This window comes from Aeromicrobium sp. NPDC092404 (genome assembly GCF_040684095.1).
Lineage (GTDB): Bacteria > Actinomycetota > Actinomycetes > Propionibacteriales > Nocardioidaceae > Aeromicrobium.
In genome coordinates this window covers 671563-729045 of sequence record NZ_JBFBFI010000001.1, presented here as the reverse complement: position 1 = coordinate 729045, position 57483 = coordinate 671563, and the positions used below count along the sequence as shown (strand labels likewise).

General features: G+C 69.5%; 49 protein-coding genes and 1 riboswitch (1 of these 50 only partly in view). Of the genes, 19 read left to right on the top strand and 30 right to left on the bottom strand.

Features of this window, described 5'->3' with window-relative positions; genetic code table 11:
- The 7 genes from AB0N22_RS03690 to AB0N22_RS03660 all read right to left on the bottom strand — a co-directional run.
- Window positions 1-191: the 5' end (the start) of an ATP-binding cassette domain-containing protein gene (locus AB0N22_RS03690; protein ID WP_364636235.1), read on the bottom strand. It extends 586 nt beyond the left edge of the window; only the first 191 of its 777 coding nucleotides appear in the window; its start codon is at window positions 189-191; the stop codon falls past the left edge of the window.
- A gap of 101 nt (window positions 192-292) precedes the next feature.
- Window positions 293-1378: a substrate-binding domain-containing protein gene (locus AB0N22_RS03685; protein WP_364636232.1), complete on the bottom strand. Its 1086-nt coding sequence runs from the start codon at window positions 1376-1378 to the stop codon at window positions 293-295.
- A gap of 202 nt (window positions 1379-1580) precedes the next feature.
- Window positions 1581-4358, bottom strand: coding sequence for an aconitate hydratase (locus AB0N22_RS03680; protein ID WP_364636229.1), 2778 nt, complete (start codon window positions 4356-4358; stop codon window positions 1581-1583).
- A 136-nt stretch (window positions 4359-4494) separates the two neighbouring features.
- Window positions 4495-5181, bottom strand: a complete 687-nt coding sequence (locus tag AB0N22_RS03675; protein ID WP_364636226.1) for a hypothetical protein — start codon at window positions 5179-5181, stop codon at window positions 4495-4497.
- Window positions 5182-5189: 8 nt separating this feature from the next.
- Window positions 5190-7769, bottom strand: a complete 2580-nt coding sequence (locus AB0N22_RS03670; RefSeq protein ID WP_364636223.1) for a hypothetical protein — start codon at window positions 7767-7769, stop codon at window positions 5190-5192.
- A 109-nt stretch (window positions 7770-7878) separates the two neighbouring features.
- Window positions 7879-9087: a TRAM domain-containing protein gene (locus AB0N22_RS03665; protein ID WP_364636220.1), complete on the bottom strand. Its 1209-nt coding sequence runs from the start codon at window positions 9085-9087 to the stop codon at window positions 7879-7881.
- A 3-nt stretch (window positions 9088-9090) separates the two neighbouring features.
- A complete protein-coding gene (locus AB0N22_RS03660) occupies window positions 9091-11100 on the bottom strand; it encodes an APC family permease (protein WP_364636217.1) in 2010 nt (669 codons plus the stop codon).
- A gap of 69 nt (window positions 11101-11169) precedes the next feature.
- Between AB0N22_RS03660 and AB0N22_RS03655 the strand changes: the two genes are divergently transcribed.
- Window positions 11170-11832: a TrkA family potassium uptake protein gene (locus tag AB0N22_RS03655; RefSeq protein WP_364636214.1), complete on the top strand. Its 663-nt coding sequence runs from the start codon at window positions 11170-11172 to the stop codon at window positions 11830-11832.
- The gene (locus tag AB0N22_RS03650; protein ID WP_364636211.1) at window positions 11832-12494 is read left to right on the top strand and encodes a TrkA family potassium uptake protein; all 663 of its coding nucleotides are present in this window, start codon (window positions 11832-11834) and stop codon (window positions 12492-12494) included. The genes AB0N22_RS03655 and AB0N22_RS03650 overlap by 1 nt, the downstream gene beginning before the upstream one ends.
- Before the next feature lie 20 nt (window positions 12495-12514).
- Here the strand turns inward: AB0N22_RS03650 and AB0N22_RS03645 are convergent, their stop codons facing one another.
- Genes AB0N22_RS03645 through dut form a run of 4 tightly spaced genes read right to left on the bottom strand, consistent with a single transcriptional unit; the run spans window position 12515 to window position 14614 of the window.
- On the bottom strand, window positions 12515-13159 hold the full coding sequence (locus AB0N22_RS03645) for a DUF3159 domain-containing protein (RefSeq protein ID WP_364636208.1): 645 nt from the start codon (window positions 13157-13159) through the stop codon (window positions 12515-12517).
- Window positions 13156-13506, bottom strand: a complete 351-nt coding sequence (locus AB0N22_RS03640) for an OB-fold nucleic acid binding domain-containing protein (protein ID WP_364636205.1) — start codon at window positions 13504-13506, stop codon at window positions 13156-13158. Before AB0N22_RS03640 ends, AB0N22_RS03645 begins: the two co-directional genes overlap by 4 nt.
- Before the next feature lie 9 nt (window positions 13507-13515).
- Complete coding sequence (locus AB0N22_RS03635; RefSeq protein ID WP_364636202.1) at window positions 13516-14145, bottom strand: DUF3710 domain-containing protein; 630 nt, start codon at window positions 14143-14145, stop codon at window positions 13516-13518.
- A 16-nt stretch (window positions 14146-14161) separates the two neighbouring features.
- A complete protein-coding gene (gene dut / locus AB0N22_RS03630) occupies window positions 14162-14614 on the bottom strand; it encodes a dUTP diphosphatase (RefSeq protein WP_364636199.1) in 453 nt (150 codons plus the stop codon).
- Window positions 14615-14668: 54 nt separating this feature from the next.
- On the opposite strand from dut, the gene AB0N22_RS03625 reads away from it, so the two are divergent.
- Together AB0N22_RS03625 and AB0N22_RS03620 are read left to right on the top strand one after the other, a co-directional pair.
- Window positions 14669-15175 (top strand): DUF3093 domain-containing protein, encoded by a 507-nt coding sequence (locus AB0N22_RS03625; protein ID WP_364636196.1) that lies wholly within the window; start codon window positions 14669-14671, stop codon window positions 15173-15175.
- On the top strand, window positions 15153-15593 hold the full coding sequence (locus AB0N22_RS03620; protein WP_364636193.1) for a DUF4235 domain-containing protein: 441 nt from the start codon (window positions 15153-15155) through the stop codon (window positions 15591-15593). The genes AB0N22_RS03625 and AB0N22_RS03620 overlap by 23 nt, the downstream gene beginning before the upstream one ends.
- On the opposite strand, the gene AB0N22_RS03615 is transcribed toward AB0N22_RS03620, so the two are convergent.
- The 3 genes from AB0N22_RS03615 to AB0N22_RS03605 form a co-directional block, all read right to left on the bottom strand.
- Window positions 15587-15886 (bottom strand): DUF4193 domain-containing protein, encoded by a 300-nt coding sequence (locus AB0N22_RS03615; protein WP_364636190.1) that lies wholly within the window; start codon window positions 15884-15886, stop codon window positions 15587-15589. The two genes, AB0N22_RS03620 and AB0N22_RS03615, sit on opposite strands and share 7 nt — an antisense overlap.
- Before the next feature lie 63 nt (window positions 15887-15949).
- A complete protein-coding gene (locus AB0N22_RS03610) occupies window positions 15950-16741 on the bottom strand; it encodes an inositol monophosphatase family protein (RefSeq protein ID WP_364636187.1) in 792 nt (263 codons plus the stop codon).
- Between the two features lie 8 nt (window positions 16742-16749).
- Window positions 16750-17790, bottom strand: a complete 1041-nt coding sequence (locus AB0N22_RS03605; RefSeq protein ID WP_364636186.1) for a ferrochelatase — start codon at window positions 17788-17790, stop codon at window positions 16750-16752.
- 52 nt (window positions 17791-17842) lie between these two features.
- Between AB0N22_RS03605 and AB0N22_RS03600 the strand changes: the two genes are divergently transcribed.
- Together AB0N22_RS03600 and AB0N22_RS03595 are read left to right on the top strand one after the other, a co-directional pair.
- Complete coding sequence (locus tag AB0N22_RS03600; protein WP_364636185.1) at window positions 17843-19027, top strand: MFS transporter; 1185 nt, start codon at window positions 17843-17845, stop codon at window positions 19025-19027.
- A 36-nt stretch (window positions 19028-19063) separates the two neighbouring features.
- Window positions 19064-22459, top strand: coding sequence for a bifunctional proline dehydrogenase/L-glutamate gamma-semialdehyde dehydrogenase (locus AB0N22_RS03595; RefSeq protein ID WP_364636184.1), 3396 nt, complete (start codon window positions 19064-19066; stop codon window positions 22457-22459).
- A gap of 87 nt (window positions 22460-22546) precedes the next feature.
- Here AB0N22_RS03595 and AB0N22_RS03590 read toward each other — a convergent pair whose 3' ends face one another.
- Entirely contained in the window at window positions 22547-23167 is a 621-nt protein-coding gene (locus AB0N22_RS03590; RefSeq protein WP_364636182.1) for a trimeric intracellular cation channel family protein, read from the bottom strand.
- Between the two features lie 119 nt (window positions 23168-23286).
- Here AB0N22_RS03590 and sepH point away from each other — a divergent pair, with 119 nt between their 5' ends.
- Complete coding sequence (gene sepH / locus AB0N22_RS03585; RefSeq protein ID WP_364636180.1) at window positions 23287-24249, top strand: septation protein SepH; 963 nt, start codon at window positions 23287-23289, stop codon at window positions 24247-24249.
- Here the strand turns inward: sepH and AB0N22_RS03580 are convergent, their stop codons facing one another.
- Genes AB0N22_RS03580 through AB0N22_RS03565 form a run of 4 tightly spaced genes read right to left on the bottom strand, consistent with a single transcriptional unit; the run spans window position 24250 to window position 29294 of the window.
- Entirely contained in the window at window positions 24250-24912 is a 663-nt protein-coding gene (locus tag AB0N22_RS03580; protein ID WP_364636179.1) for a thymidine kinase, read from the bottom strand. It abuts the gene before it with no gap.
- A 22-nt stretch (window positions 24913-24934) separates the two neighbouring features.
- A complete protein-coding gene (locus AB0N22_RS03575) occupies window positions 24935-26038 on the bottom strand; it encodes a nucleotide pyrophosphatase/phosphodiesterase family protein (RefSeq protein ID WP_364636177.1) in 1104 nt (367 codons plus the stop codon).
- On the bottom strand, window positions 26035-26601 hold the full coding sequence (locus AB0N22_RS03570; RefSeq protein ID WP_364636175.1) for a DUF5998 family protein: 567 nt from the start codon (window positions 26599-26601) through the stop codon (window positions 26035-26037). The genes AB0N22_RS03575 and AB0N22_RS03570 overlap by 4 nt, the downstream gene beginning before the upstream one ends.
- Window positions 26601-29294: a GNAT family N-acetyltransferase gene (locus AB0N22_RS03565; RefSeq protein WP_364636173.1), complete on the bottom strand. Its 2694-nt coding sequence runs from the start codon at window positions 29292-29294 to the stop codon at window positions 26601-26603. The genes AB0N22_RS03570 and AB0N22_RS03565 overlap by 1 nt, the downstream gene beginning before the upstream one ends.
- 108 nt (window positions 29295-29402) lie before the next feature.
- Between AB0N22_RS03565 and AB0N22_RS03560 the strand changes: the two genes are divergently transcribed.
- Genes AB0N22_RS03560 through AB0N22_RS03545 form a run of 4 tightly spaced genes read left to right on the top strand, consistent with a single transcriptional unit; the run spans window position 29403 to window position 34833 of the window.
- Window positions 29403-31850, top strand: a complete 2448-nt coding sequence (locus AB0N22_RS03560) for a DNA topoisomerase IV subunit A (RefSeq protein ID WP_364636171.1) — start codon at window positions 29403-29405, stop codon at window positions 31848-31850.
- A 25-nt stretch (window positions 31851-31875) separates the two neighbouring features.
- A complete protein-coding gene (locus AB0N22_RS03555) occupies window positions 31876-32589 on the top strand; it encodes an LppX_LprAFG lipoprotein (protein WP_364636169.1) in 714 nt (237 codons plus the stop codon).
- Window positions 32586-34328 (top strand): MFS transporter, encoded by a 1743-nt coding sequence (locus tag AB0N22_RS03550; RefSeq protein WP_364636167.1) that lies wholly within the window; start codon window positions 32586-32588, stop codon window positions 34326-34328. The genes AB0N22_RS03555 and AB0N22_RS03550 overlap by 4 nt, the downstream gene beginning before the upstream one ends.
- Before the next feature lie 10 nt (window positions 34329-34338).
- The gene (locus AB0N22_RS03545) at window positions 34339-34833 is read left to right on the top strand and encodes a carbonic anhydrase (RefSeq protein WP_364636165.1); all 495 of its coding nucleotides are present in this window, start codon (window positions 34339-34341) and stop codon (window positions 34831-34833) included.
- A gap of 2 nt (window positions 34834-34835) precedes the next feature.
- Here the strand turns inward: AB0N22_RS03545 and AB0N22_RS03540 are convergent, their stop codons facing one another.
- On the bottom strand, window positions 34836-36935 hold the full coding sequence (locus AB0N22_RS03540; protein ID WP_364639199.1) for a DNA topoisomerase IV subunit B: 2100 nt from the start codon (window positions 36933-36935) through the stop codon (window positions 34836-34838).
- A 152-nt stretch (window positions 36936-37087) separates the two neighbouring features.
- Between AB0N22_RS03540 and AB0N22_RS03535 the strand changes: the two genes are divergently transcribed.
- A complete protein-coding gene (locus AB0N22_RS03535; protein ID WP_364636163.1) occupies window positions 37088-37336 on the top strand; it encodes a hypothetical protein in 249 nt (82 codons plus the stop codon).
- A gap of 64 nt (window positions 37337-37400) precedes the next feature.
- Here the strand turns inward: AB0N22_RS03535 and AB0N22_RS03530 are convergent, their stop codons facing one another.
- Window positions 37401-38927: a phospholipase D-like domain-containing protein gene (locus AB0N22_RS03530; RefSeq protein WP_364636161.1), complete on the bottom strand. Its 1527-nt coding sequence runs from the start codon at window positions 38925-38927 to the stop codon at window positions 37401-37403.
- Between the two features lie 271 nt (window positions 38928-39198).
- On the opposite strand from AB0N22_RS03530, the gene AB0N22_RS03525 reads away from it, so the two are divergent.
- On the top strand, window positions 39199-39933 hold the full coding sequence (locus AB0N22_RS03525; protein ID WP_364636159.1) for a hypothetical protein: 735 nt from the start codon (window positions 39199-39201) through the stop codon (window positions 39931-39933).
- A 56-nt stretch (window positions 39934-39989) separates the two neighbouring features.
- Here AB0N22_RS03525 and AB0N22_RS03520 read toward each other — a convergent pair whose 3' ends face one another.
- The 3 genes from AB0N22_RS03520 to AB0N22_RS03510 all read right to left on the bottom strand — a co-directional run bounded on the left by AB0N22_RS03520 (window position 39990) and on the right by AB0N22_RS03510 (window position 44038).
- Window positions 39990-41381 (bottom strand): RNA polymerase sigma factor, encoded by a 1392-nt coding sequence (locus AB0N22_RS03520; RefSeq protein WP_364639196.1) that lies wholly within the window; start codon window positions 41379-41381, stop codon window positions 39990-39992.
- A gap of 178 nt (window positions 41382-41559) precedes the next feature.
- On the bottom strand, window positions 41560-43038 hold the full coding sequence (locus AB0N22_RS03515) for a glutamate-cysteine ligase family protein (protein ID WP_364636157.1): 1479 nt from the start codon (window positions 43036-43038) through the stop codon (window positions 41560-41562).
- Between the two features lie 10 nt (window positions 43039-43048).
- The gene (locus tag AB0N22_RS03510; protein WP_364636155.1) at window positions 43049-44038 is read right to left on the bottom strand and encodes a DUF4192 domain-containing protein; all 990 of its coding nucleotides are present in this window, start codon (window positions 44036-44038) and stop codon (window positions 43049-43051) included.
- Window positions 44039-44162: 124 nt separating this feature from the next.
- A riboswitch (FMN riboswitch) is annotated at window positions 44163-44310 on the top strand.
- Between the two features lie 50 nt (window positions 44311-44360).
- Here AB0N22_RS03510 and AB0N22_RS03505 point away from each other — a divergent pair.
- From AB0N22_RS03505 to AB0N22_RS03490, 4 genes are all read left to right on the top strand, one after another.
- Window positions 44361-44825 (top strand): 6,7-dimethyl-8-ribityllumazine synthase, encoded by a 465-nt coding sequence (locus tag AB0N22_RS03505; protein ID WP_364636153.1) that lies wholly within the window; start codon window positions 44361-44363, stop codon window positions 44823-44825.
- Window positions 44826-44870: 45 nt separating this feature from the next.
- Window positions 44871-46175 carry a DNA polymerase IV gene (locus tag AB0N22_RS03500; RefSeq protein WP_364636151.1) on the top strand — a complete coding sequence of 435 codons (1305 nt, stop codon included), beginning with the start codon at window positions 44871-44873 and terminating at the stop codon, window positions 46173-46175.
- Window positions 46172-48271 carry a S9 family peptidase gene (locus AB0N22_RS03495; RefSeq protein WP_364636150.1) on the top strand — a complete coding sequence of 700 codons (2100 nt, stop codon included), beginning with the start codon at window positions 46172-46174 and terminating at the stop codon, window positions 48269-48271. Before AB0N22_RS03500 ends, AB0N22_RS03495 begins: the two co-directional genes overlap by 4 nt.
- Before the next feature lie 160 nt (window positions 48272-48431).
- The gene (locus AB0N22_RS03490) at window positions 48432-49328 is read left to right on the top strand and encodes a sigma-70 family RNA polymerase sigma factor (protein ID WP_364639193.1); all 897 of its coding nucleotides are present in this window, start codon (window positions 48432-48434) and stop codon (window positions 49326-49328) included.
- On the opposite strand, the gene coaE is transcribed toward AB0N22_RS03490, so the two are convergent.
- Both coaE and AB0N22_RS03480 read right to left on the bottom strand, forming a co-directional pair.
- A complete protein-coding gene (gene coaE, locus AB0N22_RS03485; protein ID WP_364636149.1) occupies window positions 49325-49927 on the bottom strand; it encodes a dephospho-CoA kinase in 603 nt (200 codons plus the stop codon). The genes AB0N22_RS03490 and coaE overlap by 4 nt on opposite strands.
- A gap of 7 nt (window positions 49928-49934) precedes the next feature.
- Complete coding sequence (locus AB0N22_RS03480; RefSeq protein ID WP_364636147.1) at window positions 49935-50759, bottom strand: SH3 domain-containing protein; 825 nt, start codon at window positions 50757-50759, stop codon at window positions 49935-49937.
- Between the two features lie 135 nt (window positions 50760-50894).
- On the opposite strand from AB0N22_RS03480, the gene AB0N22_RS03475 reads away from it, so the two are divergent.
- Window positions 50895-52205, top strand: coding sequence for an AMP-binding protein (locus AB0N22_RS03475; RefSeq protein ID WP_364636146.1), 1311 nt, complete (start codon window positions 50895-50897; stop codon window positions 52203-52205).
- Between the two features lie 17 nt (window positions 52206-52222).
- Here the strand turns inward: AB0N22_RS03475 and AB0N22_RS03470 are convergent, their stop codons facing one another.
- Window positions 52223-53182, bottom strand: a complete 960-nt coding sequence (locus AB0N22_RS03470; protein ID WP_364636144.1) for a helix-turn-helix domain-containing protein — start codon at window positions 53180-53182, stop codon at window positions 52223-52225.
- Window positions 53183-53275: 93 nt separating this feature from the next.
- Between AB0N22_RS03470 and AB0N22_RS03465 the strand changes: the two genes are divergently transcribed.
- Window positions 53276-53413: a hypothetical protein gene (locus AB0N22_RS03465; RefSeq protein WP_364636142.1), complete on the top strand. Its 138-nt coding sequence runs from the start codon at window positions 53276-53278 to the stop codon at window positions 53411-53413.
- Between the two features lie 63 nt (window positions 53414-53476).
- Here AB0N22_RS03465 and rpsA read toward each other — a convergent pair whose 3' ends face one another.
- From rpsA to AB0N22_RS03450, 3 genes are all read right to left on the bottom strand, one after another.
- The gene (gene rpsA / locus AB0N22_RS03460; RefSeq protein ID WP_364636140.1) at window positions 53477-54943 is read right to left on the bottom strand and encodes a 30S ribosomal protein S1; all 1467 of its coding nucleotides are present in this window, start codon (window positions 54941-54943) and stop codon (window positions 53477-53479) included.
- Between the two features lie 183 nt (window positions 54944-55126).
- Window positions 55127-56383 (bottom strand): M18 family aminopeptidase, encoded by a 1257-nt coding sequence (locus AB0N22_RS03455; RefSeq protein ID WP_364636138.1) that lies wholly within the window; start codon window positions 56381-56383, stop codon window positions 55127-55129.
- Between the two features lie 92 nt (window positions 56384-56475).
- Window positions 56476-57480 (bottom strand): DUF3068 domain-containing protein, encoded by a 1005-nt coding sequence (locus AB0N22_RS03450; protein ID WP_364636136.1) that lies wholly within the window; start codon window positions 57478-57480, stop codon window positions 56476-56478.
- Window positions 57481-57483: the final 3 nt, after the last annotated feature.

The following is a 57483-nucleotide window of genomic DNA, read 5'->3' as shown; positions in this document are numbered from 1 at the left end:
TACTCGCCGTCGTCGATCGGGTAGATGCCCGCGATGGCCTTGACGAGCGTCGACTTGCCGGCGCCGTTGTCACCGACGAGGGCGGTGACCTGGCCGGGGTAGATGGTGAGGTCGACGTCGTGCAGGACGTGGACGACACCGAAGCTCTTGTTGATTCCTCGCAGCTCGAGGAGGGGTTGCGTTTCGCTCATGGTGAGCCTTCCAGGGGGTGCAGGGTCCGAGATGAGGTGGTGCGGAGACAGCATCGGGTGCGGTCCCCCGGAGTTCGCCCGGAGGACCGCACCCGCAGCAATCAGCTGATGCCAGCGTCAGTGCACAGCTTGGCGAAGTCGCCAGTGCACACGTCCGAGGCCTTCAGGTCGCCCGACTCGATCGGAGCGCCGACGTTCGACTTGTCGATCGCGACGGGGTCGAGAAGGATCGCCGGGACGTCACGCTTGCCCGTGTCGTCCTTGACGGTTCCCGTGGTCTCGGGCTTGTCGCCCTTGACCATCGCGATGGCGGCCTCGGCCAGCGCGCCGGCCTGGCCGGTCGCCGACTTCTGGATCGTCATGCACTGCGTGCCAGCGAGGATGTTCTGCAGACCCTCGGCAGTCGCGTCCTGACCGGTGACGGGGACCTTGCCGGCCTGACCGTTCTTGTCGAGGATCGAGATGACCGCACCCGCGAGGCCGTCGTTGGCGGCGTAGACGCCGTCAACCTTGCCGTCGACCTTGGTGTAGAGCTGCTCGAAGATCGTGACGGCCTGCTCGTTGTCCCAGTCCGGGACAGCCTGCTCGCCGACCTTCTTGTAGGACGTGACCTTGTCGAGGACGCTGTGAGCACCCTGCGAGAAGAGGGTCGCGTTGTTGTCCGTGGGCGAACCGTTCAGGTAGACGATGTTCGCGTCCTTGTCGCCCAGGCACTTGGCGAGGCCTTCACCCTGAAGGGCACCGACCTTGCTGTTGTCGTACGAGATGTAGACGTCGGCCGAGCCGCCGAGGGTCAGACGGTCGTAGTCGATCGTCTTGACGCCCTGGCTCTTGGCCTTCTCCTCGATGGCCGCACCCGAGTCCGAGTCGAGGTTGACGATCGCGAGGACCGTCACGCCGTCGGTGATCATGCCGTCGGCGATGGTCTGCATCTTGTCGGCGTCGCCCTCGGCGTTCTGGATGTCGTAGTCGACCCCAGCTGCCTTGAACGCCTTCTCGAGCGCCGGCTTGTCAGCGCTCTCCCAACGAACCGACGACTTCGTGTCGGGCAGGATGACGCCGATCTTGCCGTCGACCTTGTCGCCGCTGCCGCCGTCGCTGCCCTTGTCGTCGCTGCCGCCGCAGGCGCTGAGCGCGAGGCTCGCACCCAGGATTCCTGCAAGTACGAGATTGCGTGTCCGCTTCACACAGACCGCCTCCTATTTCCTCCAGTAGTGCGCCGGGGCCGACATGGTTTCGTCCACATGACGCGTTTGTTGTTTGCCACAACGTATACGGTGACCGGAGTCACGTCCAGCGATTGGCACAACAAATTGATTACGTGTCGGTGACGACGCAATGCGACAGGGGCACCGCCGGATCGGCGATGCCCCTGACCTGCGGAGATGCTCAGTCGAGCAGGCTGCGCAGCACGTACGGCATGATGCCGCCGTTGCGGTAGTAGTTGGCCTCGCCCGGCGTGTCGATACGGACGACGGCGTCGAACTCCACGTCGCCTGCCTTCACGTGGACGGTCTTGGGCGTACGACCTTCATTGAGCTCGGTGATGCCCGTGAAGTCGAACGTCTCCTCCCCCGTCAGCCCCAGGGACTCGGCGTTCTGGCCCTCGGGGTATTGCAGCGGGAGGACACCCATGCCGATCAGGTTGGAGCGGTGGATGCGCTCGTAGGACTCCGCGATGACGACCTTGACGCCCAGCAGCGCGGTGCCCTTGGCGGCCCAGTCACGCGACGACCCGGAGCCGTACTCCTTGCCCGACAAGACGACGAGTGGCACACCGGCGGCCTGGTAGGCCTCGGACGCCTCGAACACCGACGTGACCTCGCCACCGTCGATGAGGTTGCGGGTGAAGCCGCCCTCGGTGCCCGGCGCCATCTGGTTGCGCAGGCGGATGTTGGCGAACGTGCCGCGGATCATGACCTCGTGGTTGCCCCGACGTGACCCGTACGAGTTGAAGTCGCGCGGCTCGATGCCGTGCTCCGACAGATACTTCCCGGCCGGGCTGTCCTTCTTGATCGCACCAGCAGGGCTGATGTGGTCCGTCGTGACGGAGTCGCCGAGCTTGAGCAGGACGCGCGCACCCGTGACCTCCTCGACCGGCGAGGGCTCGAGCGCCATGCCGTCGAAGTAGGGCGCCTTGCGGACGTAGGTCGAGTCGGGATCCCACTCGAACACGTCGCCGTCGGGTGTCGGCAGGTTCTGCCAGCGCTCGTCGCCGGCGAACACGTCGGCGTACTCGCGACTGAACGTGTCGGAGTCGATCGACGACGCGATGACGTCCTCGACCTCCTGCGGCGACGGCCAGATGTCCTTCATGAAGACGTCGTTGCCGTCCTCGTCCTGGCCCAGCGGCTCGTTGAACAGGTCGACGTCCATGGAGCCGGCCAACGCGTACGCGATGACGAGCGGCGGGGACGCGAGGTAGTTCATCTTGATGTCGGGGTTGATGCGGCCCTCGAAGTTGCGGTTGCCCGACAGCACGGCGGTGACCGCGAGGTCGCCGTCGTTGACGGCCTTGCTGACCTCGGGGATCAGCGGCCCGGAGTTGCCGATGCAGGTCGTGCAGCCGTAGCCCACGAGGTTGAAGCCGAGCTTGTCGAGGTAGACGTTGAGCCCCGACTTCTCGTAGTACTCGGTGACGACCTTCGACCCGGGCGCCAGCGTCGTCTTGACCCACGGCTTGCGCTGCAGCCCCTTCTCGACGGCCTTCTTGGCCAGCAGGCCGGCGCCGATCATGACCGACGGGTTGGAGGTGTTGGTGCACGACGTGATCGCGGCGATCGTCACGGCGCCGTGGTCGACCTCGAACTCGGTGCCGTCCTCGAGGCGTACGTGCTGCGGGTTGCTGGGCCGACCCGCGCCCGAGGGCGCCGGAGCGTTCGGCTTGTCGCCGTTGGTGCCGTCGTCGGTGCTGCTCGGGGTGTCGGACGCCGGGAACGACTCGTCGACGGCCTCGTCGTAACCGTTGAGGTCCTGCTCGGTGTAGTCGGCGAGCGCCGTGCGGAACGCGCCCTTGCTCTCGGTCAGCGACACGCGGTCCTGGGGGCGCTTGGGTCCGGCGATCGACGGGACGACGTCGCCGAGGTCGAGCTCGAGGTACTCGGAGTAACGCGCCTCGCGATCCGGGTCGTGCCACAGGCCCTGGGCCTTGGCATAGGCCTCGACGAGGGCGATCTGCTGCTCGTCGCGGCCCGTCAGGCGCAGGTACTTGGTGGTCTCGTCGTCGATCGGGAAGACCGCGATCGTCGAGCCGTACTCGGGGCTCATGTTGCCGATCGTGGCGCGGTTGGCCAGCGGGACGGCGCCGACGCCGGAGCCGTAGAACTCGACGAACTTGCCGACCACGCCGTGCTCGCGCAGCATCTCGGTGATGACGAGCACCAAGTCGGTGGCGGTGGCGCCCTGGGGCAGCTCACCGGACAGCTTGAAGCCGACGACGCGCGGGATCAGCATGCTGATCGGCTGGCCGAGCATCGCCGCCTCGGCCTCGATGCCGCCGACACCCCAGCCGACGACGCCCAGGCCGTTGACCATGGTCGTGTGGGAGTCGGTGCCGACGCAGGAGTCGGGGTAGACCGTCCCGTTCTTGTCGAACACCACTCGTGCCAGCTTCTCGATGTTGACCTGGTGCACGATGCCGGTGCCGGGCGGCACGACCTTGAAGTCGTCGAACGCACCCTGGCCCCAGCGCAGGAACTGGTAGCGCTCGCGGTTGCGCTCGTACTCGATCTCGACGTTGCGCTCGAACGCCTCGGGCGTGCCGAAGACGTCGGCGATGACCGAGTGGTCGATGACCATCTCGGCCGGTGCGAGCGGGTTGATCTTGGTGGCGTCGCCGCCCAGGTCGGCCATCGCCTCACGCATCGTCGCGAGGTCGACGACGCACGGGACACCCGTGAAGTCCTGCATGATCACGCGCGCCGGCGTGAACTGGATCTCCTTGCTGGGCTCGACGGTCGCGTCCCAGCCGGCGAGGGCCTCGATGTCGGCCTTGGTGATGTCGGCGCCGTCCTCGGTGCGCAGGAGCGACTCGAGGAGCACCTTGAGGCTGAACGGGAGGGTCGAGACGTCGAGTCCGTCACCGGTCACCGCGTCGAGGCGGTAGTAGTCATAGGTGGAGTCCCCGACTGTGAGGGAGTCCTTCGATCCAAAGCTGTCGACGGCCATCGTCATTCTCCTTCGCGTCGTCTTCCATCCTGCCCAGCATCGCTGCGCGTCGCACGGTCAGGGCGTCCTAACCTCGTGCGGAATGTCTCTTGACATCAAGATACATGATGTCGAGAGGTTAGGCACCCCGGCGCGCTCAGAACGGCTCGGGGAACCGCAGCAGGGGCGAGTAGTAGGCGATGTAGATGATCGCCACGCCCAGCAGCCCTGCGACACCGGCGACGTCGACCGCGACCAGGACGCGCTGCCGCCCCCAGGTCGTGACGGCGTCCGAACCCGTGCCGCGTACGACCTTGGTGCGGGCGATGCGGTCGGCGAACCCGCGGTCGCTTGAGATCAGCAGCGGCACGATCAGCACGATGAGCGCGAGATAGGCCGCACCGCCGAAGTGCCAGCTCTCGGGAGTCAGCCGGCGGAAGACCGTCGGCAGGCCGATCGGGATCGCCGCGACGGCCAGGTCCAGCAGGACCGCCATGACGAGACCGCGGAGGACCCCCCGTGCGGCACCCGTGGGCGCGTCGTCTCCGACGTCGACCACAGCGAGCCCGACGCGATGCTTGCCGATGCTGTGACCGCGGAGGCCTTGCCGCAGCCCGTTGTTCCAGATCAGGAAGAGCTCGCCCACGATCAGTCCGCTGAGGATGAGGTCGTCGGACAGGCTGATGCTCCAGAAGTCGTCGGCGCCGCCGTCGGCGACGGCCTCGCGGATCGCGCGCCCGAGGAAGTAGAGGAGGGCACCTGCGGAGAACGCCGCGCTGAACAGCAGTGCGTCATGCCCGAGGGCCTCACGTCTCAGCTGCCTGATCGTCCTGTACTCCGCCATGACGACTCCTATCGCATCGCTCGTACGTATCCAACGAGCCGGCGGCCGTCGCGGACACGGTCTTCCCACGTGATTCCGAATCCCAGCAGGACCGCGCTGACCGCGGCGATGAGGACGACCCGGGGCGCCGCGTTGGCGTACGGACCGATGTTGAACAGCACGAGCAACGTGAGGATGACCGAGCCGAGGACGAACGGCGCCTGCCAGGTGAATCGAGCGCCCAGGACCAACGCGGCGACGGCCCCGAGCCCCAGCAGGAGGGCGCGGAGGTCGGTCGGATCGGCGAGCGCCCGCGGCACGCTGGGCAGCAGCGCGAGGGCCAGCCCCGGACCGAGCAGCAACCACGTCGAGCTCTCCGGCTGCCGGCGCACGAGGTAGAGCCCGACCGCGAGCGCGATCGCGCCGAGCGGGAGCGTGTAGGCCTCGACGAACGAGAATCCGCTGTCGATGATGAGCAGGACGTACGCCACGGCGAGGGCCGCGCCGCCGACCCAGAGGTACCACTGGCGGGACGGCACCACGAAGCTCAGCGCGATGATCACGACGCCCGCGATCGTCCAGCGCACCGCCGCCTCCGCCGTGGACCCCTCGGAGACGAGGGCCGCGAAGAGCGCCAACGCCGAGGCTGCCTCGACCGCCACCCGGACGGGATGCTCGCGCCACAGGGTGCCAGCGGCTGCGAGCAGCGCCAAGGAGGCGACGACGCCGACCAGCGCGGGCACGGCGTGGGGCGGGTCGAGGAGGTCCGTCGCGGCCACGAGGCCTGCGACCAGGACGAGGACGGCACCGGCGGCGTACGCCTGGCGGAGGCCGGCCTGGCCCTTGGCCCACGCAAGGCCGGCGAGAACGAGCGCTCCCACGATCCAGGCCACGGCGGACACCCCCTGGTTGGCCGCGGCCAGGGCAGATGCGAAGCCGACCAGCACGACGGCGGTCGGTGCCGCCATGGGCGCGAGACCACGCAGGTGCGCGGCGAGCAAGCAAGCGGCCACGCCCAGCCACGCCGCGACGGCAACACCGGTCGGCAGCTGCGCGACCACCACGGCGTCGAGGACTCCGAGCCCGGCGGCGACCGTCACCACTGAGGTCCGATGGGCGCGCAGGCCCTCGAGCTCGGGCCATCGCGGGACGAACCAGGCGACGACCACGAGGGCGACCAGCATCGGCACCGCGACCCAAGCCGCCGCGTCGCCGGCCCAGGTGGCGTCGACTCGCGCATCCCAGGCGCGTGACCACGACCGGTCCAGTGCGGTGCCGACGGCGTCCGCGACGTCGACGAGCAGGGCGAGATGCAGCAGCGCGAACGCGGCGACGACGGGGGTCGCGCCGGCCCGCAGCCCCCTGACCCAGTCGTTCGTGCCGCGGGAGGCAGCGATGGCGAGCACGGCGGCCAGACCCGCGAGGGTCAGCCAGAAGCCCTCGGGCTCCCACGCCTCGGTCGCCGGTGTGCCCACCAACGCCCCGGCTGCCAGCACCGCAAGCGCGACCCCGGCGATGCGAGCCGGAGCGACGACCCAGGCCACCGTCACGGCCACGAGGGCCATGACCACCATCGGCAGGCCGTGCCCGTCACGGGCCAGCTCGTCGAGGCTCGGGTGGTCGAATAGGTCGACGGCCGCCACGACGTACGACCACGCGAAGAACACGGCCACGACGACACGTGCCGTGATGGTCAGTGGCCGCAACCCGGCCGGACGCGTGGCAAGGGCCAGCACACCGGCGACGACCAGCGCGAGGATCGAGCGCCACGACAGGTCCCAGTCCTCGGCAAGGGCCCCTGCGCCGATCCCGGCCATGGCGATGCCGACGCCGCCTGCGAGTGCCGGCGAGACGAGGTCGGCACCGACCGGCTTGCGCGACAGCAGCGCGATCAGGACGCCGAGGGCGACCAGCGCCACACCCCATCCGACCCACGCCCCCGCGACGCTCATGCCGTCGAGGCCGAGCATTCCCTCGTGCCGAGCGGCGAAGAAGTCGAGCGTGAGCAGCGCCAGCACGACCGTCCAGACGGCTTCGGCCGACGCGCGCAGCGGACGGCGCGTCACCCACACACCGAGAGCGGCGAAGACTGCGGTCACGCCGATCAGCACCGCCGTGCGCCCCACCAGGCCGAGATCACCCCAGGATCGGGTGACGAAGATGAACCCGGCCACGATGAGGCCGAACGCACCCAGCGTCAGCAGCACCGTGCCGACGGACCAGCGTCGTTCCTTGGGTGCGGCTGCAGGCGCCTGCTGACCCGGCGGCGGTGGACCCCCGAACGGATCGTGCCGGGATGCCGCCGGCGCTGGCGCAACCTGGGGTGTCGGCGGGGCTGTGGCAGTCGGCGGAGCGACGGGCGCAGCGGTCGGCACCGGAGGCGTGGCGGGAGGCGCAACCGGCGGGGCGTGTGCGGCCGGGCCCGAGGTCGGCGCTGGACGGCCCCGCTTGAGCGCGGCACGTGCCAGGAGCTCGTCGGCCTGCAGGAGCGTCTGCCAGAGCTGGCGGACCTCGGCGGACGTCAGGTCGAGGCCGCAGTGCGGGCACGTCGACTGGCCGGCGATGACGCCCCGACAGTCCGGACAGGCTTGCGGGTCTGCGAAGCGCATGGCCACACTCTGGCGTGACCGTCACCCCCGCACAAGGACCGCCACACGTGTCGGCGTGACGTGGTGTCCGAATCCCCGCCGCCGGCGCCTCCGGACGAGCACGGCGTCGTCAGGCGGGACTGAGCACTGCGACGCACTCGACATGGTGCGTCATCGGGAACAGCGCGAACGCACGAAGGCTGTCCAGGACGTAGCCGCGTGCCGCGAACGACGCGAGATCGCGGGCGAGCGCCGCCGGGTCGCAGGCGACGTACACGATGCGACGGGGCGCCAGGTCGACGATCCCGGCGACTGCCTTCTTGGCCCCGGTGCGCGGCGGGTCCAGCACGACGACGTCGGCCGACTGGCCCAGCGAGCCGTTCCTGAGCGCCCGCTCGACCGGGTCGGAGACGAGCCGTACTTGCGGGAAGTCGTGCAGGTTGCGCCGGGCGTCGCGGGACGCGCCCCGGTCGGACTCCACGCTGAGGACCGCGCCGTCCTCCCCCGCGTCGTCCGCGAGGAACGTGGTGAACAGCCCGACGCCGGCATACAGGTCCAGGACGGTGTCGCCATCGGCCACCTCGGCGGCCTCGAGCACCGCCTCGACCAGCGTCGCGGCCGCGTCGGGGTGCACCTGCCAGAAGCCCGACCCGGAGACCCGGAAGTCGGCGGCCAGCACGCGCTCGGTGACCGAGCCGCGGCCGCCGCGGGTCGTGCCGTCCACCGCCACCACGCCGTCGACCGCAGCCTCGACCTCGTCCGGGATCGACGCGTCCGTCACCAGGAGCGTGTCGCCCGTCGACGAGACGATCGCCTCGACGGACTCCGCGTCCCAGCGCCGCCCCAGCACGTCGGGCAGGTCGGGGTGGGCGATCAGGCAGCGGTCGACCGGGACGATCTCGTGCGACCGGTGCTTGCGCAGCCCCGGTCGGCCCTCGGCGTCGACCGCGAACTGCATCCGAGTGCGCCAGTCCAGCGCCTCGGGCTCGACGGCCTCGACCTCGCCGTCCCAGGTGATGCCGGCGAGTCGGCGCAGCTGCTCCCGGACGACGTCGCCCAGCAGCTCGCGCTGGACGGCAGGATCGACGTGCTGGAAGTCGCAACCTCCGCAGAGACCGGGACCGGCCCAGGGGCACGGCCGCTCGACCCGGCCCGGAGCCGCCTCGAGGACCTCGACCGCGTCAGCACGCAGGAACGACGTGGACCGGTCGGTGATGCGGATCCGCACGCGCTCGCCGGGGAGCGTGTGGCGCACGAACACCACCTGGCCGTCGAGGCGGGCGACGCAGTGGCCGCCGTGCGCGATGGGCCCGACGTCGACGATCGGGTCGTCCGTCATCCCCTAGTCCCGGAATCCACGGCGCACGTCGCCCGGCGCCGGCCGGCTACGACCCAGCCGTTGCTTCGCGCGACCGGCCGAGCTGAGCTGGTAGGGCACGCTCGTGACCATGACGCCCGGCATGAACAGCAGGCGGCCCTTGAGACGCAGGGCGGTCTGGTTGTGCAGCAGCTGCTCCCACCAACGGCCGACGACGTACTCCGGGATGTAGACCGTGATGATGTCGCGAGGGCTCGACTTGCGGAGCTCCTTGACGTAGCGGATGACCGGTCGCACGAGCTCGCGGTAGGGCGAGTTGACGACCTTGAGCGGCACCGGGATCTCGAGGTCCTCCCACTGCTTCATCAGGGCCTGGGTGTGTGCCGGGTCGAACTCGACGGTGAGCGCCTCGAGCGAGTTCGGCCGGGACACCCGGGCGTACGCCAGCGCGCGCATCGTCGGCTTGTGCACCTTGCTGACCAGGACGATCGCGTGGACCCGCGACGGCAGCGTGACGTCGGAGTCGTCGATCTCGAGCTCCTCGGACACCCGGTCGTAGTGGCGGCCGATGCCCCGCATCAGCAGGAAGATGGCGACCATCGCGACGATCGCGATCCAGGCTCCGGCGAAGAACTTCGTGATCAGGACGATGACCAGGACCGTGGCGGTCATCGCCAGGCCGATCGAGTTGACGATCCTCGACCGCTTCATCCGTGCGCGGACGGCCGGGTCCTGCTCGGTCTCGAGGTGCCGGTTCCAGTGCCGGATCATGCCGAGCTGACTGAGGTTGAACGACACGAAGACGCCGACGATGTAGAGCTGGATCAGCCGGGTGACCTCGGCGTCGTACACCTGGATCAGCACGACCGCCGCGACCGCCAGCAGGATGATGCCGTTGCTGAACGTGAGCCGGTCGCCGCGGGTGTCGAGCTGGCGCGGGAGGAACCCGTCGCGCGCCAGGATCGAGCCGAGCACGGGGAAGCCGTTGAAGGCGGTGTTGGCCGCCAGGACGAGGATGATGCCGGTGCAGGCGATCGTGAAGTAGAACAGCGGGGTGAAGTCGCTGTAGAGCGCCTTGGCGACCTGACCGATCACGGTGTCCTGCTCGTAGCCGCTGCCGACCGGCTGGCCGTTGGCCTTGAGCAGCTGGTGCGCCGGGTCCTCGACGTAGCGCAGCTTCATCAGGTCGGCCAGCACGATGATGCTCATGAGCATCGTGATGGCGATCGTGCCCAGCAGCAGCAAGGTGGTCGCGGCGTTCTTGCTCTTGGGCTTCTTGAACGCCGGGACGCCGTTGCTGATCGCCTCGACACCGGTCAGCGCCGCGCAGCCGGACGAGAACGCCCGCGCCAGCAGGAACGCCATCGCGAGGCCGGTCAGCCCGTTCTCCATGTGGCCCTCGCCCGTGATGTGGAAGTCCGCGCTCTCCACGTGGGGCAGGTCGCCGAACAAGTAGCGCCAGTAGCCAAAGGCGCCCATCAGGATGATCGCGATCATGAACAGGTAGGTCGGCACGGCGAACGCCTTGCCGGACTCCTTGGTGCCGCGCAGGTTCATCGCCATCAGGAGGAACACGAGCACGGATGCCGCAGTCGCCTCGTGCCCGTCGAGCCACGGCAGGGCCGAGCTGGCGTTCTGCATGCCCGAGGAGATCGAGACCGCCACCGTCAGGACGTAGTCGACCAGCAGAGCGCTGCCGACGGTCAGGCCGGCGGTGGGCCCGAGGTTGACCGTCGCGACCTCGTAGTCGCCGCCGCCGCTGGGATAGGCGTGCACGTTCTGGCGGTAGGACATCACCACGACCGCCATGACGCAGGCGACGGCGATGCCGATCTTCCAGTTGAAGGCGTACGCCGACAGCCCGCCGAGCGACAGCGTCAGGAAGATCTCGTCAGGCGCGTACGCCACCGACGAGAGCGCATCACTCGCGAAGACCGGCAGGGCGATGCGCTTGGGGAGCAAGGTCTCACCGAGCTGGGTGCTGCGGAGCTTGCGGCCGACCAGCGCGCGCTTGGCGACCTCGGTGATTCCCACGAGAGACGATGCTAGACCTCACACTGAGTCCTTGCGCGGGGCGTCCCGCCGCGGTGTAGCGTCGCCTGCGTGCACATCGTGATCATGGGCTGCGGCCGAGTCGGCTCGACCCTCACGCGCAGCCTCGAGGAGCGCGGCCACACCACCGCGGTGATCGACACCAACCCCGACGCGTTCCGCCGGCTCGGACCGGGATTCACCGGGATCACGGTGACCGGCATGGGCTTCGACCGCGACGTCCTGGTGAAGGCCGGCATCGAGCGCGCCGACGCGTTCGCCGCGGTTTCCAGCGGCGACAACTCCAACATCATCTCCGCGCGGGTCGCCCGCGAGCAGTTCAAGGTCGAGAACGTCGTGGCCCGCATCTACGACCCGGGCCGCGCCGAGGTCTACGAGCGCCTCGGCGTGCCGACGGTCGCGACGGTCCCGTGGGCCGCCGACCAGGTGCTGCGCCGCCTCGTGCCGGCCGGCACCGAACCGGCCTGGCGCGACCAGACCGGCGAGGTCCGCCTCGACCAGGTCTACGCGCCGATCCCCTGGATCAGCCGCCGCATCGCCGAGCTCGAGGAAGCCGCCGGGGTGCGCGTCGCCTATCTCCGTCGCCTCGGCGTCGGCGTCATCGCCACGCCTGACACGGTCATCCAGGAGGGCGACTACTTGAGCCTGTTCATGCGCGAGGACCACGCAGGCGACGCGATGTCCGCCCTTGAGGCCGGACCGGAGACCGACTGATGCGCGTCGTGATCGCCGGAGCCGGCGCCGTCGGCCGCTCAGTGGCGCAGGAGCTCATCGACAACGGACACTCGGTGCTGCTGATCGACAAGTCCCCCGCCTCGATCCGGGCCGACGCCGTGCCCGACGCCCAGTGGCTGCTGGCCGACGCGTGCGAGCTGTCATCGCTCGAGGAGGCGCAGCTCGAGTCGTGCGACGTCGTCATCGCCTCGACCGGCGACGACAAGGCCAACCTGGTCATCTCCCTGCTGGCCAAGACCGAGTTCGCCGTGCCCCGCACCGTCGGCCGGGTCAACCACCCCAGCAACGAGTGGCTGTTCAGCGAGTCGTGGGGCGTCGACGTGTCCGTGTCCACGCCGCGCATCATGTCGGCACTGGTCGAGGAGGCCGTCACGGTCGGCGACCTCGTGCGCCTGTTCACGTTCCGGCAGAGCAACACCAACCTCGTCGAGCTCACGATGCCCGCCGACTCGCCGTTCATCGGCAAGCGGGTCAGCGAGGTGCCGTGGCCCGACGACGTCATCCTCGTCGCGATCCTGCGGGACAACGCGATCGAGACCCCGGACGCGGACCGCTCGCTCGAGTCGGGCGACGAGCTGCTCTTCGTGACGCCCGAGGACGCCGAGGACCACCTCGGCGAGCTTCTCTCGCCCAAGCACTGACGTCACCGCACCCTGCGGGGTCAGGAGTCGGCTTGCCCGGGCTCGATCGGCGTGCGGTCACGGCCCAGCATCCAGGCCATGACGGCGAACGAGGCCACGTAGAGCGGCCAGCCCAGGGCGAGCTTGGCCGATCCCAGCAGCGCGACGTGGTCGGTTGCCCACAGCGGGAGCTGGATCGCGACACGGATGATGTTGGGGGCCACCAGGACCCAGGTCAGCCGGGAGCACAGCTTCACCAGGGCGCGGTCGTCGTGCCACGCCGTGGGGTCGCCCGTGGCGCTGCCGATCAGGAAGCCCACGAGCGGCCAGCCGACGAGGATCGACACGATCATGATCGTCCCGGTGCCGGCGTTCAGCAGGATCCCCGGCAGGAAGACGTCGCGCGCCTCGCCGGTCCTGGACGCGATGAACGCCGCGATGCCGATGCCGAACAGCGCGTTGAACACGAACTGGGTCGTCGAGCGCTGCAGGAGGCGCACCAGGAGCATGAGCACCGCTGCCGCGATGCTCACGGTCAAGGACGTGCGGAGGTCGTGCGAGATGATCCAGCAGACCGTGAACAGGACCGTCGGGACGGCACCCTCGACGATTCCGCGTCGCCCGCCGAATGCCTTGGCGAGCTGTGCCCGAACGACTGCTTCGACCGTGACAGCCTCGGGCGTCATGCCTCGAGTTCGTAACGTGGGTTGTAGATCACGCGATCACCGTTGCGCATCCCGATGCGGCCGTACGCCTTGAGCTGCCGACCGGCCGACACACCCTCGATCTTGCGGCGGCCCAGCCAGATCAACGTCACGGAGTCGGACCCGTCGTAGAGCTCGGCCTCGAGCGCCGTGACCCCGTCGACCGGACGCAGCGTCACCGAGCGCAGGACGCCGTGGATCGTGACGACGGCACGGTCGGCCTGGTTCGCGATCAGCTTGCAGCCCGCCTTGGCGGCGTCGCTCTGCAGCTCCTCGGCCTCGATGTGCTCGGTCGAGAGCCGTTCGAGGGTCCTGCTGAAGCGTCCCATGCTGAAATGCTACTCCTCGTCCGGTGCCACGACGGCGTTCTCGGGCAGTGTGAGCAACAACGCCTCGCGGGCGATCCGAGCCTCGTTGCCCCGCCTCACGATGACGTCGCGGAACGCCTGCATGAGCGGACCGTCGTCGCTCGGGTTGAGCCCTGCCTCGCCCAGGAACGTGCCCCGCAACATCCACCGCGGACCCTCGACGCCCACGATGCGGCTGGGCTGGAACCCCTCCTCGCCACCGGGCAGCTCGACCGGCACGCGGACGTGGAGCTCGGGGCCGTACGGTCCGGAGACCTGCTCGCTCGTGCCGTTGAGGCGGGCGACCTCGAGGATCAGGTCGTCGCGCACCTCGTCCCACAGCCCGCCCGACCGGGTCGCGGCGAAGGCGCGCAGCTCGAGCGCCGCGTCGCCGGCGACCAGCACGGCGGACGCGATCTGCCCGTTCTCGCCCTCGGCCGGCAGCTGGATCGAGTACGCGTCCTGCGCGCGGACGAGGAGCGGCCCGAGGTCGACGTAGGACGGGTCCTCCTCGGGCGACTTCTCCGAGATGTCCCAGGGACCGTTGGCGCGTACGTCGGGGGGCGTCTCCACCGGGACGACGACGTCCTCGTCGACCTGGTCCTTCTTGCGTCGGCGCACCATCAGCTTCTCTCCCTCAGGCTTCGGCGGTCGCGTGACCGCCGGTCGAACCGTACCCCCCGGCCCCACGCACCGAGTCGGGGAGCGACTCGGTCTCGGTGAACGCCACTCGCTCGACCCGCTGGATCACGAGCTGGGCGACCCGGTCGCCGCGCGTGAGCCGGACGGGCTCGTGCAGGTCGTGGTTGACCAGGAGGACCTTGATCTCTCCACGGTAACCCGCATCGATCGTGCCGGGGGTGTTGACGATCGACAGACCGTGCCGCAGCGCGAGGCCCGAACGGGGGTGGACGAACGCAGCGAGACCCTCGGGCAGGGCCACGGCGATGCCGGTCGGCACCAGCACGCGCTCCCCCGGCGCCAGGTCGACGTCGACCGTCGTGACGAGGTCGGCTCCCGCGTCGCCCGGGTGCGCGTACGTCGGGAGCGGCACTCCCGGATCCAGCCGTGTGACGGTGACCTCCAGCATGGCAGCGACCCTACCTGCGTCCGGCCGTCGGTACGCATGAGGCAAGGTTGAACCGTGACGACGTACCGCGAACGCCTGACGGCCCCCGTGTCCTGGTGGCTGGCTGCCCTGCTGTCCGGGGCCGTGTGGGGCTGGATCATGCTCGTCGCGACGAACTGGCCGATCGCCATCGCCACGACGGTTCTCGTCGCCGGTGCGGGAGCCTTCCTGGTCTGGCGCTACGGCTCGCTGCTGATCCGCGTCGATGCCGCCGGCCTCACGGTCGGCCGGGCCAGGGTCGAGAGCGAGCACCTCGGCGCGGTGCGGCCGCTGAACCGCTCGGACTATCGGCTCACGCTCGGCACCGGGGCGGATGCCCGCGCCTACCTCGTGACCCGCCCCTATCTCGACCGCGGCGTCCTCGTGCCGATCACTGACGACACCGATCCCACGCCGTACTGGCTCGTGTCGAGCCGCCGCCCGGACGCGCTCGCCGCTGCACTGGGCCACACTGAGAACGCGCCGGCCCCGGCGCACGACCCGAACGGAGACGCACCCCGTGGCGAAGAACAAGAGGGCTGAGCACGCCGACCGCCTCCTGGCGGAGGCCGCCGCGACTCCCAAGACCAAGGCGCCGGGCAAGAGCGCGTGGCGACTCATGGATCGCGGCTCGTCGCTCGTCGCGGGACTGCTCGCCCAGCGGGCGTCGGTCCTCGCGTGGCGTGCCGTCACCGGCAAGAAACCGCCCAGCAGTGGCCGGCACCCCGACGTGACCACGGGCGAGGCCGTCGCCTGGGCCGTCGTCGGCGGGGCGATCATCGAGCTGGTCAAGGTCGGTGTCCGCCGCGGCACCGCGACCTACTGGGTCAAGTCGACCGGCCAGCTGCCGCCGGGGATGAAGCCGCTCGAGAACTCGGCCCAGAGAAACGAGAAGGAGCCGGTCCTTGCGGAACCGGCTCCGAAACGTACGGGCAAGAAGAAGCGAAAGAAGCGTCAGTAGTCGCAGTCGCGGCAGATCATGACGCCGTTCTTCTCCGATGCGAGCTGGCTGCGGTGGTGCACCAGGAAGCACGACGAGCAGGTGAACTCGTCGACCTGCTTGGGCACGACCTGGACGGCCAGCTCCTCGTGGGACAGGTCGGCACCCGGCAGCTCGAAGTTCTCTGCTGCCTCGGTCTCGTCCTCGTCAACCTTGCCGGAGCTCTTCTCGTGCCGACGCGCCTTGAGCTCCTCGATGCTGTCCTCGGACTGCTCTTCCTCGGTCTTGCGCGGTGCGTCGTAGTCGGTAGCCATCAAATCTCCCTTTGTGCGGAACAACCGGCGTGATTGTGCCATACCGACGTATGGCGCTCACACTCAGAACCCACAAGCGCGAACGAGGGTGAAATATTCCTCGGCAATCGCGGGATGTGCAGCCATGACCATACGCTCATCCGGGCCGCCGTCGAGCCCGCTGAGCACGAGGCCCGCCTCGGCCGCCACCAGGCCGCCGGCGGCGAGGTCCCAGGGCTTGAGGCCCTGCTCCAGATAGGCGTCGTACTGGCCCTCGGCCAGGGCACACAGGTCGAGTGCCGCCGAGCCGATGCGGCGGATGTCGCGGACCTGCGGCAGGAACGTCGCCATCGCGGCGGCCTGCGCCGTACGAATCTCGGGCATGTAGTTGAACCCGGTGGCAACCAGGGCGTGCGCGACGGACTCGGGCCGCGGGGCGGCCAGCATGCGCCGCGACTCGCCCTCGTACCGCCAGGAGCCCGCGCCGCGGATCGCACCCCACTCGACACCGGACGCGATGTTGATGACATAGCCCGCCACGACCTGGCCGGCCTGGCGCGCGGCGATCGACACGGCGTACGTGGGGATGCCGTAGACGAAGTTGACCGTGCCGTCGATGGGGTCCACGACCCACTCCACACCGGTCGTGCCCGTGACGTCGTTGCCCTCCTCGCCCACGAAGCCGTCGTCGGGGCGCACCGCGAAGATGCGCTCGCGGATCAACCGCTCGGAGGCCTCGTCGATCTCGGTGACGACATCGGTGGGGCTCGACTTGGTCGCCGCCACGTCGACGCGACCCGCGGGACGCCGGTCGGCGACGAACGCGGCCGCCTCGCTTCCGACGGCACGGGCCAACGACAGGAGCTGCTCGGTCATGGGGTCCTTCAGGAGATCGTCGGCAGGGCCGAGCGGGGGTTGAGGCAGCAGTCGGCGGGGCACACGTCGTGGGACGGGCCGAGGTCACCCAGCGAGCACCGCTCGACCTGGTCGCCCCGCTCCACCGCGGCGCGCTCCAGCAGCAGGTCCCGCACCATCGCCACGAAGTCGGGGTGCGCCCCCGGCGTGTCCACGCGGTCGTACGTCATGCCGAGACCGTCGGCCGTCAGCTTGGCCTCGGTGTCGAGGTCGTAGATGACCTCCATGTGGTCGGAGATGAAACCGATCGGGACGACGACGACCGAGGTCGTGCCGGACTCGTGGAGCTCTCGCAGGTGGTCGTTGATGTCCGGCTCGAGCCACGGCACGTGCGGCGACCCCGAGCGCGAGCAGTAGGCCAGCGACCAGCGCTCAGCGCCGGCGCCCTCCGCGACGAGGCCGGCGACGGTCTCGTGCTGGCGGACGTACATCTGCCGTCCGGGCCCGCCGCTGGCGAGGTTCATGCTCTCGGGGATCGAGTGCGTGACGAACACGACGTGCGTCCCGGCGGGTGCGCCCGCGAGCGCCTCCGACGTCGCCTCGACGAAGGGCCCGACGAAGCCCGGATGGTTGAAGTAGTGCCGCAGCCGGCTGAGCTCGATGTCGAGGCCGCTCACCGCGTCGTACAGGTCCTCGCGGTACTGCCGGCACCCGGAGTAGGACGAGTAGGCGCTCGTCACGAAGCAGGCGGCCCGCCGCACCCCGTCGGCGGCCATCTGCCGGGCGGCGTCGCGCAGGTAGGGGTCCCAGTTGCGGTTGCCCCAGTAGATCGGCAGGTCGACGCCGTGATCGGCGAAGTCCTTGCGCAGCGCCTCGAGCAGCTCCAGGTTGAGCTCGTTGATCGGGGACTTCCCGCCGAACAGGAAGTAGTGCTGGCCCACCTCTTCGAGCCGCTCGCGGGGGATGCCGCGACCGGCGGTGACGTTCTCGAGGAACGGGACGACGTCGTCGGGGTGCTCCGGGCCGCCGAACGACACGAGCAGCAGAGCGTCGTACGGCTGGGCATCCATGTGCTCATCATCCCACCAGCCCGGATAGGGTCGGCATGCTGGGAGGCTCTGCATGCTGACGACATACAAGGACGTGCTGTCACGTCCTGGCGCTGCGCTGTTCTCGTTCACCGCGCTCTGGTCGCGCCTCCCGTTGTCGATGGCGGGGCTCGGCATCGTGCTGCTCGTCGCCGAGCGCACCGACTCGTACGGCCGTGCCGGCGTGGTGGCCGCCGCGTACGTCCTGGCCGCGGCCGCGTTCGGACCCTTCCAGGGCCGCCTGGCCGATCGCGTCGGCCAGGCCAAGGTGCTGGTCGTGGTCGGCGGGCTCTACGCCGTCGGCATCGCCTTGACCCTCGTGTCGATCGAGTCCGACTGGCGTGCGCCGCTCCCCCACCTCTGCGCCGCCGTGGCCGGTCTCGCGACGCCGCAGACCGGCAGCATGGTGCGCGCCCGTTGGACGCACGCCGTCTCGGACCGCAGCCAGCTCAACACCGCATTCTCGATCGAGGCCGTGCTCGACGAGGTCGTGTTCGTCGTGGGGCCCGTGCTCGTGACGTTCCTGACCCTCGAGGTCGCGGAGACCTCCGGCCTGGTCTTCGCCGCCGCGGCCGCGACTCTCGGCTCGTGGGCCCTGGCGCTGCAGCGGCGTACTGCTCCCCCGCCGGCCGCCAGGCGCGGCACGCCCCGTGAGCCCATCAGCTGGGCGCTGCTGGGACCTTTGGTCGCCGTCTCGGTGGGCCTGGGAATCCTCTTCGGGGCGACGGAGGTCATCGTGGTCGCCTTCACCGAGGACCAGGGCCAGCCCGGCGCAGCCGGGGTCGTGCTGGCGATCTGGGCGGGCGGCAGCCTCATCGCGGGCCTGGCGGTGGGCGCACTCCCCCAGACCCGCCACCCGGTGCGGCAGTTCCGCTCGGCCATGCTGGCGCTGGCGCTGCTGTTCGCGCCCCTCGGCCTGCTGCCGAGCTCGGCCTGGCTCGCCGTCGGCATGTTCCTCGCCGGCGTCATGATCTCGCCGACGCTCATCGCGATGGTCAACATCACCGAGCTCGGCGTCCCGTCGTCCCGGCTCACCGAGGCGCTCACGTGGACGACCACGGGCATGGCCGTCGGCGTCGCGCCGGGTGCCGCGATCTCCGGCTGGGTCGTCGACGAGCACGGCGCATCCGCAGGGTTCCTGGTGCCCTTGGTGGCCGGTCTGGCCGCCGCGGCGGTGGCCTGGAGCATCCGTACGCCGTCGCGGGCTTACGCGGGGTGAACAGAGGACCGATGTGGCACTAACCTTGGGCTCGACATGACCGAACTCACCCTGGCCGAGCGGAGCGTCGAGCTCGTGCGCACCTGGATCGATCCCGAGCGCGCCTCAGCCCGACGAGCCGATCCCTCCGCCGAACGCCTCGCCAAGCTGCTCAAGGACCCGCACGGGCTCGAGTTCACGATCGGGTTCGTCGATCGGGTCGTGCGTCCCGACGACCACCGTGTGGCAGCACGCAACCTGCGCGCGCTGGCCCTGCACACCCCGTCGTTCCTGCCGGCGAGCCAGCGCCTGCTGCTCAAGCTGGGCGCCGTCGCCGCCGTCGTGTTCCCGAAGCTGGTCGTCTCGATCGCCAGCCGGACCCTGCGCCGGATGGTCGGCCACCTCGTCGTCGACGCCCGGCCGGCACAGCTGGGCCGCACGATCAAGCGCCTGCGCGCCGGTGGCGACCGGCTCAACCTCAACCTGTTGGGTGAGGCGGTGCTCGGCGAGGGCGAAGCCGCACACCGTCGTGACGGCACGCTGGAGCTGCTCGAGCGCGACGACGTCGACTACGTCTCGGTCAAGGTGTCCTCGGTCGCGAGCCAGCTGTCGATGTGGGCGTTCGACGAGTCCGTCGCCCGTGTCGTCAAGCAGCTCACCCCGCTGTACGAGCGGGCTGCGAGCGGCGAGCCGACGTTCATCAACCTCGACATGGAGGAGTACCACGACCTCGACCTGACGGTCGCGGTGTTCAAGGCGATCCTCGGCTCGTTCCCCGACCTCGAGGCCGGCATCGTGCTGCAGGCCTACCTGCCCGACGCGCTCGGCGCGATGCAGGACCTGCAGAGGTGGGCGACCGCCCGTCGGGCCCAGGGCGGGGCGCCGATCAAGGTGCGGGTCGTCAAGGGTGCCAACCTCGCGATGGAGCGGGTCGACGCGGCGGTGCACGGGTGGCCCCTCGCGACGTGGTCGACCAAGCAGGAGACCGACACCAACTACAAGCGGGTCCTCGACTGGGCGATGACGCCGGAGCGCGTCGACGCCGTACGCCTCGGCGTCGCCGGCCAGAACCTGTTCGACATCGCGTACGCCTGGCTGCTCGCCGGTGACCGCGGCGTCCGCGACGCGGTGGACTTCGAGATGCTGCTCGGCATGGACAGCGGTCCGGTCGACGCCGTCCGCGACGACATCGGCCAGCTCCTGCTCTACACCCCGGTCGTGCACCCGTCGGAGTTCGACGTCGCGATCTCCTACCTCGTGCGGCGGCTCGAGGAGAACGCCAGCAGCGAGAACTTTATGTCCGCTGCGTTCGAGCTCGCCGACGAGCCGGACCTGCTGGCCCGCGAGATCCAGCGATTCTTCGCCTCGGTCGACGCGCTCGACGACTCCGTGCCGGAGCCCAACCGCAGGCAGAACCGGTTGACCGAGGTCGCCCCCGTGCACTCCGAGACGTTCGCCAACACGCCCGACACCGACCCGTCGACCGAGGGCAACCGCGAGTGGGGACGGCTCGTGCTGGCCCGCTCGTCCTACACCCAGCTCGGCGCCGAGACCGTCCACAGCAACAAGATCCCGGGCCCGGCGAGCCTCGAGAGCGTCATCCAGGACACCCGGGTGGCCGCGAAGGGCTGGCAGGACCGCGGCTCCGAGGTACGCGCCTGGATCCTGCACCAGGCCGGCAGCGCCATGGCCGCCCGTCGGGGCGACCTGGTCTCGGTCATGGCGGCCGAGGCGGGCAAGACCATCGCCGAGGCCGATGTCGAGGTCAGCGAGGCGATCGACTTCGCGCACTACTACGCCGAGTCGGCGCGCCGCCTCGACGCCGTCGACGGTGCCGAGTTCGTGCCCGACACCTTGACGGTCGTGGCACCGCCGTGGAACTTCCCGGTGGCGATCCCCGCCGGTTCGGTCCTCGCCGCCCTGTCGGTGGGCAGCGGCGTCGTCATCAAGGCCGCGCCGCAGACCCGGCGCTGCGCGGCCGTGATGGTCGAGGCGCTCTGGCAGGCAGGCGTCCCCCGCGACGTGCTGCGCTACGTGACGATCGACGAGGGCCCGCTCAGCAAGGCGCTCATCTCGCACTCCGACGTCGACCGGGTCATCCTCACGGGTGGCTGGGACACCGCCAACCTCTTCCGCTCGTGGCGGCCCGACCTGCCGCTGCTGGCCGAGACCAGCGGCAAGAACGCCATCGTCATCACGCCGAGCGCCGACATCGACCTCGCCGTCGCCGACCTCGTCAAGAGCGCGTTCGGGCACGCCGGCCAGAAGTGCTCGGCCGCCAGCCTCGCGATCCTGGTCGGGTCCGTCGCCGAGTCCGAGCGGTTCGAGCGCCAGCTCGTCGACGCGGTCTCGTCACTCAAGGTCGGGTTCCCGCACGACCCCGAGGTGACGATGGGACCGATCATCGAGCCCCCGTTGGGCAAGCTCGCCGAGGGCCTGACGACCCTCGGCGAGGGCGAGGAATGGCTCCTGGCACCGCGACAGCTCGGTGCGGACGCACGGGTCTGGTCGCCCGGCATCCGTACGGGCGTGCAGCCCGGCAGCCGGTTCCACACGACGGAGTACTTCGGGCCCGTCCTCGGCATCATGAAGGCGCGGACCCTGCGCCAGGCGATCGAGTGGCAGAACGCCACGGACTACGGCCTGACGGCCGGGATCCACTCGCTGGACGCCAAGGAGGTCAACACCTGGATCGACACGGTCCAGGCCGGCAACCTCTACGTCAACCGCGGGATCACGGGTGCGATCGTGCAGCGTCAGCCGTTCGGCGGCTGGAAGCGGTCCTCGGTCGGCACGTCGGCCAAGGCCGGCGGACCCAACTACCTGACGCACCTCGGCACCTGGCGGCCCCGGCCGTTGCGTCGCGCCGAAACGCCGAACCTGTCCGTCGAGGTGTCGCGGCTGCTCGATGCGGCCCGCACCCACGTCAGCGGTGTCGAGCACCGCGACCTCGTCGCCGCGGCCGGATCGGACCACGTCGCCTGGACCCGCGAGTACGGGATCCTCAAGGACGTCTCCAAGCTCGGCGTCGAGCGCAACGTCTTCCGCTACGTCCCGGTGCCCGTGGCGATCCGGTTCGACGGCAGCTACCTGCCTGAGCTGATCCGCATCCTGCTGGTCGCCGCTCGTACGAGCGCGCCGATCGCGGTGAGCTCGCGGACTCCCCTGCCGTCCAGCCTCGTGCCCAAGGCACGGGTCGAGACGCATGACGAGTGGCTCGAGCACATCGCGCAGAGCCGGCCGCCGCGCATCCGGCTCATCGGCCCGGGCGCCAAGGAGGTCTCGATCGCGGTCGACGGCGACCCCGACGTGGCGATCTACAGCGGACCGGTCACGCCGTCGGGACGCGTCGAGGCCCTGCCGTTCCTGCAGGAGCAGGCCGTCTCCATCACCAACCACCGCTTCGGCAACCACGATCCGGAGTTCGAGCTCGTCCTGCCCCGCAAGCGCTGACCTCGCCGGCAGTGACGTTCGGGTCGCGAATCGCCGGCAGCACCCGACCGGAACGTCACTGCCAGCGGGCCTTGGTCGCCGGCGGCGTCAGCTGTGGTCGATGCCAGGAGGCAGCGGCGCCGTCCAGCCGCGCTTGAGGGCGACGAGCCGCCACCCCAGGCAGATCGCGAACGCCAGGGCGTACCACCACTCGGCGTAGCCCTCCTGGTGGATGAGCGTGGCGACGAGTGCGCCCGTGAACGCGGGCGTGGCGTACAGCTCGCCGCGGAAGATCACCGGCACACGGCCGGCCGCCACGTCGCGCATCATGCCGCCGCCGATGCCGCTGAGCATGCCGAGCGCCGAGGCAGCGAGCACCCCGAGCCCCGCCTCGTCGGCCTTGACCGCGCCGGTCACGCAGAACAGCGCGAGGCCGACCGCGTCCAGCACCATGATCTGCCGCTCCATGCGACCGAACGCGGGATGGAACGCGAACACCGCGAGCGCCGTCACCGTCGGCACCACGAGGTAGCGCCAGTCGTCGAGAGCCGCAGGCGGCACCGCGCCGATCAGCACGTCACGCAGGACGCCACCGCCGAGGCCCGTGATGAGCGCCAGGACCACGACGCCGAAGACGTCGAGCTCCTTGCGGACGGCGACCAGTGCACCGGTCGAGGCGAAGACCGCGATTCCGGCCAGATCCAGGACCAGGAGCAAGGTGTCGGACACGGCGACGACGCTATCTGGTCTCGGCGCGTCACCGCAGGTTCGCATCCTGCACGCCTAGGATGAGAACGTGCTTCGAGTGAACGCCCACCCGGAGCCGGCGTCACATCGGAGGCGATGACATGCGTGATCTCGGTCTCGACGGACTGAGCGAGGACAGACGGTTCCTCATTGCGCGTGACCCGTCCACTGATGAGCAGTTCCGCATCCCCGCTGATCACCGCCTCGCTTCCCTGATCGGCAAGCCGTCCCACTCTGGGAACACCTCCGGCCAGTTGGAGATCCGCATGGAAAGCTCACTCAGCCCGCGCGACATCCAGACCCGCATCCGCCGCGGCGAGACCCCGCAGGCGGTCGCCGACTCGGCCGGTGTCCCGGTCGAGCAGATCCTCGGCTTCGCCGGGCCCGTGCTCGCCGAGCGCGAGTACATGTGCGAGCAGGCCCGCAAGACCTCGATCCGCCGCAAGCACGTCGGCGGTGCCGGTGTGCTGCTCGGCGCCCTCGTCGCGGAGAACATCGCCGCAGAGGGCGGCGTCCCCGAGTCCGCCGCGTGGGACTCGTGGCGACGCGAGGACGGCCGATGGACCGTCCAGGTCACCCCCGAGGGTGCCGCCCACCCCGCCAGCTTCCTGTTCGACGTCAAGAGCCGCTACGTCGTGCCGGCCGACGAGTTCGCCCACGACCTGGTCGGCGACGTCGCCCTGCCCGACTCGACCGACATGGCGATCGCGGATGCCGTGCGTACGCCGTCGCGACCGGCCGAGGCGCCGGTCGAGGTCCAGGCCTCCATCGTCGACGAGCTCGAGGACCTGCTGCCGGAGCCCGACGAGGAGCCTCAGGTCGGGGTCGCGTCCCTCAAGGAGGCGCGCGACCGTCGAGCCCTCGAGCAGCTCGCGATCGGTGAGGCCGAGGAGCCCGAGGACGCCGAGACGACCGCGGCGCTCGAGCACGAGGTCGACGACTTCGAGGACTCGCTCGAGCACGACGTCGCCGTGCCCGACACGATGGGCCCGCGCAAGAAGCGCCACGAACGCCGCCGCGTCCCCAGCTGGGACGAGATCATGTTCGGCGACAAGTCCGACTGATCACCCGAAGGGCAGGACGTCGGGCGACAGGGCCGAGGCCTTGGCCGAGGCTGCCGTCATCCGGCGCCGATGGTGCCGGCGGCACAGCACCTCGTAGCCCACGACGTGGTCCTCGACCTCGGGTGTCAGCTCGTGGTCGACGTCACCGACGACGATGACATCACCCTCCGTCACCATGATCCCGTCCTGGGTGCGGGCGTTGTGCGTCGCGCGCTCACCGCACCAGCACAGCGCCTCGACCTGCAGCGTGTGCACGTGGTCGGCCAGCTCGATGAGCCGCGCCGAGCCGGAGAACAGCTGGGTACGGAAGTCGGTCAGGATGCCGAACGCGAAGACATCGATCGCCAGCTCGTCGGTGACCTTGGCGAGCTGGTCGATCTGGTCGGCGGAGTAGAACTGCGCCTCGTCGCACACGAAGTAGTCGATGCGGCCGCCCTGGGTCAGCTCGTCGACGGTGTACTGCCAGAAGTGGAACGTCTCGTCGACCTCGATGGCCGGGACGGCGAGGCCCAGCCTGCTCGACAGGGTCGCAGCGCCCGCGCGGTCGTGGGAGGTGAACACCCTCCCGACGCGCCCCCGGGCCCGATGGTTGTGGTCCATCTGGAGCGCCAAGGTGCTCTTGCCGCAGTCCATCGTCCCCGAGTAGAAGTTCAGCTCCGCCACGAGCACCATCCTGCCAGTCGAGTCACGGTGCCACGAGGACCGGGATGCGCAGCTCGGCCTCGCTGATCGACCCGTGGAAGCCGGTCATCTTGAGCTCGATCCCGAACTCCCGCGACGAGAACATCGCGAAGTCCCCGAGCGCCGCGACGACGACGTCGCCGATCCGACCCCGGACATCGGCCGCGATGGGACCGAACCAGTCCTCGATGCCGTCCTGCGTACGGACGAGGGCGCGATCGCCCAGCTCGGCCTGCCAGCGCGCGGCGACGTCGGGCGCGGCGCCTGTCCGCGTGTAGACGTGTCGGAAGCGAGCCTCGCCGGCCAACAGGGTGACGTCGTCCAGCAGCGTGGCCGAGGAGTCGATGTCGAAGCGGCCCTCCATCGGCAGGTCGATCATCCCGTGGTCAGCAGTCACGAGCAGCACGGTGTCGCGCGGCAGCTCCTCGCGCAGGTCGGCGAGCTCCGCGTCGATCGTCGTCAACATCGTTCGCCACTCCTCGGACGTGCAGCCCTTGGCGTGCCCGGTGTGGTCGAGCCGGGACTCATAGGCGTACGTCATGGCGCGGGGTGCGGACTCGACGACCTCGACGACGACGTCGAGCCGCTCCCAGATCGAGCTGATGCCGTGGAACGGCACGCCGCGCTGGCTGCACAGGGTGAGCCCCGAGTCCGCGAACTTGGCGTCGTTGACCGATGATGCCGCGACGCCGGCGTCCTGCATGTGCTCCAGCACGGTGCGGTGGGGCTGCCAGAGCAGCGGATCGACCGGCTGGTCCCACTTGAGCGAGTTGAGTCGCTGGCCGCTGCCCGGCACTCGTGAGGTGTAGCCGACCATCCCGTGCGTGCCGGCCAGCAGTCCCGTTCCAAGCGACGTCAGGCTTGTGGCGGTCGTCGACGGCACCCCGCACACGACGTCCTCGACGTTGCGCAGCGAGCTGAGGAACGGCGCCGCGTCGGCGTGCTCGCGCAGAAGCTCGAGGCCGAGCCCGTCGACCAGGAACACGACGTAGCGCGGGGCCTCGGGCAGAGCCAGGGAGTTGGCGAATTCCGGGACGCCGAGCGCCGCCGCGACCGAGGGCATGACCTGGTCGATCGTCGTGCGACCGCCGAGTCCGGCCAGTGTCATGCGGTACGGCCGGCGGTCGCGGCCGACAGCGTGCGTGCGAAGGTCAGCAGCCGCTCGACGGCGGAGCCCCCGTCGGCTGCCGCGGCTAGTCGCAGCGAGAAGTCGTCGCCCGTCAGGCTGCCGGTGTAGCCGTGGTCGGCCTCGCAGTCGGGGTCGGTGCAGCGCGCCGGCTCGAGCTCGACGCGTGACACGGCGCCCCAGCTGACCGTCAGCACGGCCTCCTCGAGCTGATTGGAGGTGGAGGTCACCATCCGGCTCACCACGACCGAACGGACCTGACCGAGGGCGACCGCCTCGGACGTCGTCGAGGTGTAGGGCTTGGGCAGCAGGTCGTCACCGGGGTGCTCGTCGGTGTGCACCAGCACGAGGCGGCTCGGGGTCAGCACCAGCACCGTCATGTGGCGGCGGATCTCGTCGTGGTCGAACGTCGGCTCGTGGTGCAGGACGTAGGCGGCGACGGGCTCGTCGGCGAGAGCGTCGCGGAGGCCTTCAGCAACGATCTCGGGGTAGTAGCCGCTCCTGGAGACCTCGTCGAACAGGGACAACGCGACGTCGGTGGTCATCACGCCAGCGTATCGCCCAGCGAGGCAGGCTGACTAAGGCGTCGGACGTACCACTCACCCCGACGGTCCGCGGACGGCACGACCTTCGCGCGGGCGCTGAGGGCGGTGTAGCCCTTGCCGTGCACCAGCACCGGCTCGAGGTCGAGCTCGGCGATCTCCGGCAGGTCGTCCTTCATCGCCGCCAGGCGCACGATGACGTCCTGCAACGCGTCGACGTCGACCGAGTCCGAGCCGCGGTAGCCGTAGAGCAGCGGCGCGGATCGCAGGTCGCGGATCATGCCCTCGGCGTCGAGGTCCGTCAGTGGCGGGATGCCGTACGAGCGGTCGCCGAGCAGCTCGCTGGGTGCCCCGGCGAGCCCGAACGAGACCAGGGGCCCGAACAGCGGGTCCTCGGTCACGCTGAACGAGACCGGGATGCCGTCCGCAGCCGCGCTCTGCACGAAGAACTTGGTGTCCTTGCGCATGCCCTTCCACGTGGTGAGCTCGTCCCAGGCCTTGCCCATCTCGTCGGCGCTGCGGATGTTGCGCCACACGTGGGCGAGGTCGGGGCGGGTGCGCAGGTGCTCGCTGCCGGCCTTGAGGACGACGTCCCAGCCGAGCCGCTCCCCTGCCTCGATCGCCTCCTCGCGGGAGTGCACGTTGATCCACGTCCACAGGTCGATGCCGTAGCAGGCCAGCAGCGCATGGACCTGGTCGGTCGACAGGATCGCCCCACGTGGCGCGGCGTCGAGCACCTGGCGCACCAGCGCCCGGGCGTCGCCCGTGCGGTGGTCGAGGGCGATGTGGAAGTCGCCGTGGTCCTTGGCGGCCCACTCGGCGTAGTTGACGACCCTGGCCAGCGCACGGACGGCCGACTCGGGGGCAGCGTACGACGGCACCGAGCCGCGACCGGCGGAGCCGCCGAGCAGGTCGGGCACGCGCAGCAGCACCGGCACGCCCTCGCTGCCGAGGAACGTCGACACGATCGGCTTGTCGGACTGCTCGCCGATCGCCGCGAGCACGTCGGCAACCTCCTCGCCGCTGGTGTTGAGCGGCGGGACGTAGACCGCGACGAGCGCGTCGGTGTCGGGGCTCGCGATGGACTGCTCGATCGCGGCCTCGAAGTCGTCCGCGTTGGCGTCGGCACCCAGTGACACCGGCTCGGTGACCTGGAGTCCCGCGGCCGACGCGGCGTCGGCGACGATGAGCGCGACGGCGTCGGAGTTGCCGACGATCGAGATGCGGTTGCCCCGCGGCAGGGGCTGGTGCGCGAGGAGCTGGGCGACGTCGAACATCTCGTCCAGCGTGTCGACCTGGATGACGCCGGCCTGCCGGAACATCGCGTCGACCGCCGACTGCGGGGCCGACGTGCGCTTGACGGTGTGGCCGACCGGCACCCCTTGCGTCGATCGGCCGGACTTGACCGCCACGATCGGCTTGGTGCGCGAGACGCGACGGGCGATCCGCGAGAACTTGCGCGGGTTACCGATCGACTCCAGGTAGAGCAGGATGACCTCGGTCGAGTCGTCCTCCTGCCAGTACTGCAGCAGGTCGTTGCCGGACACGTCGGCGCGGTTGCCGGCCGACACGAACGTCGACAGGCCGAGGCCGCGACGGGACACCGACTCGAGGATCGCGGTGCCCAGCGCGCCGGACTGGCAGAAGAAGCCGACGCGGCCCTGCGGCGGCATCGACGGCGACAACGAGGCGTTGAGCTGCAGGTCGGGCGCGGTGTTGATGAAGCCCAGGCAGTTGGGACCGATGAGCCGTAGCCCGTACGACCGACTGAGCCCCAGGAGCGTGCGCTGGCGCTGGCGGCCCTCCGGGCCCTCCTCGGCGAAGCCGGCGGAGATCACGACGAGACCGTGGACGCCCTTGGCGGCGCAGTCGAGCACGACGTCGTTGACCGACTCGGCCGGCACCGCGACGATCGCGATGTCGACCTCGCCGGGGATGTCCTGGACGGTCTTGTAGGCCGGGAGGCCCGACACCGCCTCGGCCTGCGAGTTGACGGCGTAGACGCTGCCGCTGAAGTCACCCAGCACGAGGTTGCGCACCATGGCCTGGCCGATGGAGTCCTGTCGGCGGCTGGCACCGATGACCGCGATGCTGCGGGCGCGGAAGATGCGCTCGATCGACGCGGCCTCGGCGCGTTGCTCGCGGGCGCGCATGACCCCGACGGCGAGGTCGGTGGGCTCGATGCGGAACGTCAGCCGGGTGACGCCGCCGTCGACCATGCCCTCGACCTGGTATCCCATCTCGCGGAAGATCTGCTGCATGCGGGAGTTCGACGGCAGCACGTCGGCCACGAACGTACGGATGCCCCGCTCGCGCCCGGCCTGCGCCAGGTGCTCGAGCAGCAGCTGTCCGACGCCGCGCCCCTGATGGGCGTCCTCGACCAGGAACGCCACCTCGGCCTCGTCGTCGCCGACGGCGTCGTAGCGGCCGACCCCGATGATCGTCGAGTGCAGCGTCACCACGAAGGCGACGCGGCGGTCGTTGTCGACCGTGGTGAACCGCGTGACATCCTTGTCGGACAGCGTCGGATAGGGCGCGAAGAAGCGGAAGTACTTGGACTGCTCGGAGACGCGCGAATAGAACTCCACGAGTCGATCGGCGTCAGCCTCGAGGATGGGCCTGAGCTGGGCCACCCGGCCGTCCTTGAGCAGGACATCGGCTTCCCAGTGCTCGACGGGATGCACCTCGCTGGTCACCCCTCCAACCTATCGGGTGGCCCACGGCGTGGCGCGGGAAGTCCGCAGGTCAGACCGGCGAAAATGGACCACTGAGCAGCGCACGACAGGCACCACAGGAGAGAAGGCATGGCCCGCACCAGCAAGCAGGCTCCCGAGGAGGACTTCGAGGAGCACATCGTCGACACCGACGTGAGCGACGAGATGCGTTCGAGCTTCCTCGAGTACGCCTACTCGGTGATCTACGCCCGCGCCCTGCCCGACGCGCGCGACGGCCTCAAGCCGGTGCAGCGACGCATCCTCTACACGATGGACGACCTCAACCTCCGGCACGACCGGGGCCACGTCAAGAGCGCGCGCGTCGTCGGTGAGGTCATGGGCCGGCTCCACCCTCACGGCGACGGCGCGATCTACGACGCGCTCGTGCGCCTGATCCAGACCTGGTCGCTCCGGCTGCCGCTCGCCGACGGACACGGCAACTTCGGGTCGCAGGACGACCCGCCGGCCGCCATGCGCTACACCGAGGTCCGGATGGACGCCGCAGCCGAGGCGATGACGGCGTCGATCAACGAGGACACCGTCGACTTCAAGCCCAACTACGACGGCCGCGAGACCGAGCCGGTCGTGCTGCCGGCGGCCTTGCCCAACCTGCTCGTCAACGGGGCCAGCGGCATCGCCGTCGGCATGGCGACCAACATCGCCCCGCACAACCTGATCGAGGTCGTGCAGGCGCTGCGTCACCTGATCAACCACCCGTCCGCCGACCTCGACGACCTGATGCGGTTCATCCCCGGGCCCGACCTGCCCACCGGCGGCAAGATCGTCGGCCTCGAGGGGATCCGCGACGCGTACGCCACGGGCAACGGCTCGTTCCGCATGCGCGCGTCGGCCCGCATCGAGAACGTCACCGCACGGCGCAAGGGCATCGTCATCACCGAGCTGCCCTACAACGTGGGCCCCGAGAAGGTCATCGAGGCCATCAAGAAGCTCGTCCAGGCCAAGAAGCTCCAGGGCATCTCGGACATCAAGAACCTCACCGATCGGCACAAGGGTCTCAACCTCGTCATCGAGATCAAGAACGGATTCATCCCCGAGACGATCCTCGAGCAGCTCTACAAGAGCACCCCGATGGAGAGCTCGTTCGGCATCAACGCCGTGGCCCTGGTCGACGGCCAGCCCCGCACGCTGGGGCTCAAGGAGATGCTGGAGGTCTACCTCGGCCACCGCATCGAGGTCGTGCGCCGTCGCACGCAGTTCCGCCGGGGCAAGGCTGCGGACCGCCTGCACCTGCTGGACGGCCTGATGCTCGCGTTGGTCGACATCGACGAGGTCATCCAGCTGATCCGCGCGAGCGAGAACCGCACCGAGGCCAAGGAACGCCTCATGACAGTGTTCGACCTGTCCGACATCCAGGCGACCTACATCCTCGACCTGACCCTCGGGCGGCTCACCAAGTACGACCGGATCGAGGTCGAGCGCGAGATCGCCGAGCTCCGCACGCTCATCGACCAGCTCGACGCGATCCTCGCCGACGAGCAGGTCCTCCGCGGCGTCGTCGGCGACGAGCTCAACGAGATGGCGCAGACCTTCGGCACCCCGCGCCGCACGGTGCTCCTGGAGTCGTCGGGCCAGACCGCGACGGCCGCCTCGCCGCTCGAGGTCGCCGACGACCCCTGCTGGGCCCTTCTGTCGGGGACCGGCCTGCTGGCCCGCACGTCCGACGACTCGCCGCTGGGTGACGTCGACCGTCGCGTCAAGCACGACACGATCGTGTCGGCCGTACGCACGACGGCCCGTGGTGAGATCGGCGTCGTCATGTCCGACGGCCGAATCCAGCGCATCTCGGTGCTCGAGCTGCCGGCGCTCCCTCCGACAGCCCAGTCCCCCAACCTCCAGGGCGGCATGCCGCTGCGTGAGATCCCCGGCCTCGAAGGCACGGTGCTGGCCCTGACGCGGCTCAGCGACTCGGGGCCCGGCCTGGCGCTGGGCACTCGTTCGGGCGTCGTCAAGCGGGTCAAGCCCGAGCAGCTGTCGCGTGACTCGTGGGACATCATCTCGCTCGACGACGGCGACGCCCTGGTCGGTGCGGTCGAGCTGGCGACGGGCGACGAGGAGCTCGTGTTCGTGACCTCCGACGCGCAGCTCCTGCACTTCCCGGCCTCCCTCGTGCGCCCGCAGGGACGCGCGGGCGGCGGCGTCGCGGGCATCAAGCTGGCTCCCGGGGCCAGGGCGGTGTCGTTCGGGGCGGTCAGCGACATCGACTCGGCCCACGTCGTCACGATCGCCGGATCGGGCGACGCGCTGCCCGGCACCCAGAACGGCGCCGTCAAGGTCAGCCCGATGGCGATCTACCCCGCCAAGGGCCGGGCCACCGGCGGCGTCCGCTGCCAGCGGCTGCTCAAGGGCGAGGACGGGCTGCTGCTGGCCTGGGTCGGCGACGGCCGGCCGATGGCGTGCGCCACGAGCGGATCGCCGGTCGACCTGCCCGAGCCCACCGACCGTCGTGACGGGTCCGGCGTGCCTGCGGCCCAGCCCATCCTGGCGGTGTCCGGTCCGGCCGGTTCACTCGCGATCTGAGCCGTCGAGCGTGCAACACTGAGCCGTGCGCACCAGACACCTGATCCTCACCGTCGCCGCCTCGGCCCTGATGCTCGCCGGCTGCACCGGCTCCTCGGACGGGGACAAGGGTGGCGACCCGGCCAAGCTGCAGGCGCGATTGACCGATGCCAAGGCGGGTCTCGACGACGCGGAGACCATCACGATCTCGCTGGCCACCGAGAAGCTGCCCTCCGGTGTGACCGGGCTGCTGTCGGCCAAGGGCAAGGGCAACCACTCGCCCGCGTTCGAGGGCAAGGTCAAGGTCGTCACCGGCGGATCCAGCCTCGATGCCGACGTCGTCGCGGTCGACGGCAAGGTCTACGCCAAGACGAGCTTCGCGCCCGTCTTCCTCACGATCGACCCGGCATCGCTCAAGGCGCCTGACCCGGCGTCGCTGCTCGACACCGAGACCGGGATCAGCCAGATCCTCGCGAAGACCGAGAAGCTCGACGAGGGTGAGAAGTCCCGGGACGGTGAGGACGTGCTGACCACGATCCGCGGCACCCTGCCCGGCAGCCTGGTCAAGGACATCATCCCGTCGGCTGCCGAGGGCAAGACGTTCGCCGTGACCTACCGGCTCGACGACGACGACGTACTGCGCGACGCAACGCTGAAGGGGCCGTTCTACCCCAACGGCGGAGACGTCACCTACACCGTCAAGCTCACGACCTCCGACACCCCCGTCACCATCGAGCCGCCGTCCCGCGCCGGTCGATGACTTCCCAGGAGGCCATCAGTCCCGCCTCGAAGGTGCTGCTGGGGCTGGCTGCCGTCGCGATCTCCTTCGCTGCGGCGGACACGTACGTCGTGGTGCTCGCGCTGCCCGACATGATGACCTCGACGGGTCTCGACCTCGACGAGCTGCAGCGGGCTGCGCCGATCGTGTCGGGCTTCCTGCTCGGCTACGTCGGCGTGCTCCCGCTCATCGGCCGCATCTCCGACCTGCGCGGACGGATCCCCGTGCTGCTCGGATCGCTCGTGGTGTTCGCAGTCGGCTCGCTCGTCACGGCGGCTGCCTACAACCTCGAGAGCATCGTCCTGGGCCGGCTGATCCAGGGCATCGGAGGCGGCGGACTGATCCCGCCGACGTTGGCCCTCGTCGCCGACCTGTGGCCGCCCCACCGCCGCGGGCTGCCGCTCGGGATCGTCGGCGCCGTGCAGGAGCTGGGCAGCGTCCTGGGTCCGCTCTACGGGGCTGTCGTGCTGGCGTTCGGTGACTGGCGCCTGATCTTCTGGCTGAACTGCGCGATCGGACTCGTGCTGGCCGCCGCGATGCTCACGCGCCGTGACGCCGTGCCGAGCGAGCAGTCCCCGACGACCCATCGGTTCGATGTCCTCGGGGCCGCCCTGGCCACCCTCGCCCTGGCCTGCCTGGCAGTCGTGATGCTCGAGCCCCGCCGGCTGGCCGACGGCGTGACGAGCGGACTGGCGTTCCTGCCGGTCACCGGCGATTCCCGCTGGCTCACCCCGCTCGCCCTCACGGCGTACGGGATCCTGGTGCTCTTCGTGCTGCGTCAGGCCACGGCGCGCCGCCCGCTCGTCGGATGGCGCGACTGGCCGGCCTTGGCCCGTGACACCGACATCTCCGGCGCGCTGCTGCTCACCACGGGCCTCGGAGCGGTCATCCTGACGTTCGCGTCCGCCGAGCCCGAGAGTGCCGCCATCTCCGACCAGGCGCCGTGGCTCGTGCCGATCGCGATCGTCGCATTCGCCGGTTTCGCCGTGCGGCAGCGGCGCGCGACACGGCCGCTGATCCCCCGCCGCGCCCTGAGCGCCACGCCCGCATGGGGAGCTCTGGTCGTCTCGTTCTTCGTCGGCGCGGCCCTGATCGCGGCACTCGTCGACATCCCGTTCTTCGCCCGGCTCACGGTGCACCGCGACTCCCAGCTCGACGCCGCACTGGTCCTCGTACGCTTCCTCGTCGCGCTGCCGATCGGCGCGGTGCTGGGTGGATGGCTCCTGCGCAAGGTCCCGGCGTCGATCCTCACGTCGGCGGCCATGGTGATGAGCGCCATCGCGTTCTGGCACATGTCGACGTGGGACGCGCAGTCGCTCGACCGCCCGGTCGAGACCTGGTCACTCGTCCTCGGCGGCCTGGGCTTCGGCCTCGCGATCGCGCCGGTCAACGCCGTCCTGCTCGCTCATACCGCCGACGCGGTCCACGGCGTCGCGTCGGCGCTGCTGATCGTCGCGCGCATGGTCGGCATGCTGCTCGGCATCTCCGCCCTCACGACGATCGGCCTGCGGGCGTTCTACCACGCCTCGGAGAAGATCCCGCCGGCCGCCGAGCTGTGCGAGGGCAAGGCGACGCTCTGCCAGGCGTACAAGGATGCCGTGCGTGACGCCGGCATCACTCAGCTGCACGCCGTGTTCGTCGGCGCTGCCGTGTGCGCCCTCGTGGCCGCGGTCCTCGCCTTGGTGGTCCTCCGTGACGAGGACCCGACAGCCACCCGATAATCTGTCGCCCATGCCTGACTTCGACGACTTGCTGGCCGCCAATCGCGACTACGCCGAGGAATTCGGGTTCTCCGGGTTCGACGGCATCGCGCACGCCGGCGTGGCCATGGTGACCTGCATGGACTCGCGGATCGACCCGCTGCGGATGATCGGCCTCGGCCCCGGCGACGCCAAGATCCTGCGCAATCCCGGAGGCCGGGTCACCGACCAGGCGCTCGTCGCCCTGGTGCTCGGCGTGACCCTGCTGCAGGTGCGCCGCGTCCTCATCGTGGAGCACACCCGGTGCGCGATGGCGTCGTCGACGGAGGACGAGCTCAAGGCGCGGGTCGGCGACGCCGCCGGCACCGACGCGTCGTGGATGACCCTCGGCGCGATCGTCGACCAGGAGAACACCGTGCGCGCTGACGTCATGCGCGTGCGCAGCCACCCGCTCATCGGCGACGACATCCTCGTCGGCGGGTTCGTCTACGACGTCGACACCGGGCTGCTCAAGCCCGTCGCCTGAGCTCAGGCGTCGATGCGGTCCGCGTCGATCTCGTAGGCACCCTGCACGATGAACTCCTTGCGCGGGGGCACCTCGTTGCCCATCAACAGCTCGAAGACCGACGAGGCCTCCTCGCCGTCGTCGACCGTGAGTCGCCGCAGCGTGCGGTGCCGCGGGTCCATCGTGGTCTCGGCCAGCTGACTGGCGTCCATCTCGCCGAGGCCCTTGTAGCGCTGGACCGGGTCCTTCCAACGGATGTTCTTGCGCTGGAGCTCGGCGAGCTTGCGCTGCAGCTCAGCGTCCGAGTAGGTGTAGACGTACTTGTCCTGGCCCTTCTTGGGGTTGGACAGCTCGATGCGGTGCAACGGCGGGACGGCGGTGTAGACCCGGCCCGCGTCGACCAGCTCACGCATGTAGCGGAAGAACAGGGTGGCCAGCAGGCACCGGATGTGCGCCCCGTCGGAGTCTGCGTCCGCCATGAAGATGATGCGTCCGTAGCGGGCCGCGTCGACGTCGAACGTACGGCCGGAGCCCGCGCCGACGACCTGGATGATCGACGAGCACTCGGCATTCTTGAGCATGTCGCCGATGCTGGCCTTCTGGACGTTGAGGATCTTGCCCCGGATCGGCAGCAGGGCCTGGAACTCCGAGTCGCGGGCCGACTTGGCGGTGCCGAGGGCCGAGTCGCCCTCGACGATGAACAGCTCCGAGCGCTCGACGTCGTTGCTGCGGCAGTCCGCCAGCTTGGCCGGCAGCGCACTCGACTCGAGTGCGTTCTTGCGCCGCTGGGTGTCGCGGTGCTGACGGGCGGCCAACCGGGTCTTGGAGGCGTCGACGACCTTCTCCATGACCCGACGCGCCTTGGCCTTGTGCGCGGCCTTGGTGGACGTCAGGAACGCCTTGAGCTCGCGGGAGACGACCTGGTTGACGATCTTGGTGACCGCCGGCGTGCCGAGGACCTCCTTGGTCTGGCCCTCGAACTGCGGCTCCGCCAGGCGTACGGTCACCACCGCGGTCATGCCCTCGAGCGCGTCGTCCTTGATGACGTCGGCGTCGCCGGACTTGAGCAGCCGGGTGGTTCGCAGCACGTCGTTGAACGTCTTGGTGACGCCGCGTTCGAAGCCGTTGAGGTGGGTGCCGCCCTTGGGCGTGGCGATGATGTTGACGAACGACTGCACGTGCGTGTCGTATCCGGTGCCCCATCGCACGGCGATGTCGACGCCGAGCCTCCGCTCGATGTCCTGCGGCGTCATGTGACCCTTGTCGTCCAGCAGCGGGACGGTCTCGGTGAACACGTCCTCGCCCTGGAGGCGCAGCACGTCGCTGACGGGCTCGTCGGTCGCGAGGAACTCGCAGAACTCGGTGATGCCGCCGTCGTGGCGGAACTTCTCCTCGTGCGGCTCGTCGCCGCGCCGGTCGCTGATGACGATCTCGAGGCCCGGCACGAGGAACGAGGTCTGGCGCGCCCGTGCGACGAGCTCCTCGTAGGCGAACTTGGCGCCCTTGATGAAGATCTGCGGGTCCGCCCAGTAGCGCACGCGCGTGCCCGTCCGAGCCTTGGCGACCTTGCCGATCTTGCGCAGCTCGTTGGTCGGGGTGAAGTCCGCGTCGGGGCCGTCGCCGGCGAACACGCCCGGCACGCCCCGGCGGAACGACATCGCCCACGTGGCGCCGCCCTTGTCGACCTCGACGTCGAGTCGCGACGACAAGGCGTTGACGACCGAGGCGCCCACGCCGTGCAGGCCGCCGGTCGCGACGTAGGAGCCACCGCCGAACTTCCCGCCCGCGTGGAGCTTGGTGTAGACGACCTCGACGCCGGTCAGACCGGTCTTCTTCTCGATGTCGACTGGCACCCCGCGCCCGTCGTCCTGCACCTCGACCGACCCGTCGTCGTTGAGCGCCACCCGGATGTGCGTGCCGTAGCCGGACAGCGCTTCGTCGACCGAGTTGTCGATGATCTCCCACAAGCAGTGCATGAGACCGCGGGTGTCGGTCGAGCCGACGTACATGCCGGGACGTTTGCGGACGGCCTCCAACCCCTCGAGGACGAGGAGGTTGCGTGCGTCATAGGTGCTGTCGATGATCGGGTGCCTTTCGAGCTGGTCGAGCTCCTCCCAGACTATCTGCGTCGCCGGACGCAGCCGGCATGACACGCGCCCCGACCGCGCGCCTGCGTCGATTTGTCCCGCTCGGGGAGTATGTATGTCGTAGGTCACGAACGACCACGCGGAATAGCACCCCGTGATTGGATGTTGATCAAGTCAGAACCGCCGAAATGCTCAGAGAGAAGGTCACCGTGACAACACTGACAGCCCCCATGCTGAGCTCCCTCGACCGCTGCGACCGCTGCGGCGCTCAGGCTTATGTCCGCGTGACGCTCGGCGGCGGTGGCGAGCTGCTGTTCTGCGCCCACCACGCGCGGCAGCACGAGGACAAGCTCCGCGAGATGTCCGCCCACATCCACGACGAGAGCGAGCGACTCGCGGCCACACCGACGTCGTCGTTCGCCGACGAAGAGGCCTGAGCCTCACCCAGTCAGCACAGCGAAGGGCCCGGCCAGATCATCTGGCCGGGCCCTTCGCATCTGCTCAGTACGGGTAGCTGCGGTACTCGCGCGACTTCAGGATCGCCTTGAAGTGCTCGAGGTAGTCGTCGTAGACCGCCGCATCGGTGGTCTCGGTCGTGACCTCGTCGCTGGCGATGAGGTTGGACCCCGTCAGCGCGGCCGAGCCGGCCTGCACCAGCTTGGTGCGCGACCCGGCGCTGGGCCACGTCCCACCCGACGGCAGCTGTTCGTCCTTGTTGAGCTTGTTGGGCTTGAGGATCGCGTCGACCAGGATCGTCTTGTCGTGCGGCTTGGCCCACGCCGCCTCGATGCGGCGGTTCGACGTCTTGAACACGTCGAGGATCGGCCGGCAGATGCGGATGTACTGCTGGCAGTGCGCCACCCGGTTGACCTTGAGGTCGTCCTCGAAGTAGACGCCGGAGATCTTGCAACCGCCGTCGGCGAGCTCCACGAGCTTGTGCGCCACCGAGATGCGGCGGTACTTGAACCGGTTCTGCTGGAGCCGGATGCGGCACTGGTCGTCGGGCACGATCCGGTTGAGCAGGTTCAGCACGGGATCCTTGCCGTTGTTCGGCGTCGCGAAGATCGGCGTCGCATAGACCGTCACGTTGGCGAGGTTGGAGTAGAACATGCCGTACTGGGCGAAGCTCGTGCTGTAGCCGTCGGCGCCGCCGTAGTACCCGTACTTCGTGTAGTGGTCGCGGACGTACTGCAGGTAGCTGGACCCGATGTTCCGCTCGGCCCACATGTCGCTCCACATGCGTCGGAGCTGCAACGACAGCTTCCTGTCGTTGTAGACCGTGAGGCCGTTGTTGTAGGTGCGCTCACCGCTCGGGCCACCGAGGTTGGCCGAGCCGGTCCACAGCACGCCTTGGGCGTTCTTCTTGTCACGGGTGAACGTGTTGCCGATCAGCAGGATCTTGCTGTGCATGATCGCGGCGCTCTGGCTGGACAGGCACGCGAGGCTCTTGCCTTTGGAGCAGATGTGGTACGCGCCGTAGTGCTTGCCCTTGTAGGTCGCGCGCTTGAGGGCGGACGCGAGCGCACGCGACTCCTTCGACTGCGAGGCCTTGCCGTGGATGACCCGGACCTTGACGCCGGCCTTGGCCGCGCGGACGAGCTCGCGTCCGACGCGATGGGAGTTCTCCATGCGGGAGATCGACATGAGGACGTAGTTGTCGGCCCTGGAGGCCGACGACCGGGTCGCGCCGGTCCGCGGGTCACGGTAGGTCCCGCGGATCAGGCGCTCCAGGTCGTCGAGCAGCGAGAAGTCGCTGTTGGCCGCGCTGGAGATCGACTTGTAGGGACGCGAGAAGTTGCTCTCGAGCGTCACCGGGTAGTCACCGCCGTAGGGGCTGCCGGAGACCGTGGGACCGGCCTTGGCCGGCGCCGGCTCCTCGGAGTCGACCTGGTCGGGCGCCGGGACGCTCGGCGTCGGGTCCGTGGGCGAGTCGGTCGTGGCGTCGGCGGCGACCGGCACGGTCGGATCGACCTCTCCGGACGCCCCGGCACCCAGTCCGAGGATCAGGGTCGCGGCCAGTGCACCCACGCCGAGGGCACGAAGGCCACGCGTGGATCGGTTCGTTTTTTGCACAGGTCTGGTCTCCGAGACGTTCGTCGTGCACGTGACAGGTCGAGACAGTCTAACGCAGACCGCGCCGGACTCGTCCGCGCTAGCGCAACGACTGGCGCGCCGGTCCTCGGACCGCGAACCGAGCTCAAGAAAGATTGTCTGATCACGAGCGGACGGCATCGAAGAGGGTTAGCGTGAAAGAGCCTCCCCGGAGGCGCTCCCACTCCCAGCCCGGAAGGAAACTCCCATGCGTCACACCATCCGCGTGGCTCTGGTCGCAGCAACGGCCTCAGCTGCCCTGATCGGCTCGGCCGCGACAGCGACCGCTGAGTCCGCAGCGGTCGACGACAAGCGCTACGACGTTCTCTACACCTCGGACCCCGAAGAGGGCCGCCTCAAGCTCGCCTCCCAGGGCACGTATCAGGAGGCCATCACCGGCGGCAGCATCGACGCCAAGAGCCTCAAGGCCAACCACGGCAAGGAGTTCCTGTCGATCCGCGTCGACCTGCACCGTCTCGGTAGTGACTACGGGACGGTAGGCGGAAGCATCAAGCTCAACGGTGGCGTCGACGAGGACGCGAACTTCACCGCAGGCGTCGAGGGCGACGAAGCATGGGCCGAGGTCTACCCCAGCGAGACCAGCAACAGCGACACCTACTGCGCGTCGTGGTCGTCCACCGGGCGGGTCAAGGCGTCGGGCAAGGCCGGCGTCGGTGGCTACGTGCAGCTGTACATCCCGCGTTCGTGCCTCGGCAACCCCAACCAGGTGCGTGTGGGTGCCGCGTCGTTCATGTACCCCTTCCTCGTCGACGCGGCGCGGAAGGGTGCAACCGTCCGGCAGCAGGCGCAGGCGAGCCGGGAAGCGCTCGTCGAGGACGGGCCGAACTTCTACGTCGATCCGATCAGCGCGAAGTACTACGGAGCCGGATCGCGCGACGCGGCCCAGGTCATCCAGCTGACGCCTTGGCTGTCGCGCAACTGACGCCATGACGACGCCCCCTCATCCAGTCGGATGAGGGGGCGTTCTCTTGCCTGTGGTCAGTCGAGGTAGTCGCGCAGCACCTGCGAGCGCGACGGGTGACGCAGCTTGCTCATGGTCTTGGACTCGATCTGGCGGATGCGCTCGCGCGTGACGCCGTAGACCTTGCCGATCTCGTCGAGCGTCTTGGGCTGGCCGTCCGTGAGACCGAACCGCATCGAGACGACGCCGGACTCGCGCTCCGAGAGGGTGTCGAGGACCGCGTGCAGCTGCTCCTGCAGGAGCGTGAAGGACACGGCATCGGCCGGGACGATCGCCTCCGAGTCCTCGATCAGGTCGCCGAACTCCGAGTCGCCGTCCTCGCCGAGGGGGGTGTGGAGGCTGATGGGCTCACGGCCGTACTTCTGGACCTCGACAACCTTCTCGGGCGTCATGTCGAGCTCGATCGCGAGCTCCTCGGGGGTGGGCTCGCGACCGAGGTCCTGGAGCATCTGGCGCTGCACGCGGGCGAGCTTGTTGATGACCTCGACCATGTGGACGGGGATGCGGATCGTGCGGGCCTGGTCGGCCATGGCGCGGGTGATCGCCTGGCGGATCCACCAGGTGGCATACGTCGAGAACTTGAAGCCCTTGGTGTAGTCGAACTTCTCGACCGCGCGGATCAGGCCGAGGTTGCCCTCCTGGATCAGGTCGAGGAACAGCATGCCGCGACCGGTGTAGCGCTTGGCCAGTGAGACGACGAGGCGCAGGTTGGCCTCGAGCAGGTGGTTCTTGGCGCGGCGGCCGTCGATCGTGATCCACTCGAGCTCCTCGAGCATCTTGGCCGAGATGCGGCCGCCCTTGGCGAGCTTCTCCTCGGCGAAGAGGCCGGCCTCGATGCGCTTGGCCAGCTCGACCTCCTGGCCGGCGGTCAGCAGCGAGACCTTGCCGATCTGCTTGAGGTAGTCCTTGACCGGGTCGGCGGTGGCGCCGGCGACCATGACCTGCTGGACCGGCTCGTCGCTCTCGTCGGCGGCCGAGATCGTGAAGGACGACTGCTCGTCCTCCTTGAGCGTCGGGTCCGTCGCGAGGTCCTTCTCGAACTCCTCGTCGGGGATGTCCGGCAGGATCTTCTTGCCCTGGGCGTCGACCATCACGGTGCCATCAGCGACGGGCGGCACCTCGAGGGCGTCGGCCAGGTCGATGCCCGCGGGAATCTTCGACTCCTCCTGAGGCTCGGCACCCTTCTTGGGCGCGGCCTTCCTGGGCGCGGCCTTCTTGGCCGGGGCTTTCTTCGCTGCGGTCTTCTTGGCGGTGGTGCTGGATGCGGTCTTGGTCACTGTCACTTCTGTCTTGGCCGGGGAACGGGACGGTGTGGTGGCCTTCTTGGCCGGGGTCTTGGCGGGGGCAGCCTTCTTGGCCGCTGTCGTGCTGGCTGTCTTCTTGGCCGGGGCCTTCTTGGGTTCTTCCACAGGCTCTTCCTTGGCTCCCCCGAGCAGCTTCTTCACGGCGCGGATCGGCAATCCTGCTGCGGGATTCACCGGCACGTCAACCTCACAAAGCGGTAGATGGGCGCAACAAAGAGGCCTGTGGTCAACCTCTGGCTCAAGTGTGCCATGAGGAGCCAACCCCCGGCATCTCAGGGTCCTCTCAGGAGCGCGTGGGCCAGGTGTGCACCGGATCGCCCTGGTGCATGTGCTCCTCGTACGCCTGCGTCGTCGCCCTCATGGCGTCCGCGCGATCGGTCGTCGAGCTGCGGTGGTGGGCGAACTCGTCGATCAGCCAGGTCGCCCCGTTGCGACCCGTGATGCAACGCTGCTCGATGATGCCCAGGAGCCGGTCGCTGACGGCGGAGTCGACCTCCATCTCCTCGAGCCCGGCGTGGGCCAGCGGAAGGAGCTGCCGCAGGACCAGCTCCCGTGCTGACACCGTGCCCACCGACGGCCAGTAGATGTCGGTGTCGATGCCGGCACGGGCGGCCTGGTGGAAGTTGTCCTCGGCGGCACGGAACGACAGCTGGGACCAGACCGGGCGATCGCTGGTGCCCAGCACCTTGACGAGCCCATAGAACAAAGCGGCATTGGCCATCGTGTCGGCAACGGTCGGACCGGCCGGCAGCAGCCGGTTCTCGATGCGCAGGTGCGGCCGGCCGTCGGCGACGTCGTAGATCGGCCGGTTCCAGCGGTAGATCGTGCCGTTGTGCAGCCGGAGCTCAGGCAGGTGAGGCACCCGGCCGGCCTCGAGCTCGACCAGCGGGTCCTCCTCGTCGACGATCGGCAGCAAGGCCGGGAAGTAGCGGACGTTCTCCTCGAAGAGGTCGAAGACGGAGGTGATCCAGCGCTCGCCGAAGAACACCCGCGGCCGGACCCCCTGCGCCTTGAGCTCCTCGCTGCGGGTGTCGGTGGCCTGCTCGAACAGCGCGATGCGGGTCTCGTGCCAGAGCTGCTGGCCCAGCAGGAACGGCGAGTTGGCCCCCACCGCGACCTGGACCGCCGCGATCGCCTGGGCGGCGTTCCACATCGGCGCGAACTCGTCGGGCTCGACCTGCAGGTGCAGCTGGGTGCTGGTGCAGGCGGCCTCGGGGATGATCGTGTCCGCGGTCGTGTCGAGCCGGTCGACTCCGTCGATGACGATCTCGATGTCCTCGCCGCGGGCGTTGAGGATCTGCTCCGACAACAGGTGGTAGCGCGGGTTGGCCGAGATGGACTCCCTGCTGAAGTGCCCTTCCTGCAACGTCGGCAGGATGCCGATCATCAGCAGGTGGGCGCCGACCTCGGCGGCCTTGGCCTGCGCGTGGTTCAGGTCGTCGCGGAGGGACGCCTGCAGCTCGTCGAGCCCGTTCCCGGCGATCCGTGCCGGCGGCACGTTGATCTCCACGTTGAACAGGCCGAGCTCGGTCTGGAAGTCCTCGTCAGCGATCGCCGCGAGCGCCTCGGCGTTCTTGAGGGCCGGATCGCCCTGGCTGTCGACGAGGTTGAACTCGATCTCGATGCCGACATGGGTGTGCTGGAAGGACAGGTCGTGCTCGCTCAGCATGCGGGCGAAGACGTCGAGGCACCGGCGCACCTTGGCGCGATAGCGCGTACGGTCCTCGCGGCTGAACTCCCGAGCGTCGACGTCCTGTCCCATGCGAGACAGCCTATGGGGATGAGCGGCAGTCGGCGGCTCGAAGAGCGAGCCAGTGCGACGGAGCAATCCCGCCCTCCAGCATCTGGAGCATCAGGCGGGCCATCGAATACGTCTCGTCGGCGCGCAGCGCGCGCTCCACGGCGATCAGGGCCTGCGCGCCGTCGCCGGTCAGCCAGGCCGCGAAGGCCGCCAGACTGAGGACCGCAGGTTCGAACGGTGGGACGACGCTGCGGGAGACCAGCGTCAGCAGTCGCAGCATGTCGTCCGCCGTCTCCCCCGTGATCTGGTTCCACACCTCGTCGCGGACCGGGATCCCGTTGACCCAGACGGAGAACCGGGTGATGTCGTCGTCGCTGAGCCGTTCGCCGGCCAGGCCTCGGTCGAGGATCGGCTGGACCTGCTGCATCCCCACCGAGGCGAGGTCGTCCTCCGACGTTCGCGCCATCAACGGCACGACCTGCCGCAGGATCTCGTCGGCTGCCTGCTCCAGCCAGGCGCGTCGGGGACCGGCGACGGCGGCGAAGCGATCGACCAGAGCCTGCCGATCCGGCAGGATCTGCTGGCCCGCGGCGATCGCCTGGACCACCGCCAGGTGGTGGTCGGACGTCTCGTAGGCGAGGCCGCCCGGCGGGAACCCGGGCTCGTCGGACCAGTAGCGGTCACCGTCGGCTCTGACCGCCACGACCAGGGTGATCGGCGGGAGCAGACGCTCGATCGCGGCCAGCAGCGCCTGCGCGACCTCCTGATCCAGGGTCACCGCCATGACGATCGCGCCCTCGGCTCCGTGGCGCGACAGGTGACCGACGACGACCTCGGCGAGATCGTCCACCTGCTCGCGCGACGGCATGTCGACCCGCAGCCGGAAGCCGAACCGACGCCGTGGTCCGGAGGTCGCGATCGCGACGAGGGACTCCTCGGGCCGGAAGCCGAACAGCGTGGGCAGGGCGTTGAGGAGATCAGGGATGTCGTGGGCCGTGTAGACCGAGGGCGTCTGCGTCATGCCACCACGCTTCCGGCCGGCCGACCCGGTCGTCCATCGACGACTCGGGCCCTGTGGGCGCCGCGGACTGGTCCCGGACCTGTGGACAGGCCTATCGTGGTCGGAGCCCGGTCAACCGGCCGGGCACAGTTCTCAGGGCGGGGTGGAAGTCCCCACCGGCGGTAAGGGCGGCGTCAGCCGTCCGGAGCCCGCGAGCGCCTCCTCCGGGAGGGTCAGCAGACCCGGTGTGACTCCGGGGCCGACGGTCACAGTCCGGATGAGAGAGAACGACCGAGCGACCCTGCGTCGCGCGGTCAGCCCTGATTCAGCTCCGAGGAGAGTCATGAATCAGCCCACCACCCACCGCATCGCCGTGGTCCGCGCCCAGTGGCACGAGGATCTCGTCGGCATCTGCCAGCGCGCGTTCGCCGAGGAGCTGCAGCGCGTCGCACCCGAGACGGGCATCGACACGTTCACCGTGCCCGGCGCCGTCGAGATCCCCCTCCATGCCCGGCTGCTGGCACTGACGGGTCGGTACGACGCCGTCGTCGCGATGGCTCTGGTCGTCGACGGGGGAATCTTCCGGCACGAATTCGTGGCCGAGGCGGTCGTCTCGGCGCTCGTGGAGGTCGGCCTGGCCACGGACGTGCCGGTGCTGTCGGCGGTGCTCACGCCGCACCACTTCCGCGAGGAGGGACCGGTCGCCGACTTCTTCACCACGCACATGGCGATCAAGGGGACCGAGGCGGCGAGTGCCTGCGTGGCGACCCTCGCGTCGCTCGAGCGGATCGCCACGATGACCGGTTGACCGGCACGGCAGGTCGCTGTCGGCGGGTCGGGAGACAATGGCCGCATGCGGTCCACGGCGTCGATCATGCACCTCGACCTCGACGCCTTCTTCGCCTCGGTCGAGCAGCGCGACAAGCCCTCGTTGCGCGGCCGGCCGGTCATCGTCGGAGGCATCGGTCCACGCGGCGTCGTGGCGACGGCGTCCTACGAGGCGCGCGTCCACGGGGTGCGATCGGCCATGCGCACGGCGGAGGCGCGGGCCAGGTGCCCGCACGCTGCGTTCCTCGGCGGCCGTTTCGACGCCTACCGCGAGGCCAGCCGGCTGGTCATGGAACGCCTGCGCGAGGCGTCCGAGATCATCGAGCCCCTCTCGCTCGACGAGGCGTTCGTCGACCTCGGCGCCGGTCCCGACTTCGATCCCGACCGGGTCGACGAGATCGTGGCCGGCATCCGGGCGGACATCGCCGAGGTCACCGGCGGCCTGACGGCGTCGGTCGGCGTCGCCTCGTCCAAGCTCATGGCCAAGATCGCCAGCGAGATCAACAAGCCTGACGGGGTCTTCGTGGTCGAGCCCGGCACCGAGGCCGACGTGCTGGGACCCATGCAGGCGACCGTCATCCCGGGCGTGGGCCCGGCCACCGCCGAGCGGCTCCGGCGGGTGGGCATCCTGACGGTCGAGGACCTGCGCTCCCCCAGCGAGGACGAGCTCGTACGCCTGCTCGGCCAGGCGTCCGGACGTTCGTTGCACCGCATGGCGCGGGCCGACGACGACCGTCCGGTCATGGCCTCACGCGAGACCAAGTCGGTCAGCGTCGAGGACACCTTCGAGCAGGACATCTCCGACCGGCTGCAGCTCGAGACGATCATCGAGCGGATGGCCCGGTCGGTCTCCGGCCGGCTGCGCAAGAACGGACTGTCGGGACGCACCGTGACGCTCAAGATGCGCCACCACGACTTCGAGACGCACACCCGGTCCACGACGCTGCCCAACCCGACCGACAACGCCCGCATCCTGGCCACGACGGCGCGGGGTCTGCTGGCCGGTGAGGACATCAGCAACGGCCTGCGGCTGCTCGGCGTCGGCGTCAGCGGGCTCGCCGACTGGGTGCAGGACGACCTGTTCGCCTCCGACGAGGACGACGACGTCGACGACGAGCCCGAGGAGGAGACCGTGGCCCGTCCCACGCGGTGGTACCCCGGCATGGACGTCCACCACGACGATCACGGTGACGGGTGGGTGTGGGGTGCCGGCCTCGGCCGGGTCACCGTCCGCTTCGAGACCCGGTGGACACCGCCTGGTCCGGTCCACACGTTCCGGGCCGATGACCCTGCGTTGGGCGCGGGCCACACCGGTACGTTCGAGGTATGACCGTCCCCCCTCCGCAGGCCGAGCGCCGGCCCATCGTCCGCAGCCACCACGGAGACGACTTCGTCGACGACTACGAGTGGCTGCGCGACAAGGAGGACCCGGCGACCCTGGCCTACCTCGAGGCCGAGAACGCGCACACCGATGCCGCCACCGCGCACCTCGAGCCCCTGCGGCAGCAGATCTTCGACGAGATCAAGGCCCGGACGCTCGAGACCGACCTCTCGGTCCCGGTGCGCCGCGGGAAGTGGTGGTACTACGCCCGCACGGTCGAGGGCCAGCAGTATGCCATCCGGTGCCGCTGCCCCATCGACGACGCCGACGACTGGCACCCGCCCGTGCTCGAGGCCGGGGCGGAGATCGCCGGCGAGGAGATCCTGCTCGACTCCAACGTCGAGGCCGAGGGTCATGAGTTCTTCTCGCTTGGCGCGTTCAGCGTCAACGACGACGAGACGCTCCTCGCCTGGTCCGTCGACACCCAGGGCGACGAGCGCTACACGATCCGGGTCAAGGACCTGCGCACCGGCGAGGTGCTGCCCGACGAGATCACGGCGACCAGCGGCGGCGCCACGTGGGCGGCCGGCGGCACCCACCTGTTCTACACGACCGTCGACGACGCGTGGCGCCCTCACCGCGTGTGGCGCCACCGGCTCGGCTCGTCTGACGAGGACGTGCTGGTCCACGAGGAGCCCGACGAGCGCTACTTCATCGGCGTCGGCCGCACCCAGTCCGAGCGCTTCCTCGTCATCGGGCTGTCGTCCAAGATCACCAGCGAGGTGCGCGTCCTCGAGGCCGATGACCCGGAGGGCGAGTTTCGCGTTGTCCTGCCCCGCCGCGACGGGGTGGAGTACTCCCTCGAGCACGCCGTCATCGGCGGCGAGGACTTCTTCCTCGTGCTCCACAACGACGGAGCGCTCAACTTCCAGCTCGATGCCGTACGGGTCGACGACCCCGGCGTCCGTACGGTCGTGATCCCCGGCAGCGAGACGACCCGCCTCGAGGACGTCGACGTCTTCGCCAAGCAGCTGGTCGTGTCCTACCGTCGTGACGCGCTCTCCCGGATCGGTGTGATGCCCGTGGGCGCCGACGGCATCGATGACCTGACCGAGATCGACTTCGGCGAGGAGCTGTTCACGAGCGGGGTCGGGGCCAACGCCGAGTGGGACCAACCCCTCATCCGCGTCGGCGTGGGCTCGTTCATCACGCCCGCGTCGATCTACGACTACGTCGTGGCGACCGGCGAGCTCATCCTGCGCAAGCAGGCGCCCGTGCTCGGGGGCTACGACCCCGACGACTACGAGCAGCACCGCAGCTGGGCCGTGGCCGACGACGGCGTCCGGGTGCCCGTGTCCATCGTGTGCCGCAAGGACACCCCGCGCGACGGCACCGCACCGGCGCTGATCTACGGCTACGGCGCCTACGAGGCGAGCATGGACCCCGGCTTCTCCGCCATGCGGCTGTCGCTTCTCGACCGTGGGTTCGTGTTCGCGATCGCCCACGTCCGCGGCGGCGGCGAGCTGGGCCGGCACTGGTACGACGACGGCAAGATGCTCCACAAGCGCAACACCTTCACGGACTTCGTCGCGAGTGCCCGGCACCTCGTCAGCGAGGGCTGGACGTCGGCGGACCGCCTGGTCGCGGAGGGCGGCAGTGCGGGGGGCCTGCTCATGGGAGCGGTGGCCAACCTCGCGCCCGATGCGTTTGCCGGCATCGTCGCCAGCGTGCCGTTCGTCGACGCCCTGACGACGATCCTCGACCCGAGCCTGCCGCTCACGGTCATCGAATGGGACGAGTGGGGCAACCCGCTGGAGGACCCGGACGTCTACGCCTACATGAAGTCCTACGCGCCCTACGAGAACGTCGGCGCGCATCCCTATCCCGCCATCCTGGCGGTGACGAGCCTGCACGACACCCGGGTCATGTACGTCGAGCCGGCCAAGTGGGTGGCCCGGCTGCGCGCCACCGCGACAGGCGACGCACCGATCCTGCTCAAGACCGAGATGCACGCCGGTCACGGCGGGGTCAGCGGCCGCTACGCGTCCTGGAAGGAGCGGGCCTGGGAGCTCGCGTGGATCATCGACACCGCCACGGCCGGCTGACGCGGCTCTGGGGCGGATTTTGCCCCCCATGCTAAGAAGCGACTGAGAGTGGAATCCTTGGGGTACCGGAAGCGTTCTGATCAGTACAGACACTGATGGGAGGCGCACGGTGAGCGCACGAAATGGGAACACGAACATCGAGGGCAAGGACAGCGTCGGCATGTACCTTGCCGAGATCGCCCGCACTCCCCTGCTCGACGCCGAGCGCGAGGTCGAGCTGAGCAAGACCGTGGAGGCCGGGCTGTTCGCCCGCCACCTCCTCGATGAGGGCCGGATCGGTCGCCGCAAGGGCGGAGCGCCGAAGTCCGCCACCGAGGAGGAGCTGCGGTGGCTCGCCGACGAGGGTGACCGGGCGGTCCAGGAGTTCATCCAGGCCAACCTGCGGCTCGTCGTCTCGATCGCCCGCAAGTACGGGCGCTCGGCGATGCCGATGCTCGACCTGGTCCAGGAGGGCAACACCGGCCTCATCCGGGCCGTGGAGAAGTTCGACTATGCCAAGGGCTTCAAGTTCTCGACGTACGCCACGTGGTGGGTCCGTCAGGCGATCACCCGCGGCATCGCCCAGCAGGCTCGCGTCGTGCGCCTCCCGGTGCACGTCGTCGAGGAGCTCAACCAGGTGACAGCGGCACGTCGCAACCTGGAGCGCCAGCTCGGCTACGACCCTGAGCCGCAGGAGATCGCGCTCGAGCTCGGCATGGACGTGGACCGGGTCATCGACCTCATGTCCTGGGGCCGTGACCACGTCAGCCTCGACTCGCCGGTCGACGAGGACGGCGACACGTCGCTCGGCGACCTGATTGCCCGCGAGACCCAGCCCGGCCCCGACTTCGCGGTGCTCGACGACGAGTCGCGGCACCTGATCTCGACGCTCGTCGACCATCTCGGCGATCGCGAGGCCGACATCGTGCGGGCTCGGTACGGCCTGCTCGACGGTCGCCAGCAGAAGCTGGCCGACATCGGCAAGCGGCACGGCATCTCGGCCGAGCGCGTACGTCAGCTCGAGCGTGAGGCTCTCGCGACGCTGCGGCGCATCGCGGATCCGGACCTCGCCGCCTAGGCGGAGGTCGCCCTGGACACGAGCTCGTCCCAGGTTCCCCCGACGATGAGGGCGAGCTCGTCCAACGGACCGGTGTTGTCGATCACCAGATCGGCGGCACCGGTCCTTTGTTGTCTCGACGCCTGGGCCCCGATGCGAGCCCGCGCGTCCGTCTCGGACATGCCGCGGCTGCTCATCAGCCGGGCCACCTGGACGTCCTCGGGCACGTCCACCACGACGACGACGTCGCAGTGCCGGGCAGCGCCCATCTCGACGAGCAGCGGGTTGTCGTGCACGACGATCGCGTCGGGCGCCGCCGTCGCCTCGCGGGCGGCGGCGAGCTGCCAGATGGCCGGGTGCGTGATGGCGTTGAGGTCGGCCAGGGCAGCGGGGTCGTTGAAGACGATCTCGGCGAGCGCCGGACGGTCGAGGGAGCCGTCGTCCGAGATGACGCCGGGACCGAACCGCTGCGCTATCGCCTCGAGCCCGGGGCTGCCGGGCTCGACCGCCTCACGAGCGAGCACGTCGTAGTCGATCACGAGTGCGCCGTGGGCCGCCAACAGCTCGCTGACGGTGCTCTTGCCCGAGCCGATCCCGCCCGTGAGCCCGACCCGCAGCACGGACGTCCTAGCTCGCGGCGTTGCCGTAGGTCGTGACGTGCACGTGGTCCATGTGGTTGGCGGTCGCGCCGCCACGATCCTCCATGCCGCGCCACGCACCCGACGTCGACGGACGCCAGATCCGCTGCTGCCAGATGAGGTACTCGATGCCGAGCTCGGCCCGATTCTCCTGGAGGAACGCGGCCACCTGGTCACCGACGGGACCCGACACCATGATGTCGAGCGCCTGGCCCGTGCCGTGCTCGCCGCGTCCGGCGAGGCCGCCGTAGCGGACGATCGACGGGAACTTGGCGCACACCGCGCGGTGGACCTTGATGGTGTCCGGCTGGAGCCCGCGCTCCGGACCTGAGCCGGACGCGCACGGCGAGGTGCCCAGCGGCATCTCCTTGGCCAGGCTCTTGGCCTCGACCCAGCGCGGCAGGCCCTTGTGGATGATCTGGGCCCAGTCACCCTTGGTGACGCCGGTGATGTCGACCGTGTCGCCCGAGGAGACCTTGGCCAGCACCGGCGAGGAACCCTCGGCTGCGGCATGGACGTCGACCGCCGTCACGGCGAAGCGGGTGCCGGTGACCTTGGCCTCGGCGGCGGCCTCGTTGGTGAGGGGCACACGCTCGGCGCTGCGGCTGACGGCCGGGGACTTCTCGGCCGAGGACACCGCGAACAGGTCCTGCTTGGGCTGCGCGACCGCGTCGGCCGGGGCCGGCGAGTCGTGTGCGACGACGAGGGCGCCGGCGGTCGCGAGGGTCAGGAGTCCCGCAGTGGGAAGGAGTGCTCGTGAGATGTGCAGGCGACGGGGCGCCTTGCGCGGATGCCTGTGGCGAGAATCTGCCACGGATGGACCACCTAGTGCGTCGACGAAAGTCTGGCTCAGCGTTCGAGTGAAGCATACTTTGTGCATCGGTTCACATCGGATGCACACATCGCGCGGGCCGGAGTGACCGATGTCTCACGATGTGGAAGGTTCTGTATGCCCGACGTCCTCACCGCGGCGGACAGCGAGATGGCGCAGCGCCGCGTCGCGGGAGCACTGCACAGCCGAGGCCTGCGCGCCGGCGACCGGCTCGTGCTGTGCGTCCCGGGGTCGGCGACGTACGTGAGCGTCGTCCTGGGCGCGGCCCGTATCGGCGTGGTGCCGGTCCCCCTCGATCCCCGACTCACGGAGCACGAGCGCACGGCGCTGATCCGCGACGTGCAGCCCACGCTCGTCGTCGACGACCAAGCGGGTCTCGAGAGCCTGTTGTCCGGAGCCCCGATGGAGCTGGACCGCTGGCCGCGCTGCCGTCCCATGCACTTCACGTCGGGCACGACCGGCAGGCCCAAGGGCGTGTGGTCGGGTCTCCTCACCTCTGAGCACGCCGCCGCGCTCGTCGACGAGGAGCGTGACCTCTGGGGCTTCCACGCCGGGGACGTGCACCTCGTGGTCTCCCCCACCTATCACTCCGCGCCGCTGCGGTTCGCCATGGGCACGCTGCTGGCCGGCGGGGCGATCGTGGTGCTGCCCCGGTTCGATGCGGCGGACCTCGTCGACGCGGTGGCGACCTTGCGGCCGACGTCGATGTTCTGCGTCCCCGCACACCTCCAACGACTGTTCGCGTGGCTCGACGAGCACGAGCCCGTCTTCGACACGTCGTCGTTCCGCCTCGTCGCGCATGCCGGCGCACCGTGTCCCGAACCCGTACGCCGCCGGGCCCATGCCACGTTCGGCACCGCCGTCGTGTGGGAGTTCTACGGCTCGACCGAGGGCCAGTTCACCGCGTGCCCAGCCACTGACTGGATCGCCCACCCCGGCACCGTGGGCCGGGCCCGACCCGGCCGCGTCGTGACGGCCGACCAGGACGGCCAGCTCTGGTGCGCCGTGCCGGAATGGGCCCGTTTCACGTACTGGAACGCCCCCGACAAGACCCGGGCGGTCTGGCGGACGACACCGGACGGCCCGGCCTTCACGGTCGGCGATCTCGGGCGGGTGCAGGACGGCTACGTCCACCTCGACTCCCGACGGGAGGACCTCATCATCACCGGAGGGGTCAACGTCTACCCGGCTGAGGTCGAGGCAGCGCTCGAGGTCGCCGACGGCGTCGTGGAGCTCACGGTGTTCGGCCGCGACGATCCCGAGTGGGGTCAGCGCGTCTGCGTGGCCTACGTCGGCGAGGTCACCGAGGACGCGTTGCGCGCGCTGGCGACCGAACGCCTCGCGCCGCCGAAACGCCCCAAGACGTACGAGCGACGCGCCTCGCTGCCTCGCACCGCGACCGGGAAGGTGCGCCGCACCGAGCTGTGAACCGGCCCTGGCCGCCCTCAGACGGCTTGGTCGACGTAGGTGAAGGTCTTGCGGTACTGCTGGGGCGTCGTGCCCCTTGCGGTGGCGAAGTGGTGGCGAAGCGTCGCCGCATTGCCGAAACCGACCCGGGTCGCGATCTGCTCGACCGACAGCGACGAGTTCTCGAGCAGCTCCTCGGTGTTGGCGAGACGCTGGCTCGTGAGCCACTGCAGCGGCGTCGTCCCCGTCTCGTCGCGGAACCGCCGGGCGAAGGTGCGGGGTGACATGTGGGCCTGCGCCGCGAGCTTCTCGACCGAGAGGGGCTCGTCGAGGTGGTCACTGGCCCAGGCCAGCAACGGGGCCAGTGTGTCGGCCTCGGTCTGCCCCATCGGCGTACGGATGAACTGAGCCTGACCGCCGTCGCGATGGGGGGCGACGACGATGCGGCGTGCCGTCGTGGTCGCGACCTTTGCGCCGTACATCTGCCGCATCAGGTGCAGCGAGGCGTCGATGCCGGCGGCCGACCCCGCCCCCGTCATGATGTTGTCCTCCTGGACGTAGAGCACGTCGGGCCGCACGAGGGCCTTCGGGTACATCTGCGCCAGACGGTCGGTGTAGCGCCAGTGGGTCGTGCACTCGCGACCGTCGAGCAGCCCGGCCTCGGCCAGCATGAACGCGGCGGAGCAGTGGGCGTAGACCAGCGCGCCGCGCTCGTACGTCGCGCGGACGGCGTCGAGCACCGCCGGGTCGTGGTCGAGGAACTCGTGCTTGGGCGAGAAGCAGACCAGGTCGGCGTCCTCGATGGCCTCAAGGCCGTGCGTGACGTGGAGGTCGAAGCCCGCGCGGCCCCTGACCCGGCCCGGGCGCGGCGTGCACACCCGGAAGTCGAACACCGGGTTGTCGTCATCGGGGTGGTAGGGCTCAGCCCACACCTCGCAGATCGAGCCGAGGCCGAAGGGCTCGGCGCCGTCCTGGACCACCACTGCAACGGTCTTCATGCCCCGAGCATCCCAGATGATTGGCAGGAAATCAACGCACACTGGCATTCCTGCCACTGGTGGCAGCATCTTGGCGCTACGAGAATTACTGCCATGTTCATCATCGTGCTCGCCCTCCTGGTCATCGCCACGGGGATCGCCTTGGTCGTGCAGATCCCCAAAGACGGGTACGGCTCCCGTCCCGCCCCACGCAGCCACGCGGACTCGTTCCCCACGCACCGCGCGGTCTGAACCCCGACGACGAAGAACCCCCGGTCCGTGTGGACCGGGGGTTCTTGTGTGAAGCGGTGAGATCTACTCGCCGCCCGTGAGCTTCTCGCGGAGCGCCTGCAGCGCCTCGTCGGAGGCGAGCGAGCCCTCCTGCTGCGGAGCATCGTCGCCCGCCGCGGTGTCCGAGGAGTAGTTGGCGGCTTCGGAAGCCTCGATGCCGGCCTTCTCGGCCTCCTCGATCTGCTTCTTGTGCGCCTCCCAGCGCTCGTGCGCCTCGGCGTACTGCTTCTCCCACGTGGCGCGGGCCTCGTCGAAGCCCTCCTGCCACTCGCCGGTCTCGGGATCGAAACCTTCGGGGTAGATGTAGTTGCCCTCGGCGTCGTACGACGACGTCATGCCGTAGAGCGTCGGGTCGAAGTCGTCGCTGACCGCGGCCTCGGTCTCGTTGGCCTGCTTGAGCGACAGCGAGATGCGGCGACGCTCGAGGTCGATGTCGATGATCTTGACCATGACGCTGTCGCCGATCTGCACGACCTGCTCGGGGATCTCGACGTGACGCTCGGCGAGCTCGGAGATGTGCACCAGGCCCTCGATGCCCTCCTCGACGCGGACGAACGCACCGAAGGGGACGAGCTTGGTCGCCTTGCCCGGCACGATCTGGCCGATCTGGTGCGTACGGGCGAAGTGCTGCCAGGGATCTTCCTGCGTGGCCTTGAGCGACAGCGAGACGCGCTCGCGGTCCATGTCGACGTCGAGCACCTCGACGGTGACCTCGTCGCCGACCTGGACGACCTCGTTGGGGTGGTCGATGTGCTTCCACGACAGCTCGGACACGTGGACGAGTCCGTCGACGCCGCCGAGGTCCACGAACGCACCGAAGTTGACGATCGAGGAGATGACGCCCTTGCGGACCTGCCCCTTCTGGAGCTCGGTGAGGAAGTTCTGGCGAACGGCCGACTGGGTCTGCTCGAGCCAGGCACGGCGCGACAGGACCACGTTGTTGCGGTTCTTGTCGAGCTCGATGATCTTGGCCTCGATCTTCTGACCGATGTAGGGGTCGAGGTCGCGCACGCGACGCATCTCGACCAGCGACGCCGGCAGGAAGCCACGCAGACCGATGTCCATGATCAGGCCGCCCTTGACGACCTCGATGACAGTGCCCTCGACCACGCCGTCCTCGGCCTTGATCTTCTCGATGTCGCCCCACGCGCGCTCGTACTGCGCACGCTTCTTGGACAGGATGAGGCGGCCTTCCTTGTCCTCCTTCTGGAGGACGAGGGCTTCGACGTTGTCGCCGACGGAGACGACCTCGTTGGGGTCGACGTCGTGCTTGATCGAAAGCTCGCGGGAGGGGATGACGCCCTCGGTCTTGTAGCCGATGTCGAGGAGAACCTCGTCACGGTCCACCTTGACGATGACACCTTCGACGATGTCGCCGTCGTTGAAGTACTTGATGGTGAGGTCGATCGCGGCGAGGAAGTCTTCCTCAGAGCCGATGTCGTTGACGGCGACCTGCGGTGCTACGTGGGGTGTGGCGAGACTGCTTGACATAGAGGAGTTGCTCCGATGGATGGGTGGAATTGTCGGGCACGTCTGACAGCCCTTGGATCGTGATGAGTCGAGGAGATTCGCCCGACACGGCGCACGAGCACGGGCCTGCTCTGTCCGAGGTACGTACAGGCCATCAGCGCAGGTCCAATCGTACGCGACGGGGGTCCTGCGCGGGAAGGCGGGTCAGGCCGGGGACAGGAACGCCGACAGCGCACGGGCGTACGTGTCGACGTCGGCTGCACCCATGAGCTCGCGCGCCGAGTGCATCGCCAGTTGCGGCGCACCCACGTCGACCGTCAGCATGCCGGTGCGGGCGGCGCTCAGCGGTCCGATCGTGGACCCGCACGGCAGGTCGGCGCGGTGCTCGTAGCGCTGCAGCGGGACGCCTGCCTGCTCGCAGGCGCTCGCGAACAGCGCGGCACCGGGAGCATCCGTGGCGTAGCGGAGGTTGACGTTGACCTTGAGCACCGGTCCCCCGCCGATCGCGATGTGGTGCAAGGCCTCGTGCCGCTCGGCGTAGTTGGGGTGCGTCGCGTGAGCCATGTCGCCCGAGGCGCAGGCCGACGCCGCGACGGCGCGGTGGTAGTCGTCGCGGGTGCCGCCGGCTGCCAGCACGATCCGCTCGAGCACCGTGGCGAGCACGTCGGACTGGGCCCCGCGCTCGGAGGTGCTGCCGACCTCCTCGTGGTCGAACAGCGCCAGGACCGGCCGGACGCCGGGCACCGGCGAGGCGTCGAGCAGGGCTCGCAGTCCTGCGAAGCACGTCACCTGGTTGTCGAGGCGCGGGGCGGACACGAGCTCGCTGTGCGCCCCGGTGAGGGCACTGGGGGTGGCGTCATGGGTCATGAGCTCGAAGCCGAGGATGTCGCCCCGGGTGACGCCGGCGCGATCGGCGACGAGCTCGAGGAGCTCCCCCGGCGCCGTGGACCAGATCGCGTTGAGGTGGCGTTGCGGGTCGAGCTCGACGCCCTTGCGCTCCGCGGAGAGGTGGATGGCCAGCTGGGGCACCCGAAGGAGCGGCTCGTCGAGGTGGACCAGCACCTCCGAGCCGTCACGGAGCGCCAGCCGCCCGGCGAGGCCGAGGTCGCGGTCCAGCCACGAGTTGAGCCACGCCCCGCCGTACGGCTCGAGGGCCACGACGCCCAGCCCCTCGGGCGCGATGTCGTGGTGCTGCTTGAGCCGCAGGTTGGGGCTGTCGGTGTGGCCACCCACGACGCGGAACGGATCGCTGGGGGTGCTGCTGGTCTCGGTCGACCAGGCGACGAGCGTTCCGCCGCGGACGACGTAATGACGGCCCGGCGCGGTCGGCCACGCGGCCGACTCGCTCAGCCGGACGTACCCGGCGGCGTCCAGCTCGGCGGCTGCGGTCTCGCACACGTGGAAGGGCGTCGGCGATCGGTCGACGAAGGTGCACAGGTCGGCGGCAGCAGCGATGGTCATAGGGCACTCACCCTAGAACACCGGGTGCCCGCAACAGAGTGACGCCGCGACTCCCCTGGGAATCGCGACGCCACCGTTCGGGTGCGGGTTCGTCAGTGCGAGACCAGCTCACCCTTGTGCGACGCGCGCGCTCCCTCACGGGAACCGCGACGGGTGAACAGGCCCAGGACGATCAGTGCGAGCCCGAGAGCTCCACCACCGAGCGGCACGTACGTCTTGACGGCCGACAGCAGCAGCGCCTTCGACTTGTACTCGTCGACGGTGCTGGCGATGTTGTCCTCGGTGTAGCGCAGCGTGGCCTTGGTCGTCGTCAGCACGCGCTCCCCGTCGAGCTCGAGGTAGCTGTCCTGCGCGGTCTGGCCGACCAGCACGACGCCCGTCACGGGCTCGACCTCGTAGGTGCTGACGCTCGAGTAGATCCGGTCGGCGGTCACGGTCGTCTCGTCCGAACCGACCAGGGAGCCGGGCACGTCGATCGTGCCGGTCTTGATCGGCTCGATCGTCTGCTCGTACGTGTAGGTCTTCATGCCCTTGACCTTGCCCTCGCCGACGAACTTCGCGGGGGTGGCCTCACGCAGGGTGCCGTCCCAGAACGGGTAGGTCTTCTTCTTGGCGTCGAACGGGAACTTGAAGTAGAGCCCCTCGAACTTGCCCGGCTCGATGATCTCGCCATCGACGTCGGACCTGGCGCCCTCCCAGTCGACGGCCTCGCCGCTCGTGCGGTCGAACGCGACCCGGTCGTCCGTCGCGCTCAGCGCGGTCTCGCCCGAGCCGCAGTCGAAGGACGGCTTGTCGGTGCAGTCGTAGATGTCCCAGACCGCGATGTCGCGGTCGAGCTCCTCGCTCGCCTTCTTGCCCTCCTCGACGTTGCCGACGACGACCTTGGTGTTCTTCAGCGGGCCGGTCGTGGGCTTGAGCCCCGCCGCCACGTCGAGGTACTCGGCATCCTTGCCGGCCGCGGTCTCCGCGACGCTGGTGGATTCGTTGTTGAGCGGCACGACGGCTAGCTCGTCGTACATGTAGAACTTGGACAATGCGGCCAGTGCCAGCAAAAACGCGCCCAGGAACAGCGCGACTGTTCCCAATTTCTTACTCACTGT

Excerpts from the sequence above, each read along its gene's own strand:
- AB0N22_RS03680 (WP_364636229.1), bottom strand. The coding sequence starts at position 4,358 with ATGGCCGTCGACAGCTTTGGATCGAAGGACTCCCTCACAGTCGGGGAC.
- AB0N22_RS03675 (WP_364636226.1), bottom strand. The coding sequence starts at position 5,181 with ATGGCGGAGTACAGGACGATCAGGCAGCTGAGACGTGAGGCCCTCGGG.
- AB0N22_RS03670 (WP_364636223.1), bottom strand. The coding sequence starts at position 7,769 with ATGCGCTTCGCAGACCCGCAAGCCTGTCCGGACTGTCGGGGCGTCATC.
- AB0N22_RS03665 (WP_364636220.1), bottom strand. The coding sequence starts at position 9,087 with ATGACGGACGACCCGATCGTCGACGTCGGGCCCATCGCGCACGGCGGC.
- AB0N22_RS03650 (WP_364636211.1), top strand. The coding sequence starts at position 11,832 with ATGCGCGTCGTGATCGCCGGAGCCGGCGCCGTCGGCCGCTCAGTGGCG.
- AB0N22_RS03645 (WP_364636208.1), bottom strand. The coding sequence starts at position 13,159 with ATGACGCCCGAGGCTGTCACGGTCGAAGCAGTCGTTCGGGCACAGCTC.
- AB0N22_RS03640 (WP_364636205.1), bottom strand. The coding sequence starts at position 13,506 with ATGGGACGCTTCAGCAGGACCCTCGAACGGCTCTCGACCGAGCACATC.
- dut (WP_364636199.1), bottom strand. The coding sequence starts at position 14,614 with ATGCTGGAGGTCACCGTCACACGGCTGGATCCGGGAGTGCCGCTCCCG.
- AB0N22_RS03615 (WP_364636190.1), bottom strand. The coding sequence starts at position 15,886 with ATGGCTACCGACTACGACGCACCGCGCAAGACCGAGGAAGAGCAGTCC.
- AB0N22_RS03610 (WP_364636187.1), bottom strand. The coding sequence starts at position 16,741 with ATGACCGAGCAGCTCCTGTCGTTGGCCCGTGCCGTCGGAAGCGAGGCG.
- AB0N22_RS03605 (WP_364636186.1), bottom strand. The coding sequence starts at position 17,790 with ATGGATGCCCAGCCGTACGACGCTCTGCTGCTCGTGTCGTTCGGCGGC.
- AB0N22_RS03600 (WP_364636185.1), top strand. The coding sequence starts at position 17,843 with ATGCTGACGACATACAAGGACGTGCTGTCACGTCCTGGCGCTGCGCTG.
- AB0N22_RS03595 (WP_364636184.1), top strand. The coding sequence starts at position 19,064 with ATGACCGAACTCACCCTGGCCGAGCGGAGCGTCGAGCTCGTGCGCACC.
- sepH (WP_364636180.1), top strand. The coding sequence starts at position 23,287 with ATGCGTGATCTCGGTCTCGACGGACTGAGCGAGGACAGACGGTTCCTC.
- AB0N22_RS03575 (WP_364636177.1), bottom strand. The coding sequence starts at position 26,038 with ATGACACTGGCCGGACTCGGCGGTCGCACGACGATCGACCAGGTCATG.
- AB0N22_RS03570 (WP_364636175.1), bottom strand. The coding sequence starts at position 26,601 with ATGACCACCGACGTCGCGTTGTCCCTGTTCGACGAGGTCTCCAGGAGC.
- AB0N22_RS03560 (WP_364636171.1), top strand. The coding sequence starts at position 29,403 with ATGGCCCGCACCAGCAAGCAGGCTCCCGAGGAGGACTTCGAGGAGCAC.
- AB0N22_RS03550 (WP_364636167.1), top strand. The coding sequence starts at position 32,586 with ATGACTTCCCAGGAGGCCATCAGTCCCGCCTCGAAGGTGCTGCTGGGG.
- AB0N22_RS03545 (WP_364636165.1), top strand. The coding sequence starts at position 34,339 with ATGCCTGACTTCGACGACTTGCTGGCCGCCAATCGCGACTACGCCGAG.
- AB0N22_RS03535 (WP_364636163.1), top strand. The coding sequence starts at position 37,088 with ATGCTCAGAGAGAAGGTCACCGTGACAACACTGACAGCCCCCATGCTG.
- AB0N22_RS03525 (WP_364636159.1), top strand. The coding sequence starts at position 39,199 with ATGCGTCACACCATCCGCGTGGCTCTGGTCGCAGCAACGGCCTCAGCT.
- AB0N22_RS03515 (WP_364636157.1), bottom strand. The coding sequence starts at position 43,038 with ATGGGACAGGACGTCGACGCTCGGGAGTTCAGCCGCGAGGACCGTACG.
- AB0N22_RS03510 (WP_364636155.1), bottom strand. The coding sequence starts at position 44,038 with ATGACGCAGACGCCCTCGGTCTACACGGCCCACGACATCCCTGATCTC.
- AB0N22_RS03505 (WP_364636153.1), top strand. The coding sequence starts at position 44,361 with ATGAATCAGCCCACCACCCACCGCATCGCCGTGGTCCGCGCCCAGTGG.
- AB0N22_RS03500 (WP_364636151.1), top strand. The coding sequence starts at position 44,871 with ATGCGGTCCACGGCGTCGATCATGCACCTCGACCTCGACGCCTTCTTC.
- AB0N22_RS03495 (WP_364636150.1), top strand. The coding sequence starts at position 46,172 with ATGACCGTCCCCCCTCCGCAGGCCGAGCGCCGGCCCATCGTCCGCAGC.
- AB0N22_RS03490 (WP_364639193.1), top strand. The coding sequence starts at position 48,432 with ATGTACCTTGCCGAGATCGCCCGCACTCCCCTGCTCGACGCCGAGCGC.
- AB0N22_RS03475 (WP_364636146.1), top strand. The coding sequence starts at position 50,895 with ATGCCCGACGTCCTCACCGCGGCGGACAGCGAGATGGCGCAGCGCCGC.
- AB0N22_RS03470 (WP_364636144.1), bottom strand. The coding sequence starts at position 53,182 with ATGAAGACCGTTGCAGTGGTGGTCCAGGACGGCGCCGAGCCCTTCGGC.
- AB0N22_RS03465 (WP_364636142.1), top strand. The coding sequence starts at position 53,276 with ATGTTCATCATCGTGCTCGCCCTCCTGGTCATCGCCACGGGGATCGCC.
- rpsA (WP_364636140.1), bottom strand. The coding sequence starts at position 54,943 with ATGTCAAGCAGTCTCGCCACACCCCACGTAGCACCGCAGGTCGCCGTC.
- AB0N22_RS03455 (WP_364636138.1), bottom strand. The coding sequence starts at position 56,383 with ATGACCATCGCTGCTGCCGCCGACCTGTGCACCTTCGTCGACCGATCG.